The sequence below is a fragment of the Salinisphaera hydrothermalis C41B8 genome (assembly GCF_000732535.1).
Lineage (GTDB): Bacteria > Pseudomonadota > Gammaproteobacteria > Nevskiales > Salinisphaeraceae > Salinisphaera > Salinisphaera hydrothermalis.
In genome coordinates this window covers 1-57,364 of record NZ_APNK01000003.1, presented here as the reverse complement: position 1 = coordinate 57,364, position 57,364 = coordinate 1, and the positions used below count along the sequence as shown (strand labels likewise).

Here is a 57,364-nt window from a genome sequence, read left to right as displayed (position 1 = left end):
GTGCCGTCGACCCCTGCCAGCGATGCGGCCGGTCGAGTGCACGAGCGGCCGCCGCATGAGCGCCTCGGTCGGAGGCGACTAATGGCCGCACGTTCAGGGCGCTCCGAGCATCAGGATCGGCTTGAGAGTTTCTCCTTTTTCGCTGTCTGCGGCGGCTTGATTGATGTCCTCGAAATCGTAGTAACGCACGAGTTTGTCGAACGGGAAGCGGCCCTGGAGATGCAGATCGATCAGTTGCGGGATGAAGGTGTGCGCCACGCTGTCGCCTTCGACGATGCCACGGATCTGCTTGCCACCGATCAACAGATCGTTGACGTCGAAAGAGGTTTCGTCGCCGAGCGGCGGAGCGCCGACCGCGCCGATGACGCCGCGTTTGCCGAGGCTGTCGATCCCCTGACGGAATACGTTGGTATTGCCGGTGGATTCGACCCCATAGTCGACACCGCCGTCGCTGATCTCACGAATCGCCTCGACCGGGTCCTCACGGCTGGCGTTGATGACGTGCGTGGCGCCGAGTTCACGTGCCAGATCGAGCCGAGAATCGATGATATCCACCGCGATGATCGTCGCCGCGCCCACAATGCGTGCCGCCATGATGGCCGATTGGCCGACCGCGCCCGCCCCGAATATGGCGACTCGGCTGCCCGGCGTGACGGCGAGGGTGTTCATCACGGCGCCGGCACCGGTCTGGATGCCACAGCCCAGAGGGCCGAGCAGGGCCAGCGGCGCTTGTTCGGTGACGCGGACCGCATTGTTTTCCCGGCACAGGGCGTAGGTTGCAAACGACGACTGGCTGAAGAAATGATCGTTGACCGGTTTGCCGCCGTCGTCGGTCAGCGCATGGCCACCGTCCGGGCCGGAACCGCCGAAATTGCGGCCGAAGAAATCCACACAGTAGCTCGGCGCGCCATCGTCGCAGTTGGCGCAGGCGCCGCAATGGCCATAGGACAGCACGACATGGTCGCCGGGTCGGAGGTGACGTACGTTCGGGCCGACGGCCTCGACGACCCCCGCGCCCTCATGGCCGAGGACCGCCGGCAGCGGTACCGGATAGAGCTGGTCGCGTACGATCAGGTCGGTATGGCACAAGCCGGTGGCGACAACGCGCACGCGGACCTCATCGGCCTCGGGAGCGCGCAGATGCAGGGTTCGGATCTCGAACGGCGCGCCCTGGCTCGGCGTCACCGCGGCCCGTACTTCCCGGGGTTGGGTGGTTTCGGACATGGTCTGCTCCTCTGGGGTGTCGTTGGCCGCAATCAAAGCGGATAGCCGGGCGCGTCGCCCTTGATCGTCAGCCACTGCCACTGAGTGAATTCCTCCCAGTTCGCGGGGCCGCCGATACTCGAGCCATTGCCGGACGCACCGACGCCGCCGAACGGGTTGATCACTTCATCGTTAACCGTCTGGTCGTTGATATGGAGCAAGCCGGTATCGATCCGCTCGCCCAGCGCCAGGGCGCGCCCGACGTCCTTGGAAATAATGGCCGCGGACAAGCCGTACTCCGTGTCGTTGGCCAGTCCGACGGCCTGATCGTCGTCGTCGAAGGGGACGACCACGGCCACGGGGGCGAAGGTCTCTTCGCGAAAGATCGGGTTATCGGCGTCGACGTGGGTCATGACGGCGGGCTGGAAGAACAGGTCGCGGTGATCGCCGCCGGCCACCAGCTGTCCACCGGCACGGGTCGCCGACTCGAGCAGATCCAGCGCGTGCTGGAGTTGGCGCGAGTCGATCAGCGGACCGAGTGCGGCCGCGTCATCCTCGGCCGGATCGCCGACCGTCAGACTTTGTGCCTTGGCCACCAGGCGCTCGACGAATGCGTCGTGGATTGCCCGGTGGACCAGAATCCGGCCCGTCGACATACAGATTTGGCCCTGATGCAGATAGGCGCCCCAAGTCGCGTTGCTGACCGCGATATCCAGGTCGGCGTCGTCGAGTACGATCAGGGAATTCTTGCCGCCGAGTTCCAGTGAAACTTTCTTGAGATGTTGACTGGCGGCCGCGCCGATCTTGCGCCCGGCCGCCGTCGAGCCGGTGAACTGGATCATGGCGATGTGTTCGTCGCTGACCAGGGCCTGGCCGGTCTCGGCTTCGCCCGGGAGGACGTGCAACAGACCGGCGGGCAGGCCGGCCTGTTCCAGCAGCCGGGCGATGACAAAACCACCGCATACACTCGTGCGCGGGTCGGGCTTGAGCACGACGCCATTGCCGAGTGCCAACGCCGGCGCCACGGCACGCAGGGCCAGAATCAATGGAAAATTGAACGGTGCAATGACGCCGACCACCCCCATCGGACGGCGCCGGGCCAGGCTGAGTCGGCCGGGCACCGACGGCAGGACTTCGCCGTGGCTCTGCGACGGCAGGCTCGTGGCCTCGTGGAGGATCTTGATGCTGTTCTGGGTCTCGAACTCGGCCTTGCCGCGGGTCGAACCGCTTTCGCGAACGAGCCAGTCGACGATGCTGCTTCTGTGGGCCTCGGCTAATTCGGCGGCCCGGCGAAAAACCGCGGCGCGCTGTTCGTAGGGTTGGGCGGCCCACTCGCGTTGGCGCTGGCGCGCGGTCCGGGCCGATGTGGCCACTTGCCTCGCGCTAGCCCGGCCGATCTGGCCCAGGCACTGCCCGGTCGCGGGCGATAGCGTGTCGAGCGTATCCGAGCTGGTTTGCCAGCTGCCGTCGAAAAAACAGCCGTTCCAGTCGATCTCGGCGAATAAGTCGGCATCGGTCATAGTGGCCTCGGGCTCGGTGGGGGTGGGCGGTCGACAGGACGTGTCGCAACTTGTGATGATCTATAACTATATTCGTGCCTCGATCATCGGAACATTAGTCGAACGATTAACCCGGTCTCGGGAGATCCGTCACGGGGCTGGCCTGAGCGCGTACCCGGCGGTGTTACGGCCTCCTGACGTGGAATGACCACGCGGCGTCGGCCGCGCCTAGCCGGGCGCACGCTCAGACCAGCGCAGACCCCGCCGTCCTATCGGAATAGGCTCTAAATCGGGGCCGGTGGGCGATAGCCTCCGGCTTGCGCGAGATAGCTCGACCGTTTTTGTCACGCGGCATGTCGTCAGTCGAGCGGCTGCCCCCAGCCGTGTTGCTTGGCCAGTTTGAAGGCATGATTGGCCGCCGGGACACCGGCATAGATCGCCACGTGCATCAGCGCCTGACGCAGCTGGGCCTCGGACAGGCCGATAAGCTTGGCGGTCTTCAGATGCAGCTCCAGTTCGCCGTCTCGGCCCAGGGCGGCGAGCACGGCGAGCGTAATCATGCTGCGCTCTGCTTGGGTGAGGTCGGTATTGCCCCAGAGTTCGCCCCAGGCCAGGCGGGTAATCATGTCCTGGAAGGGCGCATCCAGCGTGGTCGCATTGTTCGAGGCGCGCTCGACGTGCTCGGCGCCGAGCACCGACTTGCGGATCGCCAGGCCCTGCGCGTAGTCCACCGGCGGGGTCGTGCCCCGTTCGCCCAGTCGATCGCACAGCCAGTCCGCGAACGGGCCCGGCGTCTCGACCGCGGGCACATGGCCGATGCCATCGAGTATGCTCTGTTCGCCGTTGGGCAGCTCGCCGGCCAGGGCCTCGAGGACGGCCGGCGGCGTCGCCCCGTCCTCGGCGCCGGTCAACAGATGCACGCGGCGGTCGACGCCGGTCAGCCGGCCCGTGAAGTCGGCCTCGGCGAGAAGCTCGCACAGCCGGGCATAGGATTCGTCGTCGCAGCGGCCGAGCTGAGTCTGCCAACCGGACACTGCGGCCGGGTTGCCCGTCTTGAATGCCGGGCCGAACCAGCGATCGACCAGTTCCGGGGCCATGGCGATCAGTCCTTCGTTGCGTACCCGGGCAGCGCGCTGATGCCAGAGATCGGGTTGACCGATGACCGCGCCGGTGTTGGTCAGCGCGACACGCTCGATACGGTCCGGTGAGGCCACGAGCAGTGCCTGACCTACGACCCCGCCGATCGACGTGCCGACGAAATGCGCCCGGGCGACGCCCCGCGCATCGAGCAGGGCAACGGCCTCGGTCGCCAGATCGTCGGCCGACAGCGGCCCCGCGGCCGCAGCACTGGCGCCGTGGCCGGGCAGATCCCAGGTGATCAGACGAAAATCACCGACCAGTGTCCCGATCACCTCGTCCCAGACCGCCTGGGTCATGCCCAGGGGGTGGGCCAGCAGTACGGCGGGGGCGGATTTCGGGCCGATGTCGCGATAGGCAACGGCACGGTTTTCGATATCGACGAACGGCATGATGCCTCCGGATAGTTTTTGGCGAACCCTTTATTTATCCGCAGATCAACGCAGATTCACGCAGCCAGGGGAAAGCCAGGTTGAGCTCAAGACCGGTCGGCTCCGGCTCCGGCTCCGGTTGCGCACGGGATGTGTTCTGGCCCAGGTCAAACGCGCTCGAGCACCGTGGCGATGCCCTGACCGACGCCGATACACATGGTGGCCAGGCCGTAACGGGCATCGCGTCGGCGCATCTCGTGCAGCGCGAACTGGATGATGCGCACGCCCGACATGCCAAGCGGATGGCCGAGCGCGATCGCGCCGCCGTTGGGGTTCACGCGTTCGTCGTCGTCGGCGAGGCCCCAGCCACGGGTCACGGCCAGTGCCTGGCTGGCGAACGCCTCGTTGAGTTCGATGACGTCCATGGCGTCGATCGACAGGCCCAGCCGGTCCAGCAGTTTATTGCTGGCATGCAGCGGCCCCATGCCCATGATGCGCGGCTCGACCCCGGCGGTCGCCATGCCGCGAATACGGGCCATGGGTTTGAGGTCAAAGTCCTTGATGGCTTGTTCGCCGGCCACCAGCAGCGCCCCGGCGCCGTCGTTGACACCGGAGGCATTGCCGGCGGTGACCGTGCCATTGTCGCGAAACGGTGTCGGCAGCCTGCCGAGTTTCTCCAGAGAGGTCTCCGGGCGTGGATGTTCATCGGTATCGAAGACCAGCGGCTCTTGCTTGCGGCGCGGGATTTCGATCGGCGTGATCTGTTCCGCCAGCCGGCCGGCGACCCGGGCGGCCTCGGCTTTCTGCTGCGAGCGATAGGCAAAGGCATCCTGGTCTTCGCGCGAGACGCCGAACTGCTCCGCGACGTTCTCACCGGTGACCGGCATGGAGTCGACGCCGTACTGAGCCTTGAGCAACGGGTTGATGAAGCGCCAGCCGATGGTCGTGTCTTCCATGGTCTGATTGCGTGCGAAGGCACTCGGCGCCTTGGAGACCACATAAGGCGCCCGCGACATGGATTCCACGCCACCGGCCAGCATCAGACTTGTCTCGCCCGCCCGGATCGCGCGCGCGGCGGTACCGACGGCATCCATGCTGGAGCCGCACAGTCGGTTGATGGTCGAGCCGGGTACACTCTCCGGCAGGCCGGCCAGCAGGCTCGACATGCGGGCGACGTTGCGGTTGTCCTCGCCGGCCTGATTGGCGCAGCCGGCGATCACATCGTCGATCGCGGCCGGGTCGAGGTTCGGCGCCTCGGCCAGAACCGCCTTGAAGACATGCGCGAGCAGGTCGTCGGGGCGTACCGAGGCAAGGCTGCCGCCGAAGCGGCCGACGGCCGTGCGGCGTGGGTGGCAGAGAAACACTTCGTTGGCCATTGGGGTGCTCCCGGGTCTGGTTTCAGAGCTATTCGTTGTTTTATCCGCAGATTGCGCAGATGGGCACGCTTACCAGCGCGCGGGATTTCGATGTTCGGTCAGTCTGTGAGTCATCGATGATCTGGGCGGCGAGCTCGCGACACTCATCAACACGTATGCCACCGTCATGAACATCACTGGATATTGGGCGTCGCGTTCAATGCCTTGAGCTGTCAAAAAAATCCAGCTCGCCGGTAGGCGAGCTCATCGGCGTCATCTGCGGATCGTCTTGCGGCTACGATTCGGCGTGATGTTTCTCGGTGCGTGTTTTCAGTTCGCGTAGAACCGTCAGTTCTTGGTCGTCCGGCTCGGCGGTTTCGCTGACGTCGTCGGCGAAGGCGATGTCCCAACCGGTGGCTTCGATCACGTCGGCGCGGGTCACGCCCGGGTGCAGCGAGGTGACCGTCAGTTCCTTGGTGGTCGGGTCAGGCTGCATCACGCACAGGTCGGTGATCACCCGGGTCGGACCTTTGCCGATGTTGGGTACGCCGTCGCGGGCGGTGCCGTCGCGGCCAAAGCCGACCGTGGTGACGAAATCCACCGCTTCCACGAAAGTTCGCTTGGACTGCTTGAGAGTGATGAAGATCTCGCCGGTAGCCGTGGCCATTTCCGGGGCCCCGCCGCCGCCCGGCAGGCGAACCTTCGGATCGGTGTAATCGCCGATCAGCGTGGTGTTGAGGTTGGCGTATTTATCGATCTGCGCCGCGCCCAGAAAACCGACGTCGATCTTGCCGCCCTGAACCCAGTAGCGGAACATCTCGGGCACCGACACCGTGGTCAGCGCGGTCTCGCACAGCTCGCCGTCGCCGATCGACAGTGGCAGCACGTCCGGCTTGGTCTCCAGCGTGCCGGATTCATAGATCAGCACCACGTCGGGGGCATGGGTCAGGCGCGCCAGGTTGGCGGCCTCGCTCGGTAACCCGATGCCCACGAAACAGCTCTGACCGTTGGTGAGCGCCCGCGAGGCGGTGACCGTCATCATTTCGGAAGCACTGTAGCGTTCGCTCATGCCGAGGCTCCGTTGTCGGCGGTGGTGTTGAACACGTGTTCGTCGAGCCACGCATTGAAGGCGTCGCGATCGCGAGAGATCGGGTCCCAGTCCTTGTAGAACTTGTTGGACCGTGGGTAGTAGCCGTGGGTATAGGACGGCTTGGCGCCGCCCGGGGCCTTGGCGACGGCGGTGATCACCCAGGCCGGGATCACGCAGGCGTTGGGGCCGCAATCCAGCTCGTCGACGATCTCCTCGACCGTCACGATCGAATGTTTTGCCGCCAGCACGGCTTCCTTCTGGACGCCGATAATGCCTTCGACCAGCACGTTGCCGTGCTTGTCGGCTTTCTGCGCGTGCACGATCGAGACATCCGGCCGGATCGACGGCACTGCGGCCAGTTTTTCGCCAGTGAACGGGCAGTCGATGAACTTGATCTGGTCGTTGACCTTGGGCAGATCCGAGCCGATGTAGCCGCGCAGGATCGCCAGCGGTAGCCCGGCCGCGCCCGCCTCGAAGGCGTTGGCCATGGCGGCATGGCTGTGTTCGAGAATCTCGATCTGATGCGGCCAGCCTTTTTCCACGGCATCGCGCAGTCGATGCAACGAACCCACACCGGGATTGCCGCCCCAGGAAAAGATCAGCTTTTTCGCGCAACCGGCGCCGATCATCTGATCGTAGATCAGGTCCGGGGTCATGCGGATCAGCGTGAGATCACGTTTTTTCTGACGGATGATTTCGTGGCCGGCGGCAAAAGGAATCAGATGGGTAAAGCCTTCCAGCGCCACGGTGGCGCCGTCGGCCACATATCGGTCCACGGCCTCCGCCAGGGACAGGAATTCGGCCATGCGGGTACTCCTGCGATATTCGTTATGCGAACTAAGGTTTGCTATACGAATAAACTATGCCGGCTTGTTGTATCCGTCAATAACCTTTAGGTCGGCCAAGGGGTTGGACGAGCGGCGCATGTCAACGCTGGCACAGCCGGTTTGCCACGCGGTCGACCTGGGCAGCGCTCGTGCCGACATAGGCGGCCGGGTCGACGGTCGAGCGTACACGTTCGGGGTCGAATGCCTCAGCAACGACGGGCAGGGTGAGCAGCGCATCCGCATAGCTGCAGCGCTCGCGCCGGGCCGTTTCGGCCGCCTGCGCGGCTAATGCTTTCGCCCGGTCGGTCGACATGGCTTCTTGCAGCAGCGCGATCGTCGGCGCGGCCAGGTTGGCGCCGTGGGCCAGGGCGAGATTGGCACGCATCGCTTCCCGATCGATCTGCAGTTCGCCGAGCAGCGGAGCCAGGGTTTCGAGGGCACCCTCGAGCAACAGCACGGCATCGACCAGCGGTGCCCACTCGGCGTGCCACTCGCCGAAGGCACGTTCGTGGGCCTGGGCGCCCGCGCCATGGAGCGTGCCCACCGCGGCATGGATCTGGCGGGCGGCGGCACGAATCCGGGCGCTGCCGACGGGGTTGGCTTTGTGCGGCATCGATGACGAACCGCCGGCGCCGGTGGCGGCCGGTTCGCGGGCTTCACCGACTTCCGTCTGGGCCATGAAGGCGATATCGGTGGCGATCTTCTCGGCGGCTACGGCGACCGCGCCGATTGCATCAATGAGGGCCAGTATCGGCTGGCGGTCGGTATGCCAGGGCAGCAGCGGTCGGTTCAGACCGAGCCGTTCGGCGAGCGCATCCATCAGTTCGAGCCCGTCGTCGAGCCCGTGGTGGGTCCCGACCGGCCCGCCGAACTGGACGAACAGGCCCTGGTCATGCGCATCACGCAGCCGCCGCTCGGCCGCGGCCAGGCCGGTGAGCCACTGACCGACTTTAGCGCCGAAGGTGATCGGCAACGCCTGCTGGGTCAGCGTGCGTCCGATCATCGGGGTCTCGCGGTGCTGTCGCATCAGGGCCGTCCCGCCCTCGATCGCCGTGTCGACAAGAGTGAGGCAGCGCGCCAGCCGGGGCTTGATGAGCAGCATCAGCGCCGAGTCGATGACGTCCTGACTGGTGGCGCCCTTGTGGAAGGAGGCTTGCAGCGACTCGGGCAGCAGGGCCTTGGCCTGCTTGACGAACGGGATGGCGACATTGCCGCCGTCGGCGGCGTTTGCAGCCAGCGCCTCGGTGTCAAAATGCGTCGGCCGGATATGCCGGGCGAGCTCGTCCGATGTGCCGGCTGGCAGGTGCCCGAAGGTTTCTTCGACGTGAGCCAGCGCCAGTTCGAAAGTGCACATGGCTTCGATGAAGGCGGCCGCGTCGCAAGCCGCAACGCCGGTCGGGCTCATGAAGGGATGGCGCAGGAATCGATCGTACATGAGGCGTCCAAGGCTGCCGGGCACTGCCCGTCACCACGCGAATGGCGTGTCGAGGGCCACGATGCCGCTTGGGCCACCCCTGTCGATCCGCTTCGCGTGATGATCGTGTTTACCGCAGGCTCGGTATGGCCGCTGTCAATAAGCCGGCCCAAACCGCGCCCGTATCGTGCAGCACGATAGTCGCGCTCATCCTCTCTCGGCAAACCTGACGTCGATCAGGTTTGCCATGCGATGCGCGTCAGCCGATGGTGCGTTCGATCTGCTGGCTGGTCTCCAGAAGAAGGGGCAGGAATTCCTGTTCGAGTTGCGCCTTCGGCACGCGGGCGGCGTTGGTGCTTACGTTCAGTGCGCCGAGCAGATGACCGTGCTGATTGCGCACCGGCACGGCCAGCGACCGTAGGCCGGATTCCAGTTCCTGATCGAGAATGCAGTAGCCCTGCTCGCGGACCTCGTCGATACGCGCGCGCAGGATGTCCGGGTCGGTGATGGTATTCGCGGTATAAGCGACGAGTTCACCCCGGGCCAGAATCTGCTCGAGTCGATCGGGGGTATAGGCCAACAGGACGCGCCCCATCGAGGTTGCTGCTGCCGGTAGGCGTGAGCCGATGTTCAGCGCCACGGTCATCAGCCGGTGCGGCGCGGCGGAACGGGCGACATAGATGACGTCGGTGCCGTCGAGTACGCCCATCGACGAGGATTCGCCGGTGATCTCGGTGATGTGCTCGAGATGTTGGCGCACGACCCGCTGATAGCCGTTGGCCGAGAGAAAGGCATAGCCGAGATCGAGGGCGCGCGGCGTCAGCTCGAAATAACGATCCTGCTTGCGGACATAGCCGAGGCCGTGGAGCGTGAGCAGGAAACGCCGGGCCTTGGCGCGGTTGATGCCGTTGCGGGTGGCGACTTCGCTCAGGGTCATGCGTGGATGATCCCGGTCGAAGGCCCGGATGATCTCCAGGCCGGTCGCCAGGGCGCTGACAAAGTCGCGATGATCGGGGGCCAGCGGTGGGCTGTCGATGTCCTGGGCGTCCTGCGTCACTCGGCTGGATCCTCACGGGATTTGATGATCGAGCGAATCTATCAGTCGAGCGCGTTTGTACGCAATGCGAACACGGTGACGATTTTGGATCGCCGCGGTTCAATGCGGCACGACTACCGTCGATACCGCTCGCGGTGACCATCATGGCCGATGGGGCTTCGTCGTTTTTCCCGAACCTCGTGCTGGCGTCGCCCGGCGCGTTCGGCAAGACTGCGCTGACCCTGTTCGCCCCGCTATCATGACGTCTTCATGCCGAAACCGGACGCGCTGTGAACATCCTATTGTTGAACGGTCCCAATCTGAACCTGCTGGGCGATCGCGAACCCGATATCTACGGCGCGACCACGCTAACCGACATCGAGCGGACGCTGGCACACCGGGCCGCTGAACAGGGGGCCGAACTCGCTGCCTTCCAGACCAATCACGAAGGTGAGGCGATCGAGCGTATTCATGCGGCTCGCGGCGAGGCTGATGCCATCATCATCAATCCGGCGGCCTGGACGCATACGTCCATCGCCTTGCTCGATGCGCTCAAGGCCTTCGAAGGGCCGGTGGTCGAAGTGCATTTGTCGAACGTGCATCAGCGCGAATCGTTCCGGCATCACTCTTATGTCTCGAAACGGGCCGACGGGGTAATCGCCGGGCTGGGTGCCTACGGCTATGCCGCGGCGCTGGATTTCGTCGTCCAGCGTCTGAGTGGGGCGGCGTTTCCCTGATATCTGCCGATTGCTGCGGCCTCGGCGCGTCTGCAAATCGCCAACGGCCGCACCCAAAGACCGAATCAAGCGGAGCGATGACGTGATTGTTCGCCTTGCGTTCTTTTGGCCGTAGTGCGAACTTCATGCCAGTGACGCTCTTGGATCCAGTCTCGGATCGGGGCGCCGCGATGACCGGTATTCGAACAACGATTGAGGAGTCGAAGCACATGAAGGAACTGGCATTGCTGATTGGCGGACAATCGCAGGCGGCTGCCCAGGGCGCGATCTTCGAACGGTGTAACCCGGCTGGCGGCGACGTGGTCACGCGAGCAGCGGCGGCTACAGTCGCTGACGCCGAAGCCGCGGCTGAGGCGGCGGCAGCCGCGTTCGCGCACTGGTCGGCGACCGGCCCGGGTGAACGACGCATGAAACTGCTGGCTGCCGCGGATGCGCTGGAGGCACGGACTGAGGCTTTCACCGAGGCCATGGTGGAGGAAACCGGGGCAACGGCTGTATGGGCCGGTTTCAACGTACACGTGGCGGCCGGCATGCTGCGTGAAGCGGCCGGGCTGACGACCCAGATTCAGGGCGCCACGATCCCCAGCGACGTGCCCGGCAATCTGGCCATGTCCATGCGCGTGCCCTGCGGCCCGATCCTCGGGATCGCGCCCTGGAATGCGCCGGTGATTCTGGGCACGCGGGCGATCGCGACGGCGCTGGCTTGTGGCAATACGGTCGTGCTCAAGGCTTCCGAACAGTGCCCGGCCGTGCATCACCTGATCGGCGAGGCGCTGATCGAGGCGGGGCTGGGGGACGGCGTCGTCAACGTGGTGACCAACGCGCCCGAGGATGCGCCGGACGTAGTGCGCGCGCTGATCGAACATCCGGCGATCGCCCGGGTGAACTTCACCGGCTCGAGCCCGGTCGGCCGGATCATCGGCCAGACCGCGGCCGGCGTGTTCAAGCCGGCGCTGCTGGAACTCGGCGGCAAGGCGCCGTTTCTCGTGGCCGATGACGCCGATCTGGATGCGGCGGTTGCGGCGGCGGCCTTCGGCGCTTTCTTCCATCAGGGCCAGATCTGCATGTCGACCGAACGATTGGTCGTGGCCGACGCGGTGGCGGATGACTTCGCCGAGCGCCTTGCGGCCAAGGTCGCCACGCTCAAGGCCGGCGATCCACGCCATGAGAATACGCCGCTGGGCACGTTGATCGGCGAGCCGTCGCGGCGCCATCTCAACGAGCTGATCGCCGATGCGAAGGCCAAGGGGGCCAAGGTGCTGGTCGGGGGCGAGGCTGATTCGGTCATTATGCAGCCGACCGTGCTGGATCAGGTCACCCCGGAGATGCGGATCTACGGTGAGGAATCGTTCGGCCCGGTGGTCGCGTTGGTGCGCGTGGCCGGCGGCGATGACGAGTTGGTTCGCGTGGCTAACGATACGGAATACGGCCTGTCGGCCGCCGTGTTCTCTGGCAACGGCGCGCGCGGCATGGCGATCGCTCAGCGCATTCGTTCGGGGATTTGTCATGTCAACGGCCCGACCGTGCACGATGAGCCACAGATGCCCTTTGGTGGCGTGAAAGCCAGCGGCTATGGGCGCTTTGGTGGCCAAGCCGGCATCGCTGAATTCACCGAGCTGCGCTGGGTGACGATGCAAGGCGGCGATCGGCACTATCCGATCTGAAGCTGGCGCCGCGCTACGAAGCCGGTGGTGCAGCGGCCGGAAACCGCGGCGGTCGCGCAATCCAGTCCGCCGATGAACGCGAAGTGCGCTAATCGCGGACCGGTATTTCGACCCGGATAATGCGGGGCGCCGTTTGCTTGTCGGGCTTTGTTCCTTCGAAAAAGACTGCCCGCAGATTCACGCAGATGCGGTTCGGCTGTCGCGGCGTAGCGGGTCCGAGGCGCCAAGCGGCGACCGAGTCACACAAGGCTTGCCTCCGAATGATTCGCTGGGGAACGAAGCGCATACCGCAATTCGCGCCCCGACCGAACTCATGCCCCTAACGATGAACCCCCATCTGCGTGATCTGCGAAATCTGCGGATAAATGCCTCAATGAACGAAGAGACAGATCACGCAGCGCCCCGACACCAGGAGGTCGTGATTCCAGTCCGCTAATGAACGCGAACGACGCCAATGGCGGATTGGTATTTCGACCTGGAGGAGGCCGGGCGCCGTTTGCTTGTCGGGCTTCGTTCCCTGGAGGAAGACTGTGTGCAGATCAACGCAGATTCACGCAGATGCGGTTCGGCTTTCGCGGCGTAGCAGGCCCGGGGCGCTAACGGGCGGCGGAGTCGAACAGAGCTTGCAACTCAATTGATTTGTTCGTGAACGAAGGGCATACGCCGCGACCGAACTCATGCCGCTAACGACTAACCGCCATCTGCGTGATCTGCGACATCTGCGGATTAATGCCTTAAGGAAAGAATGACAGGCCAGACGGCGTCTCCAAACCCGCAGATGTCGCAAACCTGGTCCGCCCATGAACGAATGCCCCTGCACCATTTCGAGCAGAAGCCGGACATCAGCCGGCGATCCGTTCCCGCCTATATGACTAAAGGTTTAATACCAACAGGGCATTGTCCGGCTCATATAGTTATACGTAATCTCGAGTTCGAATAACGACTAATAGAACGCATAGCGAACAAATCCGGGGTGCGGCATCTAGGTTCCCAGGTCTCCGGCGGACATGCCGCCTTCGCCAGAACGCCGGCACGAGCGGAAGCGTTTCGTTGATCGCGGATTTTATCGAACGATGAACAAGGGAGGAGCAATGACAAAGCAGAAAACGGCCCCGGGTATGGCCGGCGGGCACCATCCAGCGGGCGATCGCGCAAACACCGCAAACCTTTTTCTAAAGGGAGCGCCCGTAGCGCTGGCTGTGATCGCCCTGTCGGCGTTCGCGTCTACGGCATCGGCGACTGAAGACGGTACAACGCATTATCCTGTAGGCGTGAATACCGTTGCGGACGGCTACACGCCGATGCCGGGAACCTTGGAGCTTTATAACTATTCCGTTGGCCATTGGAGCAACACCCTCGCCAACAACTCGGGCAACGAAACCATTCCCGGCTTTTCCAACTCGGGGGCGGTTGACGCATTGCGCGTGATGTATACGTTCGCCAAGCCGATCGGGCCGTTTCATTACACCATGGGCGGCGTCCTGCAGTTCTCTTACAATCATCTGGATGTTGGCCGAGAGTCCGATTCGGCGACCAATCTCGGCGATCTCGATTTCCAGAACTATCTATCTTACGTCTCGCCGGGCCATAAATTATTCATGTACTTCGGCCTGGATACGTACATGCCGACCGGACGGTACAACAAGAACCATCTGGTTAATCCCGGTAAGAATTACTGGTCGTTCGATCCGAGCATCAATGTGACTTATCACGTGAACGACAAGTTGGCGCTCAACAGCGTCGTTTACGCCGAATTCAATACCAAGAACAGCGCAACCCATTACCAGTCCGGTAATTCGGTGGATACGGATTTCGCCGCGAACTATCGCCCGTTCGTGCATGAATCCGAGGATTCGTTCGCACAGCACCTGGGTTTCGGCATCGGCGGGTACTTTCTGAAGCAGTACACCGACGACGAGATCGACGGGCAAACCGTGGGCCCCGATGGCCATCGCGCACAGGCATTCGGCATCGGTCCGCAAGTGATCTACTACACCAAATTCGGTGGGTTCGCCTTGAAATACCAGCATGATCTGGCCGTCAGAAATCGGGCCGCGTCGGACACGGTCTGGTTCCAGTTTGCTGTTCCTCTGCTGGGGAGCTTCCGTCACGTCGGAACCGAATAGCGGGGTCGGCGGATGCAGTCAGCGGGCCGGGAGGGCATGGCCGGAAAGCCCATCCCGGCCCGAACATGCATCCGATTGATCGACGCCGCCGGTATAATGAAATCAGCGCTTTCCGCCATCGAGGCGATTTGTGGCGACATCCGGCGGCACCACGCCATTCACGCAACTGCTTAAACCCGTACACGACCGCGTACGCGGCTGGATCATCGATACGGTCGCGACGCACGACAAGTTCGGCATCGACTACGATGCGCCGGTCGGGGATCGGGGGCTGTTCGGCCCGGATTCGGTGACCTGGAAGATCCATGCCGACTTCCCGGGCATGATGGCCGGCGGCATCGCGGCGCTCATGCTGCAGACGCTGCACCCAAGAGCGCTGGCCGGCGTGTGGGATCATTCGCGTTTTCGCGAGGACCCGCTGGGGCGGCTGCGCAATACCACCACGTTCGTAGCCGCGACCAGTTATGCGCCGACGGCCGATGCGGAGCGGCTGATCGGTATCGTCGATCGCATGCATGCCCGCGTGGTCGGCGAAACGCCGGAAGGCGAACCTTATGACGCCCGCGATCCGGAGCTGCTGACCTGGGTGCACTGCACCGAGATGGCGATGTTCCTGGAAGGCTACAAGCGCTATCGCCGGGCCGATCTGCCGGCCGGGGCGGAGGATGCCTATTTCGACGAAACGCGCTGTATTGCCGAGAAACTCGGGGCCCGTAATGTGCCGGCGTCGCGCGCCGAGATGACGGAGTATTTTGCGGCGGTACAGCCACAGCTGCGTTTCGACGAACGATCGCGTGCCACGCTCGCCGTGCTGGAAGCGATGGAGCTGCCCGTGCCGGTTGCCGGCGTCTCGCGGCGTACGTTCCTCGGCGCCGGCGCCGCGCTGTTGCCGGAATGGGCGCGGGCTCATATCGGGCGCTCGCGGCGGGAAAGACTCGTCGATCGGGCAGCCGCGGCCGCGCTGGGCCGGGTCGCTCCGATGATCCGGGCGTCGATGAGCGAAGGTGTTGCCATGCGCTCGGCCCGTCGCTGCGGCGCCGGTCGTGAGGCTCTCGTCTTCGATTGAGGATGCGGCGGCGTTCAATCGCCGGGCAGGTTCGGCATGGGCCGGATGAATGGCGCCGGGTCGATCGCACCGCCAGCGACGTAGACACCGAAGTGTAGATGCGTCGGCCCGCCGGCGGCGTTGCCCGAGTTGCCGACATAACCGATGATCTGGCCGGCGTCGACGCGCGTCCCGCTCTTCACCGCGAAATGATCGAGATGGGCGTAATAGAACCGCGGCCCGATGAAGCCCGACGACAGAAAAATATAGTGGCCGCCGAGCCCGCCGTTTCCGGTGGATACGCGGCCATCCACGACCGCCCGTACCGCTGTATCGCGATCGGCAAAGATATCCACGCCCTTGTGCCGGCGCTTGCCGCCATCGCGCGGGGCACCGAAGCCGCCCCCGATGTCGTATTCGTGCCCGCCGACGACGGGAAACGGCAACGAGCCGCCGCGCACGATCGCCAGTCGGGCCTGAATCGAAACGCCCAGCTCTGGTTGGAACACCAGACGGTAATGCCCGTTGTCGCGTGCCGTGTATTGATGGGGGCGGCCGTCGGCATGCAACGTCGCGACCGTGTGCCAGTCGGCTGAAGCACGCCCGTCGTCGCTGTGCTGTAGACTGGCGAACAGGCGTCCGCTATCGGGGGCGGCGCGGGACAAGCGCCAGCGCAACGCCATGCCACGCGCCAGTGGGGTCTCGAATACGCGCGCCCGGACCGTTTCAGGGCGGAAAACGAGTCGGGCTTGTTGTCGGTTGTCCAGCGCGGTGGGCCGGGCTGCTGCCACGGCTTCGCGCCATGCGAGGCCAATGGGCGTGTCGTAGAGGCCCGCCAGGCGCAGCCGCCAGACATAGACATCGCGTGGCGACATGCCGGCAATGAGCAACACGGCATGAGTTGCCCGCGCCGCTGTTGCGCCGGCGTCATGACGCCAGCTCGGGCGCGCATAGAGCAGGCCAATCAGACTGGCCAGCAGTAGCGCGAGCAGCAAGGTCCGGCGTCGCCCCGGCTGACGGGATTCTTGATTTTTCAGCTCGGTCATTTCGGTTGTTTCGGCAAGCCGGATAAAGCGTCTATCGGGTGTATCCAACATCTTGAGTACCAATACGGATGTTGGATGCAATCAGGGGCGTTTACGGTTTCTAGCCTCATTTACATCGCACGGAGCCGGGCATGAGCCACAACGATACCGATCTGGGATTGATGGATGCCGGGCAGCTGGCCGAGCTGTTCGAATCCGGCGAGGCTTCGCCGCTGGAAGCCACGCGGGCCGCACTCGACCGCATCGACCGATTCAACGAGGCGGTCAACGCCTATGTCTACGTCGATCGCGAAGGTGCGGAAGAAGCCGCCAAGAAGTCGGCGCGTCGTTGGGGCCAGGGTAAGCCGCTTTCGCCCATCGATGGTGTGCCCGTTTCGATGAAAGATCTGACCGAAGTGGCCGGCATGCCGGCGCGCGAAGGCTCGGCGACCACCGGGACCGATCTGTGCGAGACGGACGCGCCGCCGGCCGCCAAGCTTCGCGAAGCCGGCGCGGTGCTGCTTGGCAAGACCAATACGCCGGAATTCGGCTGGAAGGCCGTGACCGATAACCGCGTGTTCGGCGCGACCTGCAACCCGTGGGATACGCGTCTCACGCCCGGCGGGTCGTCCGGCGGCGCCGCCGCGGCGGCCGCGCTCAATATGGGTGTGTTGCATCAAGGCGGCGATTCCGGCGGCTCGATCCGTATCCCGGCGGCATTTACCGGCGTATTCGGGCTCAAACCGACGTTCGGTTGGACCCCGCAATGGCCGCCGGCCAAAATGCCGACGCTGTCGCATATCGGCCCGTTGACGCGTCATCCGCGCGATGCGGCCCGCATGCTCAACGTGATCGGCCGCTATGATTTCCGCGATCCCTATGCCCAGCGCGGCCAGCCTGAGGATTGGGGCGTGGATCTCGATTGCGATCTGCGCGGCTTGCGTATCGCCTACTCGCCCGATCTCGGCTATGCCAAGGTCGATCCCGACATCGCCGCGCGGGTGCGCGAAGCAGCGCATAAACTCGAGGATCTCGGCGCCGAGGTGGTGGAGATTCACCCCGGTTTCGAGTCGCCGATCGAGATCTTCCAGCGGCTGTGGTTCACCGCCTCGGAAGAAGTTTGGAACCAGTGCGACGAGGAAGGCCGCAACCTGCTCGATCCGGGCTTGGTACGCAATGCCAAGACGGCGGAGCGCTGGAGCGCGCTGGATCTGTTCCAGGCTCTCGATGCGCGCGCCAAGCTCACTCAGAAGCTCGAACACTTCAATCAGGACTATCATCTGTTGATGACGCCCTCGGTGCCGATCGAGCCGTTCGAGATCAATCAGGAAGTCCCGCCCGGCAGCGACATGACCGACTGGGAGGAATGGGCGCCATTCTCGTATCCGTTCAATCTCAGCCAGCAGCCGGCCGCATCGATTCCCTGCGGTTTCACTGATTCCGGCCTGCCGGTCGGCTTCCAGCTTGCCGGCGGCAAGTTCGACGATGTCCGCGTGCTGCGCGCGGCCAATGCGTATATGGACGCCCATCCGGCGCGCCTGCCGACGGTGCCGGATCCGGCCCAGTAAGGCTGATTGCAACCCGCCGAATGCTGGTGGGGGCTTAGGGCGTCTCTCGTGACGACAGGCCCTAACATCGCCGTCGATGTAATCGAACGGCTGCCGGCTTAGGCTGGCGGCCGTTCGCTGCGTCTGGATAATAAGCGGCTCCGACTCTGCCATGTCTCATCGAGAGCCGAAATGTCCGAACTGACTATCCGGGCCGCCGAGCCTGCCGACGCCGAACAGATCCTGGGGTTTATCACTGAACTCGCGATCTACGAAAAAGCCGAGCACGAGGTTGTCGCGACGGTGGAGGATATTCGCGAACGCCTGTTCGGCGCGGACGCCAGTGTTTATGCGCTGATGGCCGAAGTGGCCGGCGAACCGGTCGGCTTCGCCGTGTATTTCCTGAACTTCTCCACCTGGCTGGGCCGCCACGGCATCTTTCTCGAGGATCTGTACATCACGCCGTCCGCGCGCGGACAGGGCCATGCCACCACGCTGTTGCGCTATCTGGCACAGATGGCGGTCGAGCAGGGCTACGGCCGTTTCGAATGGAACGTGCTGGACTGGAATGCACCGGCCATCGGCTTCTACGAATCGCTCGGCGCGACGCCGCAGAGCGAGTGGATCGGCTATCGGCTCGAGGGTGAGGCGTTGGCCGCGTTTGCCGCAACGCCGAATCGATAGACGCCCCGCGCGGCCGGTGAATCCGGCTATTTGACGCCGGCTCGGTTAGCCGCAGATCGAGGCGACGATCGTCTCGGTGTCGTATACGCGACAGAACTCGTGGTCGAGACTGGCCAGATTGACCCCGTGCACCGTCTCGGCATCGATCCGCGTGCCGTCGACCGCCTGTCGTTCGAAGGCGGCGGTCGCGTCACCGGCCAGAATGACGTCGAACCCGAGATTGCCGGCCATGCGGGTAGAGGTCGACACACAATGGTCGGTCGTCAGGCCCGCGATGACGAGCGAGCGGATGCCGGCGCGGTCAAGCGCGGTTTCCAGGGGCGTGCCGATGAATGCGCTGTTGACGCGCTTGCTCAGCCACATCTCGCCCGCGGCGGGCTCGAACCCTGGCTTGAACGCATGACCCGGCGAATCGGGCCGTAGTGCAGAGCCCGGCTCGGTCGAGCTGTGCTGAATATGCACGATCGGGCGGTTGGTCTCGCGCCAGCGCGCCAGCAGGAGCAACGCATTGCGTTCCGCGTCCGGATTGTTGCGTGATCCGGCGGCGGGGTCGTCAAAGGCTGCCTGGAAATCGATCAGCAACAGCGCGCGGTGCTCAGTTGCCATGACCTTGCAGGCTTTGTTCCTTCTGGGCGAGCTGGTTCCGAAACGCTGGGTCCAGCGACGCCGGATCGATGCGATAGCCGCCCGACAACACCGGGATGAACTCGTTGTTGTCGCCGGCCCGGATCGGACTCACGTATTCCCAGACGATCTTGCCGGCGTGGTTCACCTCGATCATCCGGCCGCCGTCCGACTCGGTGATCAGCGTATCGCCGTTGGCCAGGCGCTGGTCGGTGGATCGGATCGGGCTGGACAAGGGTTGGCCGGGGCTGCCGTCGTAGGACCACACGATCTTGTCATTGTGCGGATTGAACTCGATCACGCGCGACGGGTTGTGCGGCTTCATGTTGCCGAGGTTATCGAACATCAGGATATGGCCGTTGGGCAGCACGTGCGGATCGTGTGGCGCGAGCCAGTTGCCGTGCATGGCCCAGACGATGCGCTGGGCCTTCGGGTCCACCAGTGCCAGCAGGTTGATCTGGCGGAACATGACCAATACGTCACCCGGCTTGCCGAAGCCCAGCGCCTTGATGTCCTTGGGCCCGAGCCAGTCGACCGTATTCACGTGCAGCGGGTCGAACTGAGCGAACCACGGTTCGCCGCGGCGTAGCGATACGCCGTAGGGCGAGCGCGCCAGCATGCGCGTGAGCGAGAGCTTGGACAGCTGCTTGCCGTCCGGGGACAGCGTGACCAGGAAATCCTCGAGATAGGGCGTTGGCACGAAGCCGTAGCCGGCCAGCGGCTGCTTCGTGAAGTCGTGGGTCAGCGTGACGATGCGGCCGTCGTTGGTGAAATCGAAATCGTGGTGCACATGCGCGAGATAACGCCAGACGATATGCGAATCGGCGTCCAGCTCGACCATGCCGTAACCCCAGGGCGTGTCGTTGCCCGAAATATAGATCGCCACCAGATGCCCGTTAGGCAGCAGCTTGGCGCGCCGCATATAGATGAGATCATCTTTCTGCGGGTCCTGAACCGCCGCGTTCTGGGTCCATACCTTGGAAAACGGCATCTTCCATTCGTGGATCACATGCCCGTCGGCATCGATCAGACGGGCGACGTTGGCATCACCCGACGTGAACAGCGTGTAGCCGGGCTGCATCTGCGCGGCGTCGTGCACGGTCACGCCGCGCGCGTTGGTGCGAGCCCGGCGCCATAAGTCGGTGGCGAGCGGGTTTACCGATGTCCGGGACTGCGCCAGCTCCGCGGTCGCGGCCTGGTAGGCATCGTGGAAGATGGGGTACGGCCAGACCTGGGTCAGGCTGACGGCGATGCCGGCCGCAAACGCCAGGAACAGCACCGCCAGGACATACAACGCGTTCGCGAGATAGCTCAGTTTCATGATCCGCCGGGCCCGGGCGCCACGGGCCACACCCGGACGCGGAAGCGAGCGGCCGAGTGTAGCAAGAGCGATTGGCTCGACGCTGACCGTTCGTCGCGGTCGTGCGGTACGGCCACGACGCGATCAATCGGGTCGCGGTGGCTCCTCGGCGTGTGGCTCCGGGGCGGCGCCCGGCGTGAGTGTGGTGCCGATCGAGGCGGCCATGACGGCGCCGATGGCCAGCCATTGCCAGGTGCCGAGTTCCTGGCCGAGAAACACCAGTCCCGAGAGCGCGCCGAAGGCCGGCTCCAGGCTCATCAGCGTGCCGAAGGTCGCGGTCGGCAGGCGCGGCAGGGCGATCATCTCCAGCGTATAGGGCAGCGCCGTCGACAGCACCGCCACGCCGGCGCCGAACAGCAGCACGCGGGGCTCGAGCAGGGTGGCGCCCGCCTCCCAGATACCGATCGGTGCGATCACGACAGCGGCGATCGTCACGCCGAGCACCGCGCTGTGCATGCCGTGTACGGCGCCGGCCTTCTGACCGAACAGGATATACAGCGCCCAGCAAGCGCCGGCGCCGAGCGCACAGGCTGCCCCCGGCCAGGTCACCGCGCCGGTGGTATCCGAGCCGGGCCATAGCAGGACGGCCAGGCCGGCCATCGCCAGTGCCACCCAGATCAGATCCAGCACGCGACGCGACGACAATACGGCCACGGCCAGCGGTCCGGTGAATTCGAAGGCCACGGCAATGCCGAGCGGAATCCGCGCGAGGGCTTGATAGAACAGGAAATTCATCGCGCCGAGCGCGACGCCGTAAATCGCGATCGCCTTCCAGGCGTCCGCCGAAATCGTCTTGCGCCACGGGCGCAGCACGACCAATAGAATCGCGGCGGCGATGATCAGGCGCACCGAGGTCGTGCCCGCGGCGCCGGCGACCGGAAACAGCGTATGCGCCAGGGAGGCACCGCTCTGGATCGCGCTCATCGCGACCAGCAGCAGAGCAACGGGCCAGCTTCGGGCGATAATGGCACGATGATCGAGTTTCATGACCGTAGCGCTCTGACGTGGTGTGGCCGGCCACCGCGCGGATAGGGCGATCCGACCGGGCTGGCGGCGCATGATCGCCGATAATGTCGAAATGAGCAATATATTGCACAGATCCGATGCGCGCCCCGATGTGCTGGTGCATGTGGCCGCCAACGTACGGCGCCTGCGCGCGGGTGCCGGCCTCAGCCAGGCCGCACTCGCCGAGGCCGCCGACGTGAGCCGGCGTATGCTGGTGAACATCGAAAAAGGCGACGTGAACGTCAGCCTGAATACGCTCGACCGGCTGGCCGCAGCGCTTGGGGTGGCGTTCTATGCGTTGGTCGCGCCGCCGGAAACCGAGGACGCCGCGCGCATCGACGAAGTGGCCTGGGCCGGCTCGAGCGCCGACAGCCAGGCTCGGCTGCTGGCGAGCAAGGCCGCGCGCGAGCAGGTCGAGCTGTGGTCCTGGTCGATCGCGCCAGGGGAGGTCTATGAGTCGGATGCCGATCCGGTCGGTTGGGCGAACATGATCGTCGTGCTGGCAGGTGAACTCACGGTCACGCTCGGAGAGGAACGCTTTACCATCGCCGCCGGCGATTTCTCGGTCTTTCCAAGCGACCGACCGCATCGCTATGCCAACGAGGGCGACGTGCTGCTGCGCTTCGTGCGCAACGTCGTCTATTGATTCACCGGCGCGTGCCCGTCGTCGCGCGCGCTGCACCATCGCCAGGATTGCCCATGCGCTTGTCGTCCGATGCTCCGTTCTTTCTGCTGTGGTTCGGCGCGGCCGTATCGTTGTCGGAGATGCTGGCCGGCACGCTGCTCGCGCCGCTCGGTTGGGTGCATGGCCTGATCGCCATCGTGCTCGGGCATGTCATCGGCACCACGCTGCTTGTATTCGCCGGGTTGATCGGCAGCCGCGAGAAACAAAGCGCCATGGGCACGGCCGGCGCCGCGTTCGGCTCGGCCGGACGTCGCTTGTTCGCCGCGCTCAACGTCGTGCAGCTGATCGGCTGGACCGCCATCATGCTCGCCACCGGCGCCCGTCAGTTTGCCGGCCTGGCCACCCATCTGGCGGACGTTGGGCCGGTCTGGCTGTGGATCGGCGTGTTCGGCGTGCTGGTGGCGGCGTGGTCATTGTTTGCGCGCGCCGGCATTGGCCGGCTCAACACGATCGCAGTGACGTTGTTGCTGGCGTTGTTGCTGGTCGTCTTCGTGCGGCTGTTCTTCGTCGACGCGCCGCTGGCGGCGCCCGCCGGCTCCGGGGCGATGCGCTTTGGCGCCGCGCTGGAGCTGGTGGTGGTCATGCCGTTGTCCTGGTTGCCGCTGGTGGCGGACTACAACCGCCATGCCCGCCGTGGTGGCGCGGCCGCGGTGTTCACCTGGCTCGGCTACGGCATCGGCAGCGCCTGGATGTACGCGATCGGACTGCTGATGGCGCTGCACTTTGGCGGCTTGGACCTGGCCGCGCTGGTCGGAGGCGTGCCGGCGGTACTGGCCGCGCTCGCGGTGATCCTGTTGTCGACCGTGACCACCACGTTCATGGATACCTACTCGGCCGGCGTGAGTGCGCATCATGTCGCGGGCGGCGGCGCGCCCCGGTGGCTCGCGCTGTTGATGACGGCGATCGGCACGATCGTCGCGCTCGCGGTGCCGATCGCCGCCTACGAGAGTTTTCTCTACACCATCGGCGCGCTGTTCTCGCCGCTGTATGCCGTGGTGCTGGCGCGTTATTTCCTGCTGGGTGAGCGGCGTGACGAGCCGGGCGTATTCGCTTGGCCGGCGCTCGGCGTCTGGGCGATCGGGGTGGCGAGCTACTACGGGTTTCTAGCGCTGGACACGCCCATCGGCGCCACCTTGCCCTCGTTCGCGGTGACCGCGGCCCTCTACGTGGCGACACGCCGCGTGAGCGCGCTGGTGCCCGCGTCGTAAGACCCGCATCGCCGGAGGTCGAGTGATGAAACAGACCGAACGCATCGACGCGCTGCTGGCCGAGTACGGCCGGACTTTTGCCGCCGAACTGGGCGTGGATCTGTCGCGCAACACGCCGTCGCCGTTGTTCCGGCTGCTGTGTCTGGCGCTGCTGACCAGTGCGCCGGTCCAAGCCGAGATCGCCATGCGTGCGGCGCGGGCGATGGCCGATGCCGGCTGGACCACGCCGAAGAAGCTGGCGGCGAGTACCTGGCCGGAGCGCGTGAAGGTCTTGAACGGCGCCGGCTATGCCCGGGTGGATGAAAAGACCGCCACCCAGATCATGGATTTCAACCATCATCTGCTGGACGCTTACGACGGCGACCTGCGCCAGCTGCGTGCCGAGGCGAACGGCGATCCCGACGCCGCGATTCGTGCGCTCAAGCGCTTCAAGGGCATCGGCGATACCGGCGCGGCAATATTCCTGCGCGAGGTGCAGGCGGTCTGGGGCGAGTTCTATCCGTTTGCCGACAAGGCGAGTCTGTCCACGGCCGAGAAGCTCGGTCTGCCGACCGATGCGGCGAAGCTCGCCCGACTGAGCGGGCGGGCCGACTTCCCGCGGCTGGTCGCGGCGCTGGTCCGGGTTAAACTCGCCCACGATATCGATCGCTTCCGGGACTGATCTCATGTTCGATTATTCCTGGGCCCATTGGCTCACCTTCTTCGGCGCGGCGTTCGCGCTCGAAATCGTGCCCGGGCCCGATCTGTTGTTCATCGCCACGAAGACGGCCCGGCATGGTCGCGGGCATGGTTTTGCCGCCATGTTCGGGGTGTGGACCGGCGCGCTCGTACACGTGGCGGCCACCGTGCTCGGGCTGGCCGCGATTCTCGCGCGCTCGGCGATGGCGTTTTCGGTCATCAAATGGATGGGCGCGGCGTATCTGGTCTGGCTCGGTATTCAGGCGCTCATCTCGGCCCAGCGGGGCAATGACACGTCGGAAGCCCCGAGCGTGCCGGTCGCGCCGAGCCGCTGGGCGGCCTACCGGCAGGGGATTCTCGTCGACCTGCTCAATCCCAAGGTCGCGCTGTTCTTTCTGGCCTTTATCCCGCAATTCGTCGTGCCGGGCGCTGGTCCGGTCACGGCCCAGCTCGCCCTGCACGGGCTGTTGCTGTTCGTGGTCGCCGGCCTGATCGAACCGGCCCTGATTCTGGTCGGCGATCGGCTCATGCGTTTGTTGCGTGGCCGTCGCCGGCTGGCGGCCTGGGCCGAGCGTGGCGTCGGTGCGATCTTCATCGGCCTAGGCGCGCGGCTCGCGCTCGCGCAACGCTGATCGATGCGTGCGCATGAACATCGCGGACGCTGTGCTTGTGGCGCGGTGCGCTTCCGGGTCCATGCCGATCTGACCGATGTCGTTGCCTGCCACTGCCAGACCTGCCGGCGCTGGTCCGGTTATTTCTGGGGCGCGACTCACGTCTCGCGGGAAGCGCTTTCGATCGAGGCGGGCGAAACGCTGACATGGTGGGCGTCTTCGGATCTCGCCGAGCGTGGCTTTTGTTCTCAGTGCGGCTCGAGTCTGTTCTATCGTCGCCACGACGTGGATCGCATCTCGATCGCGCCCGGTGCGCTTGAATCGCCGACGGGGCTGGCGACCGCGGCGCATATCTGCGTCGCTGAGGCCGGCGACTACTATGATCTCGATCCATCGCTCCCACAGAAGCTCGGTCCGGAGATGGACTCGTGACGCATACCGGCGGTTGTGCCTGCGGCGGTGTGCGGTTTGTCGTTCACGGCGCGCTGGCGCCGGTGATCGCCTGCCACTGTGAGAGCTGTCGCCGCTGGTCCGGTTATTACTGGGCTGCAATGGAAATCCCGCGCGAACGATTCGAATGGACGGCCTTGGCCACGCTCGCCGGCTGGTCGTCGTCGCCGGGTGTCATGCGGCGTTTCTGCCGGGTTTGTGGGGCGAGTCTCTGTTTCGACGAAGCCGGCGCCGATCATATCGAGATCGCGCCGGGCGCTTTCGACGCGCTCACCGGGCAGGCCACCATCGGTCATATCTACTGTGCGGAGGCCGGCGATTATTATCAGCTCGACGCGGCGACGCCGTGCTATCCCTACGACGAGCCGCCGGGCGGTGTGCCCGGCGGCTGACCCCACCCTCAGCTCACCTTGCGCCCGCGCGAGGGCGAAAAGCGCAGCAGCGCCCAGGGGTCCGGCATGGGCCCGGCCTCGACTTCGATGAGCACCGGGGCGTCGAGCGCAAAGGCTTCTTCGAGGCAGGCTCGCAATGCATCCGGCGTATTCGCGTGCATACCGCGGACGCCGAAGTTTTCGGCCACGCCGACGAAGTCCGGCGAATTCAGGGCGCTGGCGATGCGGCGGCCGCCGAATTTCTGGTCCTGGATACGGGCCACGTTGCCATAGGCGCGGTCGTTGACCACGATCGCTACTAGCGGAATCCGGTGCTGGGCCGCGGTGGCCAGTTCGGCGATGTTGTAGAGAAACCCGCCGTCGCCGTTGATCGAGAGCACCTTGCGGTCCGGGCAGGCGACCTGGGCGCCGAGTGCACTGGGAAAGCCCCAACCGAGCGTGCCCTGATAGCCCGGCGATAGAAAACTGCGCGGTTCATAGACCGGGAATACGGCCCGGCTGGCATAGCCAAGCTGGGTGAGTTCGTCGACAAAGATGCCGTTCCGCGGCAGCACGTCGCGAATGGCATCAAGCCAGCCGATCTGCGGTTCGAGCGCCGACAGCGCCTGGGCCGCGGCACGTCGGGCCGGTTCGATCCAGTCGCCGAGCGCCCTCGGCGCCATGCCAGGCGGCAGTTGATCGAGCAGATCGGCCACGACCTCGGCCGCATTGCCCACCAGCCTGACAGTCGGCGGGCTCAAGCGATCGAGCGCTTCGGGATCGGCCTCGATGCGAATGATCTTGAGGCGTTCGTCGAGACCCCAGTCCATCAGCTGGAGCTGCAGCCGGGTGCCGATTGCGAGCACCACGTCGGCTTCGCCCCAGAGCCTATGCCCGGCCACCGGATCGACGCACAGCGGATCGTCGCTGGCGAGCACGCCGCGGCCCATGCGGTTGGCCGTGACCGGCGCCCCCAGTGCGGCGGCCAGTCGCCGGAACGGTTCCGCCGCGCCCTGGGCGCCGCCGCCAACCACGATCAACGGGCGTTCGGCACGGGCCAGCAGTTTGGCCGCCTGTTCCAGTCCGGCCAGATCGGCCAGATCGGCCGCTGCGCGGCCCGGTTCGCTGTCCGGGATGGTAGCCCGGCCGGTACGGCCCCAGACATCGAGCGCGCATTCCAGCCCCACCGGCCGGCAGGGCGCGGTGTTTGCGATATCGAATGCGCGCGCCGTGAGCGTGCCGGCCTGGCCCGGGTGGGCGATGCGCTCGGCGGATTTCGTAACATGACGCAGTACGCCGAGCTGATCGTGGATTTCATGCAGCATGCCCACGCCGCGCCCGATCATGCGTTGCGGAATCTGGCCCGCCAGCGCGATGACCGGGGCCGAGCACGCCCAGGCGGTGGCCAGTGCGCCGGTGGTATTCAGCAGGCCCGGCCCGGGGACGACCGCGCAGACGCCCGGCCGGCCGGTGGCCATGCCATAACCGGTCGCCATATAGGCCGTGGCCTGTTCGTGGCGCGGGTTGATCGTACGCACCCGATCGGCGGCGTGATACAGCGCATCGAACAATGGATCGTTCTGGATGCCGGGCAGGGCGAAGATCGTATCGACGCCGCGCCGATGCAGCGTCTCGACCAGAATGTCGGCGGTGGTGCCCTCGACCGCCCTGCCGGGGGCAGGAACGGTCGGGGCTGCCGGGTTGGGTGCGTGCATCTAGGCGAATCCTCGCTGGGACGGTGCGGTGGCGGCGGTGTCTTCCGGCTGGCTGTCGGTGGTTTCGATCGATAGCCATTGCTGACGGCCTGCCGCCAGACGCTTGCGGGCCAGCAGCGTGCCGATGAAGCCGACGATCGCCGCCAGCGCTAGGGCGACACCCGGCATCGCGCGATTGCCGGTAACCTGGATCAGCCAGGTGACGAAGGCGGGGGTGAAGCCGCCGAAGATGGCATAGGTCAGGCTGTAGGCCAGCGACCAGCCGCTGGCGCGGACCTTGGCCGGCATGATTTCCACCAGCGAGATCATCAGCGTGCCCTGCCAGCAGCCGTACAGGCAGCCGAGGAAGACCACCGCGACCCACAGCCGGAAGAACGACGGATCGGCCACCAGCCAAGCCATGGTCGGATAGGCACAGACGCCGAGCGCCGCCGAGGCCGACAACAGCACCGGTAGCCGACCGACCCGGTCCGAGATCGCGGCCACGCCGGGCATGACGAAAAGATTGGCCGTGGCCATGCAGATGGTGACGATGAAGCTTTCCATCGACGTCAGGCCGAGGATCTTGTGGCCGTAGGTGACGATGTAGGACGTGATCAGATAAAAGGTCACCGAGGTCAGCAGAATCATCATGATGGCGTTGCCGATCAGCTGCCAGTTCTTGGCCAGCGTGGCGCTGACTTCGCGTAGGCTCGGGTGATGACGGCGCTGTTTGAACTCCTCGCTCTCGGTCATCGAGCGCCGCATGATCAGCAGCACCGGCACCAGCAGCGAACCGATCAGAAACGGCACGCGCCAGCCCCAGCTGTGCATCTGGGCGTCCGACAGGGTCAGCGACAGGCCGACGCCGATCAGCGAGGCCAACAGCACCGAAACTTCCTGGCTGGTCGGCTGCAGCGCGGCGAAAAAGCCCTTGTGATTGTTCGGCGCGATCTCGGCCAGATACACCGAGGCCGTGCCCGATTCGGCGCCGGCCGAAAAGCCCTGTAGCAGACGGCCGATGATCACGATGACAGGGGCCGCGTAGCCAATGCTGGCGAACGACGGCACGAAGGCGATCGACAGCACGCCCACCGACATGATCGAAAGGCTCAGCAGCAGCCCGGCGCGCCGGCCGTGCTTGTCGGCATAGGCACCCAGCACCAGGGCGCCGAGGGGGCGCATCAGAAAGCCGATACCGAAGGTGATCCAGGACATCAGCAGCGCGAACGCCGGATCGGTGGCAGGGAACAGGACATCCGCGATGATCCCGGCATAGAAGCCGTAGATCATGAAATCGAACATCTCGAGAAAATTGCCGGTGAGAACGCGGGCGGCGTTCTTGGCCCTCGATGAGGTCGATACCTTGGTTGTGCTCGACATGGGTGTACTCCTCCGTATCTCGTACGGTTTTTTCGCTTGTTATGGGCATACCGACCCCGGACCGGTGCAGGACCAGCCAATACGAATCGAAGGGCGGCAGGCTCTCGTAAAGCGACCGCTGCAGCGCCGATAGGCGCTGGTCGGCCGCAAATCAGTGTTCGGGCAGGGCGCTCCTGGTTGGCAAAGAGACGGCGATCATGATTCGGCCCAGCCGGCAGCCTGGGCTGTTTGCTCGTGCGCCAGCCGCTGGCGCAGCGTTTTGCGATCGACCTTGCCGACCTTGTTCAGCGGCAGGGCGTTGACTCGATAAACCGCTCGCGGGCGGTACACGGGCGATAGATCGGCCTCGACCCGGTCGGCGAGTGCTTCGGTATCGATGGCCTGATCATCGCGAGTGACCACGAACGCCACGGGGACCTCGCCGAGATCGGCGTCGGGCGCGCCGATCACGCAGCATTCGGCAACGGCCGGATGGGCCGCGATCCGGTTCTCGATCAGCGCCGGCGAGAGATTTTCCCCGCCGCGGATGATCACGTCCTTGAGCCGGCCGGTGATGGACACATAGCCGTCGTCGTCGATCCGGCCGAGGTCACCGGTGCGTAGCCAGCCGCCGACGATCGGCGAGTCCACGTCGGCGCCGATATAACCGGCCATGAGGGCCGCGCCTGTGATACGGATCTCGCCTTCGGTGCCGGGCGCGGCCTCGGTGTTCGTCTCCGGCAGGAACAGCTTCAACGTCTGGCCGGGGATGACGGTGCCGATCGAGCCGATCCGACGGGCGGACGGCGGGTTGAGCGTGGTCGTACAGGTCGATTCCGACAGCCCGTAGGAGACCACCAGCGGCACGCCGAAGACCTGCTCGATCTGCTCGTGCAGGGCCGGGGTGATCGGCGCCGAGCCACAGCGCAGAAATCGCAGGTACTCGAAAGTCTCGCCCGCCGGGATATGGGGCAGGGCCCGGGAATACATGGTGGGCACGCCGGTCACGATGCTCGGCCGGTATTCGCGCAGCTGATCGAGAATGTCGTCGGCACGAAAGCGCGGAATCAACACCACTTCGGCGCCGGCCAGAAACGGGGCGATCAGCTGATTGTTGATGCCGTTGGTGTGATGGAGCGGCATCACGTGCAGCAGCCGATCGTGCGGCGTGAGGCCGGTGTGCGCCACGACGCCATCGGCGTTGACCCGCAGATTGGCCTGGGTCAGCACCACGCCCTTGGGCCGGCCGGTGCTGCCCGAGGTGAACAACAACAGCGCGCGGTCCGTCGTCTGATGTTCGATGGCGGTCGGCGTCGCGGTTTCGTGCCTCAGCGAGGGCAGGTGCAGGGCACGCGTGCCGACCGTGATCAGTCCGGGTTCGGCTTCGTCACGAAAGTCCTCGTCCGCGAAAGCCATCACGGCCATGCGGACCGATTCGGCGCGATCGGCCAGCTCTGAGACCGTAATTCGGGGCTCCATGATGGTCGGCGCAAGCCCGGCCTGCATGGCGCCGAACAGGGCGGCCACGCAGTCGTGTGTCTTGGCGGCAGCAATGCCGACGAAGGCGCCGCGTGCCAGGCCGAGCGCGGCAAAGCCGGCGGCATAGGCATCGATCGCCGCGCCGAGCGCGCCGTAGTCGAGCATGCCGGCCGGGCCACGCAGCGCAGTGCGCCCGGCCGCGGCATGGGTTGCGATCGCCTCGCGCAGGACGCCGGACAAGGGTTGCAGCGACGGGCTCATACGGCCTCCTTGCGCAGCACGATAGCGGCGTCGGTTTCGAAGCGGCGTTCCGGGTCGAGTGCGGCCAGCGCCTCGATTTCGCGTTGGGTGGGCGATTCGGTGGGCCGGGCCTGACCGGCCTCGAAATCGAAGGCGGTACGCTCGCGGACTTCTTCCAGCGACGATTCGGGATGCCAGGAGGCCAGTGCCAGCCGATCGTTCTGCTTCACGAATACGGCGATCGGCGTGACCACGCCGTGCATGCCGCCGGCCGCCGTGACGAAATCCAGGGTCTCCACCATCGTCCGGCGTGAATGTTCGGTGCGCCAGGTGACCGATCTTTTGGCCGTGGGCAGCATAACGGCGCCGCCGCCGCCGCCCGGTAGTCGCACCTTCGGGTGGTGCCAGTCGCCGATCGCCGAAACATTGGTCCGGCCACGCCCGTCGACTTGGGCGGCGCCGAGAAAACACAGATCCATGCCGCCCCGGGTGCACAGATCGTAGAAATCCTCGTTGCCGAAGATCGCGGTCGAGCCTTCGGCGAGCACCGGGTCGGAGCTGGAAATCGGCACCGATGACGGTATGGGATCGACCCCGCCCGCCACATTGATATAGGTGAAGTCGAAATCGTAGGCGCGGCGCGCCAGCAGGCAGGCCAGCATCGGCAGGCTGGAGTTCACGCCGCTGAAGGTGACTTCATGCGGCCGTATGAAGCGCGCCAGATTGGTGACGATATAGGCAAACGGCGACCAGGATTCAGACATGAGCGATCTCCTCGCGGGCTTCCGGGGCGGCGGCTAGGTGATCGGCGAGGGCGGCCTCGTCGCGGCCCAGATAGGCCTCGACAGCCGGGTAATCGACTTCGTAATCCGGCCAGCAGGAGCCCGGCCAGCCGGCGTTCGGCAGCACGGCGGCGGCCTCGACCATGAAATGCGGCACGAGCGTGAGCTCCGGGCGCTCACGAAACGTGTCGGTGGCGACCTGCCGTTCGGCCACCACCAGCACGCGATCCGCGGCCCGGGTCATGATGCGGTCCCAGTGCGAGGTACCGAAGACGCGGGCGTCGCCCTGTTCGGTGACTTCGTTGGCGAGCACGATGGCGAAATCCGGGCGGATCTTCGGGATGACATAGGTCTCGCCTGCGTTGCCGTAGGGATCGGGCAGTTTCTGCCAGCCGTTCAGCTCGGCCAGCGCCGAGCCGTGGATACCGCCGCAGGGCATGAACGGCACACCGAACGCCGAGGCCCTGAGGCCGGCGGTGAGCGTGGCGCAGGCATGTTCCTCGAGTTCGACGTCGCCGTTTTCGATCGCGCGGCGGTACCAGGGGGCAAGCCCGAAATTGCCTTCCATGGCGACGATGCCGGTTCGCGCCCGACGGACCGCACCGGCCCGGCAGAGGATATCGATGTCGTAGCCCGGCGATTGCTTGATGATCTCCAGATCACGGCGCTGCTGGCGGATCAGTTCGCGCACCAGCGCGAACGGGCCGCGATGCAGAAAGCTGCCGCCCAGCGCGAGCGAGGCGCCGTCGGGAATGCGGGCGGCCAGCTTGGCCACGCTTTCGATCTTGGCGGTACGTGCGATACCCATTACGACGCCTTCTTCTGTTGGGCCTGGGCCGCAGCAGCTTCGCGATAAGCGCGCATGCGGTCCTTGAGACCGGGTTCGGCGGCCGAGGCCACCAGCTCGGCCATGTCGGCATCGCGCGTGTCGCGCCGGACTACCCGGAACAGGCGGTCCGCCGCGTCGGCGCTTAGATCGGGGGCCGCGACGGCATTGAGTCGCGTCGCGACATTTTCGGCGGCGACGAGATCGGTGACGAAACCGCGTTCGCGTGCGGTGGCGGCATCGAAGGTCACACCGTCGTGTAGCACTTCACGGGCCCAGTCGGCGCCGACGATGTCCGCGAACCGCCGCGAGCCCAGCACCAGCCCGAAGCCGAGCCCGGGCATGCGAAAGCTCGCCTCCGGGCTCGCCCAGCGCCGGTTGCAGACCGCGAGCAGATCCACACCGGCGCCGAAGTTGCGCCCGTGGGCATAGGCGACGGTGTCGAAACTCGCATGGGCCAGTGCCTGCAGCAGTTGCTCGATGCGCACGAAACGCCGCAGCAGATCACCTTCGCTTTCGTTTTCGAAGCCGGAGAAATCGAAGCCGGCCGAGAAGTTTTTGCCTTCGCCGCGCAGGGTCAGCAAACGGGTGCCGTCGCGCTCGGCGGTGGCGACGGTTTCGATCAGCGCTTCGACCAGCCCGGCCGACAGGGCGTTGCGCTTGTCCGGCCGGGCCAGCACGACCTGCGTGGTCGTGCCGACGCGGGTCACGCGGATCGGGAGCACGGTTTTAGCGGGCATCGGCGGCCTCCCGGCGGGTTTCGAATTCGGCGAACACTTCGTCGTTGTGTTCGCCCAGTTCGGGCGGGCGGCGATAGGGGCGGACGTTTTCGCCGCCGAAGCGCAGGGGCGAGATGAAGGTTTGGGTCTCGTGCCCGCCGGGCAGGGTCAGCGGCTGGACCCAGCCCATGTGATCGACCTGCGGATCGGCCAGCGCTTCGGCATAGCCGTTGATCGGCGCACAGGCCACGCCCGCCTCGCGGAATAGGGCAAGCACGGTGTCGACGCTCTTGTCGGCGAACACACCCTCGAAGATCGCCTTGAGTTCGGCCTGGTTCTCGGCGCGCCGTGTGGTCGAGCCGAACCGGGCTTCATCGATCAGGTCCTCGCGATGGATCGCCTTGCAGGCGCGGGCGAACAGCGCGTTGTTGCCGGCCGCCATGGCGACGTGCCCATCGGCCACGCGAAACGCTTCGTATGGCGCGTTGCGCGGATGGGCCGAGCCGAGCTTGACCGGGTTCTCGCCGGTGCCGAAATACTGGCTGGTCTGGAGCGCACTGATGGCCAGCGATGCACCGAGCATCGAGGCATCGATATGCGTGCCATGCCCGGTGGCGGCCACCTCGCGCAGCGCTGCCGAAATGGCGAAGGCGCCGTACAGGCCGGTGGCAAAGTCGGCCAGCGGCACGCCGCATTTGACCGGCTCGCCACCGGGTTCGCCGGTCACGCTCATCACGCCGCTCATGGCCTGGAGCGTCAGGTCAAAACCGGCCTCGCTGGCACGCGGTCCGTCCTGGCCGAAGGCCGAGATCGAGCAATAAACCAGCTCCGGGTGCTGCTTCGAGACTGCGGCATAGGCCAGTCCGAGTCGTTCCATTACGCCGGGGCGGTTGTTTTCGAGCACCACATCGGCCGAATCGACCAGTACACGGGCGCGGGCCTGGTCGGCCGGATTCTTGAGATCGAGGGTCACCGAGCGCTTGTTGCGATTGACCGAAGCGAAATTCTCGCTGTAGCCGTCGCTGATCGGCGGCCAGGCGCGCATGCTGTCGCCGCCGGCCGGGTTCTCGACCTTGATCACGTCGGCGCCCATGTCGGCCAGCAGCATGCCGCAGAACGGCCCGGCGGCGACGCTGCAGAACTCGATGACGCGTATGCCTTGTAACGGTTGCACGTTGTCTCCTCGAAAGATAAAGCGAAGGCGGCTCAGGCGGCCGCGCTGTCGGGGTAGGCATCGCCGCGATAGCCGAGTGCCCGCGACAGTTCGCGCGCGGTGCGGATCACGACCGGGCCGTGCTGGTGCAGGGTGCCGAGCGACAGCCGTTCCAGCGGGCCTGAGATACCGAGTGCGGCGACCGGCAGGCCGTGGGCATCGAACACCGGCGCCGCCGCGCCGCCGACCGAGTCGCGCCACTCGCCGCAGTTGATCGAAAAACCGCGACGGCGTGTTTCGGCCAGGTCGGCCAGCAGCGCTTCCAGAGTGTCGAGCGTGTGTGGCGTCCACTGAGCCAAATCGTCCGGCAGGGTGGCTAGCATGTCGTCGCTCTGCCAGGCCAGCAGCGCTTTGCCGGAGGCCACGCAGTGCGCCGGTGCACGACCGCCGATCGCGGAATAGGCGCGGACCGGCTGCGGGCTTTCGATCTTGTTGAGATAGATCACATCCAGCCCGTCCAGCACCGACAGATGGATGCTCTCGTGGGTCGCATGGGCGAGCTGCTGCAGATACGGGTCGGCGATCTGGCGTACGTCCAGCCGGCTGACGACCGCGCTGGCGACTTCAAACAGTTTGAGGGTGCATTCGTAGGTGGCCGTCTCGGGATTGCTGCGGGCATAGCCGGCGGCGACCAGGGTTTGCAGCGTGCGATGCGCGTTGCTCTTGGTCAGATCCAGCGCCCGTGAGAGCGTGGTGACGCCCATCGGTTGCGGGCTGGCGGCCAGGGTCTCGAGAACACGCAGGCCCTTGAGCAGTGTCTTGTCCATGTTCTAAATACCAGAACGCGTTTCCAGAATTCGGTATAGGCATCTGGCGCCGTTCGAGCGCTACCTGATATTAGAAAAAAGTCTTATGTGTCAGTGTTCTATAGTTTGGAACACGACGGCGCGCGAACACCTGCAGTGATCGGTCCAAGCCACTGTTTCCAGAATGGAAGACTGCGTTCTGAATAATGGGGCCCGCGTCGATCGTTCTGCATGCCAACAAGTGGGGCTCGTAGCCGTGCCGCAGTCTTCGGCCGGATCGGGTTAAGCCACCGTGTCTGCGCGTTTCGGCTGCCGCCAGTCAGGCGAACGGAGCGATGCTCGCTTGCCCTGAGGCCGGCTCCGAGCTGGCATTCGCTACCGGGCTGTCCGGAGGTCGGCCCGGTCGATTGCTCGGGTGATGATTAGCTGGGCATTGGCTGCAATGGGAAACAGCACGTCGGGTTAGTGTCGGTCGCCGCGGCGGCTACGGCACTGGGGTTGGTGGTGCAGTTGGGTAGCAGTAAAGCGCCGCTCCTGTCGGAGCGGCGCATCGTTCAAGGCCGGTTTCGATACCGCTACGCTACTGGCGAGGCACGATGGCCCAGTTCGGGTAGTCGTTGTAGCGCGGCTGAACCGAGCGATGCGCGAAGATTTCCCACGCCTTGTCGCTCTTGTCCACGCCCCGATCAACGCTGGCTGCGAGCGCGGGCTGCAGGTTCGACGGAAAACCGGCCGGAGAGTTCGAGTAGCCCTCCATCTCCCCGATTTGAGTCGGGGGGTTCATGTAGTTGTGGTACGTCTGCGAGTCGCACTTCAGGCCGGCGAGGTTCGGCAGCGTCGCTTGGTAGGCCTCATCGAGACTGCTGAAGAAATCCGCGCCGCGGGCCGGCTTGATCTGCAGGGCGTAGACGGAAGCCTCCGTCCAGCAGAAGCCGGTATCCGGGCGATCGATCCAGTCGGTCATGCGGCCGACCTGGAACTGGAGCAGCCATTGCGCGAACGGTTCGAACTCCTTGAAGCCGAGATCCGTGGCGTAGGAGGTCGACCAGGCGAAGAAGTCTTCCTGCCATGGGGGGATGCCGACCGACTCGTTGCCGTTGACGGAATAGTTGGTGTAGTTGTCGAGAATATGCAGCGGATGCTGATCCTTGTGCTGCAAGTAGTAGCTGTCGTAGTCGTCGGCAATGTTATGGAGCAGCCCCGTAAAGTAGCCGTGCATCGGATCGGCATCGGGGGTGGCGTATGCCGCTTGCGCGAGTGTCCGCAGGGTCCAGGCCTGTTGTCGTATCTGATCCGCCGCACCGCGCAGGATGCCCTTGGCGTCCTGTCGATAACCGGGGTTGGTCCAGAGCTCGGCATAGGAGCCCGCGAACTCCAGCTCTTCAAGATAGTAGTAGTCGCCGGTGACCAGATACGTCAGGAAACCGATCGAGGGATGGTGGGCCAGGTTGTACTGATAGGGTGAATCGCAGTCGCCGCTACAGGCGGTATACAGATCACGGCGAATATCGGGCGACCAACTGGTATCGCGACGTGCCGCCACGGTGATATAGGGGTGATCGGTAATTGTGACCGGCCGGCCGGTGGTCGCGTCGCGAAAATGAAAGCCGTAGGCGCCGACCGCGCTGTCGTTGGCCTGCATGTAGTCGAAGGCCCGCGGGTCGCCGCTCAGGGCATAGAGGGCACTCCATCGTGGCAGCGGGCCGATGGCGGTTTGCGCCCCGACATCGCCCATGTGCTGGGTCTGGGCACCGTTGGTCATCGGCGGATAGCTGGCCGGCAGGCTGGCCAGCGTCGATTCGTCCGGTTTGATGTCCGCATATTTCGGAATGGCCCGGGTCGCCTGGAGATACTGCATGTCCGGCTGGACATAGAGATCGGGATCGGTACCCCACCACAGGACCTTGTGCCACCGGGCATGGTCGTAATGCGGCAGGTTCTTGATCTGAAAACTATGTTCGCCCACTTTGATCGTGGCGTCGTAGGTCAGATTGCTCGCTGTCTTGCCATAGGTGAAGTCGTTTTCCACGACCGTGTCGACGCGGGCGTTCGTGATCTGCCCGCTGTAGCTGGCATGGGCCCGGATATGGAAATAGGCCGCGAGCTGGTTATCGCGATCTGTCTTGGCGCCCTGCATGCGGCCACCGATAAGCCACTCGCTGGTCCGGGGCCCCGATAGCCACGTCTTGCAGATCTTGTCGGGCACGGCATTGCAGCCGCCCTGATCGATGATCGCCTGGAGCAGCGTGCGAGCGTTCTGGGTGAGGGTGTCAGCGCCGTTCTGAATCGTGATGTGGGCATCGAAGCCGGAGGACAGCAGGCGGCTGATCGTGATCGCGCCCGGCGGCGAGCCCCCGGCCCGATCCCCGTTCGTGAACAGCTTGATTCGCACGTCGCCGTGGGCCGGCACTTTATCGAGCTGGAACGACAGGATCGCGTGTTTCACCGAGCCATCGTCATAGTAGCTTTTGATGTCGGCTTGCACGCCCTGACTGCTCGGGTTGCTCGGCGTCGAATAGAACAGCGACTTGTTGGGCCGATAGTCGTCTTTCTTGAAGACTTGCCCGTAGGTGACGACCTGATAAGACGCATCGTTATCGGACCGGTTGCGAACGGTTACGTCGGTGATGTCGGGGTTGTCGCCGCGAGTGTCGGGGCCCAGAAAAATGGAATAGGGCAACTTCGGCGGCGTGAGCCCCGCCTTGGTGTACACGTAGTTAATGAAGTTCTGTTCCTGGTCGTACAGCGTTTTCTGCTGCGAGCTCAGGTCGTTATAAGTCCACGCCATCGCGCAGGTGCTGGTCGCGACGGCCAGGACGCCCGTGATGCCGATCAGTGCCCGCCGGCAGGTTGATGAAATCCCCATCAGGTATAACCCCGCGTAATACAAAGAAGATGAAATATTCGAGTGCGGCTTTCGTTTATGTTTGAAAAATGAAGAAGCACTGGTTTTCAATGCCTGTTCCATGTTTTCAATCGATGAATGACGCAATTTGATGCATCGTATCTATTATTAAAAAATGGTTTTACGCGCCATCCTCGCATCTAATGGTTCGCTTTATTTTTAATTCGGCAGAATTTGGGTATGACAATCCCCGTCAGCGCCAATGTTATGGATTAAACCCGCGAGTCATTGGGCGAACAGCGCTACTTTTATATGCCTTTTCCGAGTCCCCGAAGCGGAATCTCGATAGCGAACAAAGGCAGGTATCGACCCACATAGGTTGGCCTTCCGCGTTCGAGCGGAGGCCGGCTTGGCGACGTCTCGGCCCGATATTCCGAACCGTGCACGGGTTTATCCAGCGAGTTTGTTTTGTAGATGGGGGAATAATCCCAGCGCCGAACGTAACGCTGCGACAGCGCGAACGTGGGCGCTCTGCATCGGCCAACGTTTACAGGCGCGCACGGAGCCGACTCCTCCGTGCGCTGGCGCTATCAGCGAAAGGCCGGCTCGTCGAACGAACGCAGCTTGCGCGAGTGCAGCGCTTCGACGCCGGATTCACGAATCAGGCGCAGCGTTTCCAGCCCGATGGTGAGGTGTTGCTGCACCTGGCTCTGATAGAAAGCGTTGGCCATGCTGCGCAGCTTGAGCTCGCCGTGCATCGGCTTGTCGGAAACACACAGCAGCGTGCCGTAGGGCACGCGCAGACGGAAGCCGTTCGCGGCGATGGTCGCGCTTTCCATGTCGATGGCAATGGCCCGCGACTGGGAGAAACGCTCGTAAAGCTCGTCGTAGCGGAATTCCCAGTTGCGGTTGTCGGTGCTGGCGACGGTGCCGGTACGCAGCCGGTTCTTGAGGTCGCGCTTGGATAGGCCGGTGACGCCCGAGACGGCTTGTTCGAGCGCGATCTGCATTTCCGCGATCGGCGGGATCGGCACCCAGGGCGGCAGATCCTGATCGAGCACGTGGTCCTCGCGCACGTACGCATGGGCAAGGACATAGTCGCCGAGCTGCTGGGAGCGGCGCAGGCCGCCGCAGTGGCCGATCATCAGCCAGCAGTGCGGGCGCAGGACGGCCAGATGATCGGTGATGGTCTTGGCGTTGGCCGGACCCATGCCGATGTTGATCAGGGTGACGCCGAGGCCATCCTCGCGCGTCAGATGATAGGCCGGCATCGGCGGCAGATGCTTCGGCGTTTCGCCGCCGGCGGTCAGATGATCGTACCGGGCGTTGGGCTCGACCACGTCGCCCGGCGAGACAAAGCCGGTGTACTCGTCGTGGTTCGCGATTTGGTCGCGCGCGTGAGCCGTGAAGTCGTCGACGTAGCGCTGATAATTGGTCAGCAGCACGAATCCCTGGAAATAAGCCGGGTCGGTGCCGGTGTAATGGGCCAGGCGTTGCAGCGCGAGATCGGTGCGCTGGGCGTCGAACAGCGCCAGCGGAAACGGGTGCCCCGGTGGCGTGCGATGCGTGCTGTTGGGAATCGCATCGTTCATGTTGGCCAGATCCGGCAGATCGAAGGCCCGCTCCATCGCGCGCACCGCCGCCGGCGTGAGATCGGCGGTGGCGGCCTCGATCATGAACGGCAGCGGGATCGGCTGATCCGACAGGCCGACCTGGATCGGCGCGCCGTGGTTCTCGATCAGCAGCGACAGCTGTTCCAACAGATAATCGTGGAACAGATCCGGCCGGGTTACCGTGGTGCCGTGGACCCCGCCCTTGCGCAGCGAGCCATAGGTCGGTCGCGCCGAGCTGACCAGCCGGTCCGGCGTGGTCTCGATACCGACATACGGATAGTAGGCCGCGGGCAGTACTTCCGGCTCATGTTCACCGGCCACGAATCGGCGATGGCGCTCTTCCATCTGCTCGCGTGCGGCCGCGTACAGCGACTCGATCCGGGCGAGGGCATCCTCGGCGTTGTCGAAGGATTGCAGATCGCGGGCGTTGCCATGTGCGGTGCCGGGCATGGCGGCTTCCTTAATTGTCTGATTGGTGGGCGTTGTCAGGTTAGCAATGCGCAATGACATCTGGGCGTTATTAACTCACCAGAGCGTCGCGCGACCAAGGAGCTGATAGCCAAGCAGCTTGCTCGCCTCGTTGAATCGCCGCGAGAGCGTGACCGGATTATCAACTGGGGCCGAGCAGAAATGCAGCGTTGGACACTGTTGACGTGCGGTCGCCCAGGCACGATAAGCGTGGAAGCGGTCCGTGACGATCGCAACACGTGGCGCTGTCCGAATTGGCGTCAATACACAGGAGTACTCGAAATTTTGGTACGTGGAGCGCGCGCGGCCTTCAACGTGGATATGCCCCGGTGGGATATTCATCTCGCGTGCCTGACGAGCCAGAAGTTGTGCCGAATCTCCGCCGGAGCCCGCACCTGAAAAGACGATTTGTGCGACGCGACCCGCCCGATACAGCGCGACGGCGTGGCGCGTTCTGCGGTAGTGAGGTGCGCCGCTGAGCACGAGCGCTACGGACTGGGGCTCGGCATGTTGAGCACAAGAGGCCGGAATATTGCCGATACGAAAGATGTCGACTGCGGCCAGAGTGAGCACGGCGATTAGCGTGAGCCCAATGATTGTAGAAACGGCTGTTTTTATCGCGGGCTCTCGCAACAGGGGGAGACGGCTATGCCGGAAATAGATGCGCTGAACGGGACGGATATAGGATAGGCCAGCGTACTGCAGCGCTCTGGAAAAACTCTCGGATACTCATGATTATGGATGCCGCTGCATGGTCAGGATAGCGTCAGATAGGACGTCTTGCCGAGGTATGAACCCTAGCCTTAGATTGGCACGCTTTGCTGGGCTATTATCGGCGAATACGGCCAGTTCGAGGGTGTCCGAGGTCCGGTGTCGGGCCGCGTCGGCGGCCAGCCGGTCGATGAGCGTGTCGATGATGCGTTGGCCGCGGCGGTTCGGGGCCACGATCAGCCGGGCGAAGCGCACTGTGGCTGGCGGCTTGAAATAGTACTCGCCGAACGCAACCAACGCGCCGGTCTCGTCGACCAGCGCGCGTGGGTGGGCGTATTCGCGATACAGCGCGAGCGCCAGCTCGGGCCCGTCCAGTGGCCAGGGCATCTCCGGCCCGGCCCAGCGGCGTGCCGCCGGGCCGTCCGGTATCCATTCGCAGAGCCGAGCGTAATCCGCCGGCCGGGGCGGTCTCAGGCGGAAACGATTCGGCGTTTCGCTCAACGTGTCCAGAAGTTGTTGCGCACCAGGTCGACGACTTCGCCCATGCGGCCGGACAACACAGCTTTGGTCGAATACAGCGCGGTCGAGGCGACCTGACTGAATTCCACGTGGGGCGGCATGACCAGTTCCATACGGTTGACCTTCACATCCAGAATACCCGGGCCGTCGTGGGCCAGCAGTTCGGCGACGGCGCCGTCGAGCTCATGCTTGGCCTCGACCTTGCGGCCCCACAGGCCCACCGCATGGGCGAGCGCGCCGAAGTCCGGGTTCTTCAGCTCGGTGTAGGCATCGAGTAGGCCGTCGACTTTCTGCTCGAGTTCGACGAAGCCGAGCGAGCTGTTGTTGAAGATCACGATCTTGAGCGGGATCTCGAACTGGGCGAGCGTCAACAGGTCGCCCATGAGCATCGACAAACCACCGTCGCCGCACATGGCGATCACTTGCCGGCCTGGAAACGCCTGGCTGATGCCGATCGCTTGTGGATAGGCGTTGGCCATGGTGCCGTGGACCAGACTCGGTAGCGTACGACGCTGGCCGTTAGCCTTGATGTGACGCAGGCACCACACCATCGGGCTGCCGCCGTCGGCGGTGAACACGGCGTCGTCGGCGGCGTGCGCATCCAGCGCCAGGGTGAGTTCCTGCGGATGAATCAGGCTGTCGTCTTCGGATTCGGCCGCGGCGTCGTCGAGCGATTCCCGATAGGTCTTGCGGCACGCGTTGACCCAGTCGCGGTCGTCGTGGCGCGCCACGCGGTCGATCAGCGCCGCGCAGGTATCGCGCACCGAGCCGATTACGCCGATATCCACCGGATGGCGCAGGCCGATCTGCCCGGCCGCGATATCCACCTGGATGATGGTCGCGTCCTCGGGATAGAACTGGGCCCAGGCGAAGCTGCAGCCCAGTAGCAGCAGCGTGTCGCATTCCGACACCGCGCGATAACCGCCGGCCAGGCCGAATACGCCGGTCATGCCCACTTCCAACTCGTTACCGTATTCGATGAAATCCTTGGCGCGAGAGGTCCAGGCGATCGGCGCGCCGAGCTTGTCGGCCAGGGCGATGACTTCATCGTGCGCATCGGCACAGCCGTGACCGGCATAGATCGATACTTTCTTACCGGCGTCGAGGGCTTCGACCACGGCCTCCAGCTCGGTCTCCGACGGACGCACGACCGGATCGAAGCGCATCGTGCGCCAGGGCAGGTTGTTCTCCGGCTTGGCGGTGAAGATATCACCGGGCACGATCAGCACCGCCAGTCCGCCTTCGTTGAGCGCTTTCTGCGCGGCGATTGCGGTCAGGCGTTTGGCGTTCTCGGGGCTGGAGACGTATTCACAGAACACGCTGTACTGGGCGTACAGCGGGCGCTGGTCGACGTCCTGTGGAAAACCGACGCCCATTTCAGCGGTCGCGACCTGCGAAGCGATGAACACCACCGGCGCGCCGTTGCGATGCGACTCCATCAGACCGTTGATGAAATGCGTGCTGCCGGGCCCGCAGGTGCCGGCACAGCAGGCCAGCTCGCCCGTCATGTAGGCCTCGCCGCCGGCCGCGAACCCGCCGACTTCCTCGTGGCGGACATGGACCCAGTCCATATCCGAGCGCCGAATGGCGTCCGTGAGGTGATTGATGGTGTCGCCAACGACGCCGTAACAGCGCTTGGCACCTGCGTCGAGCAGGGTGGCAACCATGATTTCTGCGACGTTCTGACTCATTGAGTGGCCCGGGCAAGGAATGTCTCGATCCTTCGATCATACAAGTTTGCGTCGAGCCAGATGCCGGCTTGTCGCGTGGCGGGGCGCACGCGGATCCAATAGCGTTGATCTGCATCAAATAGCGCAGGTCGGCGATCGGACAGGCTGAGTTTGGAGTGCCCATGGGGACACGATGGAGAGCAAAGCAATGGATATCGTCGACACCTTGCGTGCCGATCATGGTTATTTGAGGAGTCTCGGCCGCCGGATTCTGGATGAGTTGCCGCGCTACGTGCGCGCCCGCCCGCACGCCGCGGCGAGTCTACGCATGCTGGTCGCCGGCTACGTCGATTACGAAACGCGTGTGCACGAGCCGCGCGAAGCCTGTCTGCGTGCTTATCTCGCGGCGCAAGACGGGGGCGCCCCCCGCGCCGGAGAGGGCGAGTCGGCCCACGACTGGATCACGATTCGGGATCGGCTGGCCTCGGCCATGAGCGCTGCCGCGCGTCTCGAGCTACGCCACCGGCTGACCGCCGCGCTGCGCGACGGCGCGGAGCTGATGCAATCGGAAGAAAATGATTTGCTCGCGCAGGCGCGGTGCCGATTGTCTGCGGTGGAGCGGCATGCCCTGGCCCTGCGGGCCATGGCCGGACGCATGCCGGCCTAAAGGCTGGCGCGCGCCCGGCCGGTGATCACGCGCCGGCGAGTTCGGTGATCATGGCGCGCAGGATCTTGTAGAAGTTGTCGACCGCGGCGATGTCCACGCGCTCGGTCGGCGAATGCGCGCCGCGAATCGTCGGCCCGAACGAGATCATGTCCATCTTGGGATAGCGCGCGCCGATCAGGCCGCATTCCAGTCCGGCATGGATGACCTTCACCTCCGGAGGCTGCCCGGTCACGCGTTCGTGCACGTCGACGAAGCGGGCCAGCAGCGCCGATTTCGGGTTGGGCGCCCAGCCGGGGTAGCCGCGTTCGCGCGTGACCGGAAAACCGGCCAGTTCGAACATGGTGGCAATACGCTCGACCAGCGAGTCACGGGCCGAATCCACCAGCGAGCGCACCATGAGCTGGGCGCTGAACACGCCGTCGGCGACCTGGACCACGCCGATGTTGTTGGAGGTCTCGACCACGCCGGGCGCGGCCAGGCTCATGCGTTCCACGCCGTAGGGCAGGGCATAGAGCAGGCGGACCAGCCGTTTGGTATCGCCGACCGAGAGCGCCTTGTCGGCTTCGGCGCGCTCCTGGTCCACCGCGACCTGCCCATCCACGCCGGCCAGTTCTTTCTGGAACACCGCTTCCAGCTCGACCAGCTCGGCCGTGGCTTCGTCGAAGGCCGCGTCCGGCAGGGCCACGGTGGCCCAGGCCGCCCGCGTGATGGCGTTGTCCATGCGCCCGCCGTCGTAGTCGACCAGCCGCAGACCCAGCGGCAGCAGCTGGTGCAGCGCGCGGGCGAGCAGTCGATTGGCGCTGGCCCGGCCGGTGTCGATATCCATGCCGGAATGGCCGCCGGTCAAGCCGTTTACCCCGATCTTGAATACAGTGAGGTTGCCTTCCAGCGGATGCTCGGCCAGCTCGGTTTCCGTGGTGACGTTGGCCCCGCCGGCACAGCCGATGCAGACCTCGCCTTCTTCCTCGGTATCGAGATTGAGCAGCAGGCGGCCGTTGACCCAGTTGGGCGCGAGATGGGCCGCGCCCACCAGCGAGACTTCCTCGGCCACGGTAAGCAGCACTTCCAGCGGGCCGTGTTCCAGATCGGTTTCGTCGAGGATCGCCAGGCCGGCGGCGGCGCCGATGCCGTTATCCGCGCCAAGCGTGGTGCCGCGCGCCTTGAGCCAGCCGTCCTCGACGAAGGTGACGATCGGATCGGTCTCAAAGTCGTGGTCCACGCCCGCGTCCGACTCGGCGACCATGTCCACATGCCCCTGCATGACCACGCCGGGCGCGTTTTCATGACCGGCTGTGGCGGGCTTGACGATGCGCAGGTTGTTGGCTTCGTCGCGCTCGTGGGCGAAGCCGCGCTCGTCGGCCCAGGCTTCGATTTTCGACAGAATCGCGTCCTCGTGCCAGGACGGGCGCGGCGTATCACAAAAGGTACGGAAATGCTGCCAGAGCAGCTTGGGTTCGAGTTGCTCGAGGTGCGCGTTCACGACGTCCGGTTCCCCGTTGATCAATACGACAGCGCCAGAGCATAGGCAATCGGAGCCGAGGAGGCCATGGGCGAGCTTCGACCTATGGAGGATCGACAGCCGAGGCGGAATCGCGGATGGTGCGAGGTAAGCGGTTACCCTAAACAACAAACCCGCCTCGAAAATAGGAGGAGACATGGAATTCGAATTTCTGGTGGATGCCGGAAACACGCTGGGTGAAGGCCCGCTCTGGGACACGCAGGAACAACGCCTGTACTGGATCGACAGCCTCGGCAACACGGTCAATCGTTGTCGTGCTGATGGCAGCGAGATCGAAAGCTGGGACGTGCCGGCCAATATCGGCTCGCTGGCGCTGCGTGAAAAAGGTGGCGGCGTGGTCGCGCTGCAGAACGGATTTCATTTCCTCGACTTCGATACCGGCGAGTGCGAGTTCATCATCGATCCGGAAGCCGATAATCCCGGCACGCGCTTCAACGACGGCAAGGTGGACCGGCGCGGTCGCATGATCGCCGGCTGCATGGATTATGACGAGGAAAGCGGCAGCTCCGGTCTGTATCGGCTCGATCCCGATTTGTCCTGCCACAAGCTCGACGACGGCATCGTGGTCTCGAACGGGCCCTGCTGGAGCCCGGACGACAAGACGTTCTATTTCGCCGATACCTGGAAGGCGATCTACGCCTACGACTACGATATCGACGCCGGCACGGTCGCCAACAAGCGCGTGTTCGTGCCGGTCGAGGATGAATCGCTCGGCGTGCCGGACGGTGCGACGGTGGATGCCGAGGGGTTCGTGTGGAGCGCCCAGGTCTATGGCGCCAAGCTCAATCGCTATGCGCCCGACGGCACGCTGGATCGCTCCATCGATTTTCCGATCCAGAACATCACCAGCGTGATGTTCGGCGGCGAAAATCTCGATACGTTGTTCGTGACCAGCATGGGCCACCAGCCGGTGCGGGGTAAGAAATCTACCGATCCTCGCAATGGCGGCGTTTTCGCCGTGCACGGGTTGGGCGTGAAGGGCCTGCCCGAGCATCGCTTCGCCGGCTGAACAACGCGACTTCGAGAACCACGCGCATGACCGATACCTCCAGCAAGCGTCGCCGTAACAACGCCGCACGCACCAGCGGATCGCCGACCATCGGTGACGTTGCGCGCAGTGCCGGCGTGTCGACGGCGACCGTGTCGCGCATTCTCAACGGGGTGCCGAACAAGGCTTCCGAAGAGACCGCGCGACGCGTGCAGGCCGCGGTCGACGCGCTGGGCTATCGACCGGTCCAGGCCGGACGCTCGCTGAGCCGGATGCGCTCGGCGGTGATTGCGCTGCTTACGCCGGACAACCGCAACGCCTTCTATGCCAGCATCGCGGATGCCGTGCAACGAGGCATCAGCGCCACCGGCAACGCGATGACGCTATGCAACACGCGCGAGGATCCGGTCTCGCAGGATGCGTATATCGAGGAAATGCGTTCGCATCTGGTCTCGGGCATTGTCTTGCTCGGTGCGGTTCGCACGCCCGGGCTCGAGCGGCTGATCGCCGATGGCCCACCGGTGGTGTTCGTCAACCGTAAATGCCCGGTCGACAGCCCGAGCCCGTTTATCGGCATCGATAACTATGCTGCGGGTGCCGATGTTGCGCGGTATTTCCTGGATAAAGGGTATCGCGACTGCGCGGCGTTGCACGGCCCGTCCAGTTCGTCGGCCAGTCGCGAGCGTTTCGAGGGCTTCCGCGATGCGATGGCCGCCGCCGGCGCGGCCTTGCCGATCGAGCGTGTAGTCGAGTGCGATCTCACCATCGAGTCCGGTTACCGAGAATCCCGGCGCCTGTTCGAGCGGGGCGGGGCACCGCGGGCGGTGTTCTGTGGTAACGACCCGATTGCCTATGGCTTGCACCGGCGCTGCCAGGAGCTCGATTTCGCCGTGCCCGACGATATCGCCATCTTCGGTTTCGACGACAACCCGCTCAACGAATGGCTGGCGCCGTGGCTGAGTACGGTGCATGTACCGCTGGAGGAGCTGGGGCGACAGGTCAGCCATGTGATGAGCCGGTTGCTCGACGGCGATACGGCGGTCCCGGTTCGAACCGTATTGCCGCATACGTTGACGATTCGGTCGTCGGCGTAGACGAAACCGGAATAAAAAATTTAGCTGTAAGGGTAAGCGATTACCCCAACAAGAAGACGAGAAACCAACGGAGGAGATGACATGAGAACGTTCAAGACGAGGAGTTTATCGATCGCGTTCGCGCTACTGGCGCTCGCGGTGGGCACGGTCGCGGTGGCGGGCAATGCCCAGGCGGCCGGCAAGAAGTACAACGTGTATCTCAGCATGAGCTACATCGGTAACGACTGGCAGAGCGAAGCCAAGAATATGGTCACCGCCATGTCCAAGTACTACTCGGACAAGGTGAATTTCCATGTCCAGGTGGCCGGAACCAACGCTCAGAAGCAGATCCAGCAGATCAACGGCATGGTGCAGGCCGGGGCGGATGCGATCATCGTCTATCCGATCTCGCCGAACGCGCTTAACGCGGTGGTCCGCAACGCCTGTCGACGCGGCGTGGTGGTCATGGCCTACGACTCGGAAATCACCGAGCCCTGTGCCCATAACGTGACCATCGATCAGCACGAGGCTGGCACCAAGACCGCGCAGTGGCTGGCCGATACGCTCGATCACAAAGGCAATATCGTGATGGTCACCGGCGTGCCGGGCACCTCGGTCGACAAGGCCCGCACCGAGGCTGCCATGAAGGTATTCAAGAAGTACCCGAATCTGCATGTCATCGCCAAGCCGAACGGCATGTGGTCGCAGGCGGTCGCGCGCAAGGTGCTGTCGCAGGTGGTGGCCACCCATGGCTGGGACAATATCGACGGCTTGTGGATGCAGGTCGGCTGCTACACCGCGACTTCGATGCAGCTCGAAGCCGGGATCCCCAACGACAAGCTGCGTCCCTGTGCGGGTGAGGCCTCCAATGGTCATCGGGTGCAGATGCTGGCGTCTGACGCGGTCAAGGGTGCGAGTGATACCTACAAGCCGGTCGGGCTGAAGAGTATTTCGTACGGCTCGCCGATCTACTCTGGCGCGCTGGCCTTCAAGCTTGCGTTGGCCAAGCTGGAAGGCAAGAAACAGAGCCTGCCGCACCACATCAAGCTGCCGCTGCCGCTGGCGACCTCGGACGAGGTCAAGCTGTGCCAGACCGGTTCCTACAAGGAGCTGGCCGATGGCTGCAACGTGTTCGATCCGAGTCGTGTGCCACCGGGCTGGTTCTCGGATATCTACAGCAAGGATACGCCCGAGGTCGGTTTCCAGGCCGCACTCAACGCCAAGCCGGAACCGCGCCCGTAAGGCGCTCTCGCTCCGGCGGCCGCAATCGGCCGCCGGGCTTCCCCGAAGTCTCCAGTTTTTTTTGCGGAGGTTGTCATGACCGACATGGCGATCGAACTCAGCGCTATCGTCAAGCGCTATGGCCCGACCGTGGCGCTCAATGAAGCCTCGCTCGCGGTACCGGCCGGTCAGGTTCATGCCCTGCTGGGCGAAAATGGCGCCGGCAAGTCGACCACGGTGAAGGTGCTCAGCGGTCTGGTCACGCCCGACAGCGGCGATATTCGAGTATTCGGCGATGCAGTCCGCCTGCGTTCGCCACGCGATGCGCATCGTCACGGCATACAGACCGCCTTCCAGGAGCTGACGCTGGTACCGGATCTGACGGTCACCCAGAATCTGCTGCTGCCCTATACCCCGGCCAACGCCCTCGGATTGCTGCGCTCGCGCCAGGCCCGGCGCAAGGCGGTGGCCGAACTCGAGCGGCTCGACCTTGGTGGTATCGACCCGCGTGCCGAGGTCCGCGATCTGGATTTGCCAACGCGGCAAAAGCTCGAGATCGCGAAGGCGGTGATCCGCGAGCCACGTATTCTGCTGCTGGACGAGCCGACGTCGGCCCTGTCCGGCCGCAACGTCGACTGGTTGGAAAGTCTCGTCGCCAAGCTGCGCGCCGACGGCGTGACCATGATCTTCATCACCCATCGCATGCAGGAGGTTCGCAGCTTCTGCCAGGCGCTGTCGGTCTATCGCGATGGACGTTGTGTCGGCAGCGGCGCGGTCGAGGACTACAGCGACGGCGATATCGTCGAGCTGATGCTCGGCCGGGCGATGGTCCAGTCCTATCCGCCGAAGACCGCAGCCCCGCCGGCCGATTCGCCGGCGCTGCTGTCCACCCGCGGGCTGACCGTGGGTGACAAGCTTGCGGATGTCGATCTGGATATCCGTCGTGGCGAAGTGGTGGGCGTAGCCGCGCTCCAGGGCATGGGCCAGAGCGCGCTCTACGGCAGCCTGTTCGGGCTGGACCGGGCCACGCGCGGCACGATGGCGATCGAGGGCCGCGAAGTCGAGTTCGCCTCGCCGCGCGATGCCATCCGCTCCGGCATCGGCATCAGTTATCTGCCCGAGGACCGCAAGACCGAAGGCCTGCTGTTGCCCATGAACGGCGTCGAGAACGCCTCGCTGCCGCTGCTCGATCGTTTCGCGCGCTTCGGCTGGCTCGACAAGCGCCGTGAGACGCGGGCGGTGCGGGCCGTGCTCGATCAGGTCCAGGTCGACCCGCGCGCGCTGTATACCCGCTGCAGTGCGTTCAGCGGCGGCAACCAGCAGAAGATCGTGCTCGCCAAGTGGCTGCTGACCCAGTCGCAGCTGATGCTGATGTTCGACCCGACGCGCGGTATCGATGTCGGCACCAAGCTCGAGATCTTCGAACTCATGCATCGCTTTGCCGAGAACGGCGGCGGGGTCCTGTTTCATTCCACCGACACCGCCGAACTGGTCAACGTCGCCCATCGCGTGATCGTGCTCTATCGCGGCCGCATCGTGCGCGAATTGGTTGGCGACGCGATCACCGAACAGGCCCTGCTCGAAGCCGAGCTCGGCCAGATCGATACCGAGGCCGCGCCGGCGTCTGCCGCGGGCGGTCGCGATGCCGGCCACGCGCTCGCACAGCGCGCTGCGGCGTTCGTTTAACGAGGGCTTCTGCCAATGTCCGCAACCCTGCCCCACATGAATATCGCCCGCCATCGCGGCCTGTTGATCGCGATCGGCGCCTTCGTCACCGTCAGCGTTCTATTGCAGACGCTGTCGCGCGGCGGCCTGACTTATTTCGACCTGAGTTTTCTCTCGGCTGGCGGTGCGCCGCTGGCGATCGCCGCGATCGGCGAGACGCTGGTGATTCTCTCCGGCGGCTTCGATCTGTCGGCTGCGGCGGTGGTCTCGCTGACCAACGTGTTTCTCGCCGCCTACATGCCGGACACGGCGGCCGGCCAGATTCTGTTCCCGATACTCGCCCTGGGTATCGGTGGCCTGGTCGGCGCGGTCAACGGCCTGTTCGTCGGCTTTCTCCGCCTGCCGGCGATCGTGGTGACGCTGGCCACCATGTTCATCGTGCAGGGCGTGACGCTGCTGGTGATGAGCCAGCCGGGCGGGGCGATTCCGGGCGGCTTCGTGAGCCTGTTGAGCGGCGACACGATCACCGGCGTGCTGCCGACCCCGATTGTGGTGGTGCTGGCCATGCTCGGCGTGTGGTGGCTGATCAAGCATTCGCGCCTGGGCTTGTCGATCTACGCGATCGGCAGCGATGCCTCGGCCGCGCAGTCCACCGGCATCAACGAACGCTGGGCTCGGTTCTGGACCTTCGTGCTGGCCGGCGTGCTGTATGCCGCGGCCGGGGTGTTCGTCAGCGCCCAGACGGGATCGGGCGATCCGCATATCGGCGATCCGATGTTGCTGCAATTGTTCACCGCCGTGGTGCTTGGCGGCACGCTGCTGGGTGGCGGCCGGGGCGGGGCGCTGGGCAGCGTGCTCGGTGCCTACGTCATCCAGATGACGGCCAACGTGCTGCTGGTGCTCAATATTTCGCCGTACTACACGACGGTGGCCGAGTCGGTGATCCTGTTACTGGCGGTGCTGGCCACGACCCTGTCCAGCGACTCCCAGGCCATGGGCTACCTACGCTATAGCACGCTCAAGATCGGGCGGCGCTGGCGTGGCACGCGCCCGTTGCGTCGCTCGCGCGCCGATGCCGCGCTGCCGAAGGATTTTGGCGGCCACGTTGCGGCCGAGCGACGGTCCTTCTCGCTGGCCGATCTGTGGACCCGCCATGGCGACCAGCTCCGGTTCGTGATGCCGGCCTATGTCCTGTTCGGTGGCCTGCTCGCGATCACGTTCGTGATGTTCGCCCATCGCGCCGGGGTGTTCGGCTATGTCGATTCGCTGCTGGTGCTGACGTCGTTCCTGGCCATCCTCGGCCTTGGCCAGGGGCTGGTAATTCTCACCGGCGGGCTCGATTTGTCGCTGCCCTGGAACATCGCCGCCAGCGGCATTCTGCTGACCCAGTTCGTGCACGGTTCGAACGAAGCGGCGTTGTGGGTCATCCCGTTGGTGCTCCTGTTCGGCAGCTTCGCCGGGCTGCTCAATGGCATCGGGGTGGCGATTCTCGGCATTTCGCCCATCGTGGTCACGCTCGCCATGAACGGTCTGCTGCAGGGTTTTGCCCTGGTGCTCACCGGCGGTGCGCCGCAGGGCTGGACCGCGCCGTTCCTGCAGACCTTCATGACCGGGGAATTCCTCGGCGTGACCCCGGTCATCTGGTTTCTGATCGCGTTCGTGGCCGCCGGCACGCTGTTGCTGACCCGGACTACCTTCGGCCGTCAGATCTACGCCGTGGGCAACAGCGAAAGCGTGGCCCGGCTGTCGGGCGTTTCGGTCGGCCGGACGCTGATCGCGGCCTATACCGTTAGCGGCCTGTGCGCGGCCCTGGCCGGCGTGCTGCTGACCGGCTTCAACGGCCAGGCCTTCAACGGCATGGGCGATCCCTATCTGTTGTCCTCGATCGCCGTGGTGGTGGTCGGCGGCACGCTGATCACCGGCGGCCGCGGCCATTATCTCGGCATTCTCGGCGGCGCCCTGGCATTGACCGCGCTCGACACGCTGCTGGCCGGAACCATGCTCTCCGACTCGGTGAAAAGCATCGTCTATGGCTGCGTGGTACTGGCGGCGGTGCTGGCCCTGCGCGAGCGCGCCTGATCGATTTCAAAGAACGCCCAACGAATTCCTGAGGAGCCCATGATGAATCCAGACGTATTTCAGCCGCGGCCCGGCCTGCGGGTCCTGATCACCGCCGGCGCGACCGGCATCGGCCGGGCGATCGCCGATGCGCTGATCGCGCGCGATGCCCGGGTATGGATCTGCGACGTGTCCGAGGACGCCATCGCCGAGTTCGTCGAAACCTATCCCCAAGCGCGGGCCACGCTGACCGACGTGCGCTATGAAAAAGAGATGGCGGCGTTCGTCGATGCCGTACATCGCGAATGGGGCGGGGTCGACGTGGTGCTCAACAACGCCGGCATCGCTGGCGATACCGGGCCGATCGACGAGATCTCGCCGGACAGCTGGCGCAATACCATCGACGTGAATCTCAACGGCCAGTTTTACTGTGCCCATCACGCCGCTCCCCTGTTGCGCGAGTCGGAAGGCGTGCTGATCAACATGTCGTCGGTGGCCGGCCGGCTCGGCTATGCCCAGCGCACGCCCTATTCGGCCACCAAGTGGGCGATCGTCGGCCTGACCGAGAGCCTGGCCAAGGAACTCGGCCCGAGCGGCGTGCGGGTCAACGCCATTCTGCCCGGCATTGTGCGCGGGCCGCGGATGGAAGGCGTGATCGCCGACCGCGCCAGGGCGCTCGGCCTGTCGTACGAAGCCATGGAAGCCCAGTATCTGGAGAAAATATCGTTGCGGCGCATGGTCGGCCCGGAAGATATCGCCTACATGGTGGTGTTTCTGTGCAGCGAGGCCGGCCGCAATATCTCCGGCCAGGCGCTCAGCGTCTGCGGCAACGTCGAAACCCTGTAGGCGCCGCGATGACTCATCACGTTGCTGTTGTCGGCGCCGGACTCATCGGGCGCGCCTGGGCGATCGTGTTCGCGCGCGCCGGATTCGACGTGGCGCTGACCGACGTCTCGGCCGACGCACTGGCCGCCGCGAGCGAAGCGATCGCGGCCTCGGCGCGGGATCTGGCGGCCGCCGGGATGGTTCAGGACGCCGATTTCACGACGCATATCCGCTACGAATCCGATCTGGTCAGCGCGCTGGCCGGTGCCGAGTACGCCCAGGAATGCGGCCCGGAAAAGCTGGACGCCAAACAGACGTTGTTCGCCGAACTCGAAGCCGCGAGTACCCCGGACACGATTCTGGCCAGCTCGACGTCCGGCATTCTTGCTTCGGATTTCGCCGGTGGGCTGGCACAGCCCGAGCGTTGTCTCGTCGCTCATCCAGTCAACCCGCCCTACCTGATTCCGCTGGTCGAACTGGTGCCGTCGCCGGCGACCGATCCGGCCGTGGTCGAGCGTGCTCGGGCCCTGCTCGAAGCGGCCGGGCAGGTTCCGATCACCGTGCATCGGGAGATTTCGGGTTTCGTGCTCAACCGCCTGCAGGGCGCCCTGCTCAACGAGGCGATGCGGCTGGTCGGCGGCGGCTATGTGAGCGCCGAAGATCTCGACAACACCGTCAGGCACGGGCTCGGTCTGCGCTGGTCGTTCATGGGCCCGCTGGAGACCATCGATCTGAACGCGCCCGGCGGCATTGCCGACTATGCCGCGCGCTACGGCCCGCTGTATGCCGGCATGGCCGAAAGCCAGTCCGCAGCACCGGACTGGAGCGCGCCCGCCATCGCCGAACTCGAACGCGCCCGTCGCGTACTGCTGCCCGAAGCCAAGCTCGCCGAGCGCCAGGCATGGCGCGATCGGCGGCTGATGGCGCTCGCCGCACACAAGCGCGATATGGACAACACCGATCCCGAGAATTGAGGGAGTAAGACAATGGCCAAGACGAAACCCGTCATTATTACCTGTGCCGTCACCGGCGCCATCCATACGCCGTCGATGTCGCCGTATCTGCCGGTCACGCCGGACGAAATCCGCGATGCCGCACTCGGCGCGGCCGAGGCGGGGGCGGCGATCGTGCATCTGCACGCCCGCGACCCGGAGACCGGCAAGCCTAGCCAGGAGACGGCGCTGTTCGATCAGTTCCTGCCGGATATCAAGGCCAAAAGCGACGTGGTGATCAACCTCACCACCGGCGGCGCGCCGACCATGCCGGTCGAGGAACGCATGGGCCCGGCGCATCACTTCGCGCCCGAGCTGGCCTCGCTGAACATGGGGTCGATGAACTTCGGGCTCTACGAAATGCTGGGTCGTTTCAAAGAGTTCGAGCACGACTGGGAGTATCCGTATCTGGCCGAGAGCGACGACCGGATATTCAAGAACACCTTCCGCGACATCGCTCACATCCTGGACGCCTGCGGCTCGAATGACACCCGCTTCGAGCTCGAGTGCTACGACATCAATCATCTGTATACGGCCGCTCATTTCCTCGAGCGCGGTCTGCTCAAGGCGCCGTTGTTCATCCAGTCGGTGTTCGGGCTGCGCGGTGGTATCGCCGGGCATCCCGAGGATTTCATGCACATGAAGCGCACCGCCGATCGCCTGTTCGGCGGCGACTATCACTGGTCGGTACTGGGTGCCGGGCGCAACCAGATGAATCTAGGCGCAATGTCGGTCGCGATGGGCTCGAACGTACGCGTCGGGCTGGAAGATTCGCTCTGGGACGGTCCGGGCAAGTTGGCGGCGTCCAACGCCGATCAGGTCCAGCGCATTCGCAGCATCGTCGAAGCACTCGGCCTGCGTGTGGCCACGCCCGACGAGGCCCGCGACATGCTGGGCCTGAAGGGCGGCGACCAGGTCAATTTCTAGATCCGAACCAGACAAAAAGACATCGGAGGAGCCATGAACAAGGAATACGCCTCAGCGGCGGCCGCGCTCGACGGGCTGATCGCCGACGGCATGACGTTGGCGGTCGGCGGATTCGGGCTATGCGGCATTCCCGAAGCCCTGATCGCCGCCCTGCGCGATACCGGCAAGCGCGATCTGACGGTCGCCAGCAACAACGCCGGTGTGGATGGCTTCGGTCTCGGGCTGCTGCTCGAATCGCGCCAGATCAAGAAAATGATCTCGTCCTACGTCGGCGAGAACAAGGAATTCGAGCGCCAGTATCTGTCCGGCGAACTGGAGCTGGAGTTCGCGCCGCAGGGCACGCTGGCCGAGCGGTTGCGGGCTGGCGGCGCCGGCATCGCGGCGTTCTATACCCGCACCGCCTATGGCACGAAGATCGCCGAAGGCAAGGAAACCCGCGAGTTCGACGGCCACCACTATGTGATGGAACGCGGTCTGCCCGTCGACGTCGCACTCGTGAAGGCCGAAGTCGCCGACACGGCCGGCAATCTGCGTTTTGCCAAGACCGCCCGCAACTTCAATCCGCTGGCCGCCACGGCTGGACGAGTCTGCGTGGCCGAGGTCGAACGCATCGTGCCCACCGGCGAGATCGCGCCTGACGATATCCACCTGCCGGGCATCTACGTCGACCGCATCGTGGTCAATGCCGCGCCCGAGAAACGCATCGAGAAACGCACCGTGAGGGAGGCCGCCTGATGCCCTGGACCCGCGAAGACATGGCCGCGCGTGCGGCCGAGGAACTCGAGGACGGCTTCTACGTCAACCTCGGCATCGGCCAGCCCACGCTGGTCGCTAACTATATCCCCGAGGGGCTCGACGTCTGGCTGCAATCGGAAAACGGTCTACTCGGCATCGGCCCGTTCCCGACCGAGGACACGATCGATCCCGATCTGATCAATGCCGGCAAGCAGACCGTGACAGCACTGCCCGGCAGCAGTTTCTTCGATAACGCCGACTCCTTTGCCATGATCCGCGGCGGGCATATCGATCTGGCCATTCTCGGCGCCATGCAGGTCTCGGCGACCGGCGATCTGGCCAACTGGATGATCCCGGGCAAGATGGTCAAGGGCATGGGCGGGGCCATGGATCTGGTCGCCGGCGTCAAACGCGTTGTGGTGCTCATGGCGCATACCGCGAAGGGCGAGCCCAAGATTCTGCCCGAGTGCACGCTGCCACTGACGGGCGTGGGCGTGGTCGATCGCATCATCACCGACCTCGGCGTTATGGATATCACCGATGACGGCATCGCCGTGGTCGAAATGGCACCGGGCGTCACTTTCGGCGAAATCCAGGCCGCGACCGGCTGTCCATTGCTCGACCATTGTGAGGCCGCCCATGCCTGATGTCGCGATCGTGGCCGCCAGACGCACGCCGATCGGCCGTTTCCAGGGCGCATTGGCGCCACTGTCGGCGGTCGATCTCGGGGCGGCGGCGATTCGTGCAGCCTGTGCCGATCTCGATCCGGCGCGCATCGACGACGTGTTCATGGGCCACGTGCTGCGCGCCGGCTGCGGCCAGAACACCGCGCGTCAGGCTGCGATGGCGGCTGGTTTGCCCGAGAGCGTACCGGCCACGGCGATCGACAAGGTCTGTGGTTCGGGGCTGGCGAGCGTGCACGCCGCTGTGCAGGCGATTCGGTCCGGCGATGCGACGACGATCGTTGCGGGCGGCATGGAGAGCATGAGTCAGGCCGCTTATGTGCTGCCCAAGGCCCGCGCCGGTCTGCGCTTGGGGCACACCGAGCTGGTTGACAGCATGGTCTCGGACGGCCTGTGGGACGCATTCAACGATTATCACATGGGTGTGACGGCCGAAAATCTGGCCCGTCGCTATGCCATCGATCGCACAGCCCAGGATGCCTTCGCTGCCGAGTCGCATCGTCGGGCGGCGGCCGCTGTCGGGGCCGGCGCATTCGATGCCGAACTCGCCGCGATCGACGTGCCCCAGCGCCGGGGCGACTCGGTCGTCGTCGAACGCGACGAGCAACCGCGGGCCGACACCACGACCGAGTCGCTGGCCCGCCTCAAGCCGGCTTTCGATCGCGATGGCACGGTGACCGCCGGCAATGCCTCCGCGCTCAACGACGGCGCCGCGGCCCTCGTGCTCATGGATGCCGAGGTCGCCCGAATCGAGGGCTATCCGATTCTCGCGCGCGTGGCAGAGCTGGCCAGTGTCGGCGTCGATCCGGCCTATATGGGCATCGGCCCCGTGCATGCGGTGCGTCGTTGTCTGGATCGGGCCGGTTGGTCGCTCGCCGATGTCGATCTGATCGAGGCCAACGAAGCCTTCGCTGCCCAGGCGCTCGCGGTCGGCGGCGAGCTGGGCTGGGATACGGGTCGAGTGAACGTCAACGGCGGTGCGATCGCCCTCGGCCACCCGATCGGGGCGTCCGGTGCGCGCGTGCTGGTGACACTGGTCCACGCCATGGCGGCACAGGATGCGCGGCGCGGCATCGCCACGTTGTGCATTGGCGGCGGCCAGGGTATTGCGATTGCCATTGAGCGCTGACCCGGGATTAGGGCTTGTTGCCGTTTCGTGCGGGCCCGCGTTGGCGTCCGCAAATCGTGTCCGGCAAGGCGCGAGCTGCCGCGTCGTGGCGTGCCACGACCCAGACTCGCAACGCCGCCGGGCGCCCCTAGTTAATTTTCAGGGAGCGCTTGGCGCGGACTCGCACGAAACGGCAACAGGCCCTAGCTGTTTGGTCCCGCTGTATGATGGTTCAACGTTAACGCCAGAGTTCAAAGCGATCTT

50 protein-coding genes are annotated in these 57,364 nt (G+C 64.9%); 24 read left to right on the top strand and 26 right to left on the bottom strand.

Annotated features, from left to right (window positions below; genetic code table 11):
- Positions 1-93 precede the first annotated feature (93 nt).
- From C41B8_RS03365 to C41B8_RS03330, 8 genes are all read right to left on the bottom strand, one after another.
- On the bottom strand, positions 94-1,224 hold the full coding sequence (locus tag C41B8_RS03365) for an NAD(P)-dependent alcohol dehydrogenase (protein ID WP_037334471.1): 1,131 nt from the start codon (positions 1,222-1,224) through the stop codon (positions 94-96).
- A gap of 32 nt (positions 1,225-1,256) precedes the next feature.
- The gene (locus C41B8_RS03360) at positions 1,257-2,723 is read right to left on the bottom strand and encodes a benzaldehyde dehydrogenase (protein WP_037334087.1); all 1,467 of its coding nucleotides are present in this window, start codon (positions 2,721-2,723) and stop codon (positions 1,257-1,259) included.
- A 338-nt stretch (positions 2,724-3,061) separates the two neighbouring features.
- Positions 3,062-4,231: a bifunctional 3-oxoadipate enol-lactonase/4-carboxymuconolactone decarboxylase PcaDC gene (pcaDC, locus tag C41B8_RS03355; RefSeq protein ID WP_037334084.1), complete on the bottom strand. Its 1,170-nt coding sequence runs from the start codon at positions 4,229-4,231 to the stop codon at positions 3,062-3,064.
- Positions 4,232-4,377: 146 nt separating this feature from the next.
- Entirely contained in the window at positions 4,378-5,586 is a 1,209-nt protein-coding gene (pcaF, locus tag C41B8_RS03350; protein ID WP_037334082.1) for a 3-oxoadipyl-CoA thiolase, read from the bottom strand.
- A 274-nt stretch (positions 5,587-5,860) separates the two neighbouring features.
- Positions 5,861-6,634, bottom strand: a complete 774-nt coding sequence (locus C41B8_RS03345; RefSeq protein WP_037334081.1) for a CoA-transferase subunit beta — start codon at positions 6,632-6,634, stop codon at positions 5,861-5,863.
- Positions 6,631-7,461 (bottom strand): CoA transferase subunit A, encoded by an 831-nt coding sequence (locus tag C41B8_RS03340; RefSeq protein WP_037334079.1) that lies wholly within the window; start codon positions 7,459-7,461, stop codon positions 6,631-6,633. Before C41B8_RS03340 ends, C41B8_RS03345 begins: the two co-directional genes overlap by 4 nt.
- A 121-nt stretch (positions 7,462-7,582) precedes the next feature.
- Positions 7,583-8,917 carry a class-II fumarase/aspartase family protein gene (locus tag C41B8_RS03335; RefSeq protein ID WP_037334075.1) on the bottom strand — a complete coding sequence of 445 codons (1,335 nt, stop codon included), beginning with the start codon at positions 8,915-8,917 and terminating at the stop codon, positions 7,583-7,585.
- A gap of 238 nt (positions 8,918-9,155) precedes the next feature.
- Positions 9,156-9,953 (bottom strand): IclR family transcriptional regulator domain-containing protein, encoded by a 798-nt coding sequence (locus C41B8_RS03330; RefSeq protein ID WP_198025034.1) that lies wholly within the window; start codon positions 9,951-9,953, stop codon positions 9,156-9,158.
- 269 nt (positions 9,954-10,222) lie between these two features.
- Here C41B8_RS03330 and aroQ point away from each other — a divergent pair, with 269 nt between their 5' ends.
- The 4 genes from aroQ to C41B8_RS03310 all read left to right on the top strand — a co-directional run bounded on the left by aroQ (position 10,223) and on the right by C41B8_RS03310 (position 15,525).
- Entirely contained in the window at positions 10,223-10,669 is a 447-nt protein-coding gene (gene aroQ / locus C41B8_RS03325; protein WP_037334070.1) for a type II 3-dehydroquinate dehydratase, read from the top strand.
- A gap of 209 nt (positions 10,670-10,878) precedes the next feature.
- Positions 10,879-12,333, top strand: coding sequence for an aldehyde dehydrogenase (locus C41B8_RS03320; protein ID WP_037334066.1), 1,455 nt, complete (start codon positions 10,879-10,881; stop codon positions 12,331-12,333).
- A 1,118-nt stretch (positions 12,334-13,451) separates the two neighbouring features.
- Positions 13,452-14,459: a SphA family protein gene (locus tag C41B8_RS03315; protein WP_198025033.1), complete on the top strand. Its 1,008-nt coding sequence runs from the start codon at positions 13,452-13,454 to the stop codon at positions 14,457-14,459.
- A gap of 130 nt (positions 14,460-14,589) precedes the next feature.
- Complete coding sequence (locus tag C41B8_RS03310; RefSeq protein ID WP_037334059.1) at positions 14,590-15,525, top strand: oxygenase MpaB family protein; 936 nt, start codon at positions 14,590-14,592, stop codon at positions 15,523-15,525.
- Positions 15,526-15,539: 14 nt separating this feature from the next.
- On the opposite strand, the gene C41B8_RS03305 is transcribed toward C41B8_RS03310, so the two are convergent.
- On the bottom strand, positions 15,540-16,550 hold the full coding sequence (locus tag C41B8_RS03305; protein WP_051882941.1) for a M23 family metallopeptidase: 1,011 nt from the start codon (positions 16,548-16,550) through the stop codon (positions 15,540-15,542).
- A gap of 131 nt (positions 16,551-16,681) precedes the next feature.
- Between C41B8_RS03305 and C41B8_RS03300 the strand changes: the two genes are divergently transcribed.
- Together C41B8_RS03300 and C41B8_RS03295 are read left to right on the top strand one after the other, a co-directional pair.
- On the top strand, positions 16,682-18,097 hold the full coding sequence (locus C41B8_RS03300; RefSeq protein ID WP_037334056.1) for an amidase: 1,416 nt from the start codon (positions 16,682-16,684) through the stop codon (positions 18,095-18,097).
- Positions 18,098-18,268: 171 nt separating this feature from the next.
- Positions 18,269-18,760 carry a GNAT family N-acetyltransferase gene (locus C41B8_RS03295; RefSeq protein WP_037334054.1) on the top strand — a complete coding sequence of 164 codons (492 nt, stop codon included), beginning with the start codon at positions 18,269-18,271 and terminating at the stop codon, positions 18,758-18,760.
- Positions 18,761-18,805: 45 nt separating this feature from the next.
- On the opposite strand, the gene C41B8_RS03290 is transcribed toward C41B8_RS03295, so the two are convergent.
- From C41B8_RS03290 to C41B8_RS03280, 3 genes are all read right to left on the bottom strand, one after another.
- The gene (locus tag C41B8_RS03290) at positions 18,806-19,366 is read right to left on the bottom strand and encodes a cysteine hydrolase family protein (RefSeq protein ID WP_037334051.1); all 561 of its coding nucleotides are present in this window, start codon (positions 19,364-19,366) and stop codon (positions 18,806-18,808) included.
- Complete coding sequence (locus C41B8_RS03285; protein ID WP_156962395.1) at positions 19,356-20,705, bottom strand: arylsulfotransferase family protein; 1,350 nt, start codon at positions 20,703-20,705, stop codon at positions 19,356-19,358. The genes C41B8_RS03290 and C41B8_RS03285 overlap by 11 nt, the downstream gene beginning before the upstream one ends.
- Before the next feature lie 123 nt (positions 20,706-20,828).
- A complete protein-coding gene (locus C41B8_RS03280; RefSeq protein WP_037334460.1) occupies positions 20,829-21,731 on the bottom strand; it encodes an EamA family transporter in 903 nt (300 codons plus the stop codon).
- Positions 21,732-21,822: 91 nt separating this feature from the next.
- Here C41B8_RS03280 and C41B8_RS03275 point away from each other — a divergent pair, with 91 nt between their 5' ends.
- From C41B8_RS03275 to C41B8_RS03250, 6 genes are read left to right on the top strand one after another with little or no spacing between them, the layout of a single operon-like run.
- Entirely contained in the window at positions 21,823-22,395 is a 573-nt protein-coding gene (locus C41B8_RS03275) for a helix-turn-helix domain-containing protein (RefSeq protein WP_037334457.1), read from the top strand.
- A 53-nt stretch (positions 22,396-22,448) separates the two neighbouring features.
- A complete protein-coding gene (gene cytX / locus C41B8_RS03270) occupies positions 22,449-23,642 on the top strand; it encodes a putative hydroxymethylpyrimidine transporter CytX (protein WP_037334049.1) in 1,194 nt (397 codons plus the stop codon).
- A 25-nt stretch (positions 23,643-23,667) separates the two neighbouring features.
- Positions 23,668-24,303 (top strand): hypothetical protein, encoded by a 636-nt coding sequence (locus C41B8_RS03265; protein WP_037334047.1) that lies wholly within the window; start codon positions 23,668-23,670, stop codon positions 24,301-24,303.
- Between the two features lie 4 nt (positions 24,304-24,307).
- Positions 24,308-24,952 (top strand): LysE family translocator, encoded by a 645-nt coding sequence (locus C41B8_RS03260; RefSeq protein ID WP_037334044.1) that lies wholly within the window; start codon positions 24,308-24,310, stop codon positions 24,950-24,952.
- A gap of 3 nt (positions 24,953-24,955) precedes the next feature.
- Entirely contained in the window at positions 24,956-25,363 is a 408-nt protein-coding gene (locus C41B8_RS03255; RefSeq protein WP_037334041.1) for a GFA family protein, read from the top strand.
- Positions 25,360-25,773, top strand: a complete 414-nt coding sequence (locus C41B8_RS03250; RefSeq protein ID WP_051882937.1) for a GFA family protein — start codon at positions 25,360-25,362, stop codon at positions 25,771-25,773. Before C41B8_RS03255 ends, C41B8_RS03250 begins: the two co-directional genes overlap by 4 nt.
- A gap of 8 nt (positions 25,774-25,781) precedes the next feature.
- Here C41B8_RS03250 and C41B8_RS03245 read toward each other — a convergent pair whose 3' ends face one another.
- The 13 genes from C41B8_RS03245 to C41B8_RS03190 all read right to left on the bottom strand — a co-directional run bounded on the left by C41B8_RS03245 (position 25,782) and on the right by C41B8_RS03190 (position 42,660).
- Positions 25,782-27,467 (bottom strand): thiamine pyrophosphate-dependent enzyme, encoded by a 1,686-nt coding sequence (locus C41B8_RS03245; RefSeq protein WP_084188430.1) that lies wholly within the window; start codon positions 27,465-27,467, stop codon positions 25,782-25,784.
- Positions 27,468-28,829: a tricarballylate/proton symporter TcuC gene (tcuC, locus tag C41B8_RS03240; RefSeq protein ID WP_084188429.1), complete on the bottom strand. Its 1,362-nt coding sequence runs from the start codon at positions 28,827-28,829 to the stop codon at positions 27,468-27,470.
- A gap of 195 nt (positions 28,830-29,024) precedes the next feature.
- Positions 29,025-30,548 carry a class I adenylate-forming enzyme family protein gene (locus tag C41B8_RS03235; RefSeq protein WP_051882935.1) on the bottom strand — a complete coding sequence of 508 codons (1,524 nt, stop codon included), beginning with the start codon at positions 30,546-30,548 and terminating at the stop codon, positions 29,025-29,027.
- Positions 30,545-31,291 (bottom strand): CoA-transferase subunit beta, encoded by a 747-nt coding sequence (locus C41B8_RS03230; RefSeq protein ID WP_037334038.1) that lies wholly within the window; start codon positions 31,289-31,291, stop codon positions 30,545-30,547. Before C41B8_RS03230 ends, C41B8_RS03235 begins: the two co-directional genes overlap by 4 nt.
- Complete coding sequence (locus C41B8_RS03225; protein WP_037334036.1) at positions 31,284-32,117, bottom strand: CoA transferase subunit A; 834 nt, start codon at positions 32,115-32,117, stop codon at positions 31,284-31,286. The genes C41B8_RS03230 and C41B8_RS03225 overlap by 8 nt, the downstream gene beginning before the upstream one ends.
- Complete coding sequence (locus tag C41B8_RS03220) at positions 32,117-32,875, bottom strand: enoyl-CoA hydratase/isomerase family protein (protein ID WP_051882933.1); 759 nt, start codon at positions 32,873-32,875, stop codon at positions 32,117-32,119. Before C41B8_RS03220 ends, C41B8_RS03225 begins: the two co-directional genes overlap by 1 nt.
- Complete coding sequence (locus C41B8_RS03215) at positions 32,865-34,028, bottom strand: CaiB/BaiF CoA transferase family protein (protein WP_037334032.1); 1,164 nt, start codon at positions 34,026-34,028, stop codon at positions 32,865-32,867. The genes C41B8_RS03220 and C41B8_RS03215 overlap by 11 nt, the downstream gene beginning before the upstream one ends.
- Positions 34,029-34,060: 32 nt before the next feature.
- Entirely contained in the window at positions 34,061-34,834 is a 774-nt protein-coding gene (locus tag C41B8_RS03210; protein ID WP_037334029.1) for an IclR family transcriptional regulator, read from the bottom strand.
- A 559-nt stretch (positions 34,835-35,393) separates the two neighbouring features.
- Positions 35,394-37,679, bottom strand: coding sequence for a hypothetical protein (locus C41B8_RS03205; RefSeq protein WP_037334023.1), 2,286 nt, complete (start codon positions 37,677-37,679; stop codon positions 35,394-35,396).
- Positions 37,680-38,248: 569 nt separating this feature from the next.
- Positions 38,249-39,721, bottom strand: coding sequence for an AMP nucleosidase (locus C41B8_RS03200; RefSeq protein ID WP_037334018.1), 1,473 nt, complete (start codon positions 39,719-39,721; stop codon positions 38,249-38,251).
- Positions 39,722-39,796: 75 nt separating this feature from the next.
- Positions 39,797-40,312, bottom strand: coding sequence for a YdcF family protein (locus C41B8_RS19960; RefSeq protein ID WP_198025031.1), 516 nt, complete (start codon positions 40,310-40,312; stop codon positions 39,797-39,799).
- Between the two features lie 162 nt (positions 40,313-40,474).
- Positions 40,475-40,951: a GNAT family N-acetyltransferase gene (locus tag C41B8_RS19325; protein WP_051882931.1), complete on the bottom strand. Its 477-nt coding sequence runs from the start codon at positions 40,949-40,951 to the stop codon at positions 40,475-40,477.
- Positions 40,948-42,660, bottom strand: a complete 1,713-nt coding sequence (locus C41B8_RS03190; RefSeq protein WP_037334016.1) for a thiamine pyrophosphate-dependent enzyme — start codon at positions 42,658-42,660, stop codon at positions 40,948-40,950. Before C41B8_RS03190 ends, C41B8_RS19325 begins: the two co-directional genes overlap by 4 nt.
- A 187-nt stretch (positions 42,661-42,847) precedes the next feature.
- Here C41B8_RS03190 and C41B8_RS03185 point away from each other — a divergent pair, with 187 nt between their 5' ends.
- Positions 42,848-43,306 carry a hypothetical protein gene (locus C41B8_RS03185; RefSeq protein WP_156962394.1) on the top strand — a complete coding sequence of 153 codons (459 nt, stop codon included), beginning with the start codon at positions 42,848-42,850 and terminating at the stop codon, positions 43,304-43,306.
- Positions 43,307-43,331: 25 nt separating this feature from the next.
- Here the strand turns inward: C41B8_RS03185 and C41B8_RS03180 are convergent, their stop codons facing one another.
- Positions 43,332-44,786: an aminoacyl-histidine dipeptidase gene (locus C41B8_RS03180; protein ID WP_037334439.1), complete on the bottom strand. Its 1,455-nt coding sequence runs from the start codon at positions 44,784-44,786 to the stop codon at positions 43,332-43,334.
- Between the two features lie 175 nt (positions 44,787-44,961).
- Here C41B8_RS03180 and C41B8_RS03175 point away from each other — a divergent pair, with 175 nt between their 5' ends.
- The 11 genes from C41B8_RS03175 (at position 44,962) to C41B8_RS03125 (ending at position 57,121) form a co-directional block, all read left to right on the top strand.
- A complete protein-coding gene (locus C41B8_RS03175) occupies positions 44,962-45,834 on the top strand; it encodes an SMP-30/gluconolactonase/LRE family protein (RefSeq protein ID WP_037334010.1) in 873 nt (290 codons plus the stop codon).
- 26 nt (positions 45,835-45,860) lie between these two features.
- Positions 45,861-46,907 carry a LacI family DNA-binding transcriptional regulator gene (locus tag C41B8_RS03170; RefSeq protein ID WP_051882929.1) on the top strand — a complete coding sequence of 349 codons (1,047 nt, stop codon included), beginning with the start codon at positions 45,861-45,863 and terminating at the stop codon, positions 46,905-46,907.
- Positions 46,908-46,988: 81 nt separating this feature from the next.
- Positions 46,989-48,128: a sugar ABC transporter substrate-binding protein gene (locus C41B8_RS03165; protein ID WP_051882926.1), complete on the top strand. Its 1,140-nt coding sequence runs from the start codon at positions 46,989-46,991 to the stop codon at positions 48,126-48,128.
- 75 nt (positions 48,129-48,203) lie between these two features.
- A complete protein-coding gene (locus C41B8_RS03160; protein ID WP_084188427.1) occupies positions 48,204-49,793 on the top strand; it encodes a sugar ABC transporter ATP-binding protein in 1,590 nt (529 codons plus the stop codon).
- 15 nt (positions 49,794-49,808) lie between these two features.
- Entirely contained in the window at positions 49,809-51,851 is a 2,043-nt protein-coding gene (locus C41B8_RS03155) for an ABC transporter permease (RefSeq protein ID WP_037334007.1), read from the top strand.
- Positions 51,852-51,890: 39 nt separating this feature from the next.
- A complete protein-coding gene (locus C41B8_RS03150; RefSeq protein ID WP_037334005.1) occupies positions 51,891-52,676 on the top strand; it encodes an SDR family oxidoreductase in 786 nt (261 codons plus the stop codon).
- 8 nt (positions 52,677-52,684) lie between these two features.
- Complete coding sequence (locus C41B8_RS03145; RefSeq protein WP_037334002.1) at positions 52,685-53,629, top strand: 3-hydroxyacyl-CoA dehydrogenase; 945 nt, start codon at positions 52,685-52,687, stop codon at positions 53,627-53,629.
- A 12-nt stretch (positions 53,630-53,641) separates the two neighbouring features.
- Positions 53,642-54,574: a 3,5-dioxohexanoate:acetyl-CoA acetone transferase gene (kce, locus tag C41B8_RS03140; protein ID WP_037334001.1), complete on the top strand. Its 933-nt coding sequence runs from the start codon at positions 53,642-53,644 to the stop codon at positions 54,572-54,574.
- A 33-nt stretch (positions 54,575-54,607) separates the two neighbouring features.
- On the top strand, positions 54,608-55,309 hold the full coding sequence (locus C41B8_RS03135; protein ID WP_037333998.1) for a CoA transferase subunit A: 702 nt from the start codon (positions 54,608-54,610) through the stop codon (positions 55,307-55,309).
- A complete protein-coding gene (locus C41B8_RS03130) occupies positions 55,309-55,956 on the top strand; it encodes a CoA transferase subunit B (RefSeq protein ID WP_037333988.1) in 648 nt (215 codons plus the stop codon). Before C41B8_RS03135 ends, C41B8_RS03130 begins: the two co-directional genes overlap by 1 nt.
- The gene (locus C41B8_RS03125; protein WP_037333986.1) at positions 55,949-57,121 is read left to right on the top strand and encodes an acetyl-CoA C-acetyltransferase; all 1,173 of its coding nucleotides are present in this window, start codon (positions 55,949-55,951) and stop codon (positions 57,119-57,121) included. The genes C41B8_RS03130 and C41B8_RS03125 overlap by 8 nt, the downstream gene beginning before the upstream one ends.
- Positions 57,122-57,364 lie beyond the last annotated feature (243 nt).

What these genes read in the sequence shown, in the direction of transcription:
- C41B8_RS03365 (WP_037334471.1), bottom strand. Translation starts at nt 1,224, where the DNA reads ATGTCCGAAACCACCCAACCCCGGGAAGTACGGGCCGCGGTGACGCCG.
- C41B8_RS03360 (WP_037334087.1), bottom strand. Translation starts at nt 2,723, where the DNA reads ATGACCGATGCCGACTTATTCGCCGAGATCGACTGGAACGGCTGTTTT.
- pcaDC (WP_037334084.1), bottom strand. Translation starts at nt 4,231, where the DNA reads ATGCCGTTCGTCGATATCGAAAACCGTGCCGTTGCCTATCGCGACATC.
- pcaF (WP_037334082.1), bottom strand. Translation starts at nt 5,586, where the DNA reads ATGGCCAACGAAGTGTTTCTCTGCCACCCACGCCGCACGGCCGTCGGC.
- C41B8_RS03345 (WP_037334081.1), bottom strand. Translation starts at nt 6,634, where the DNA reads ATGAGCGAACGCTACAGTGCTTCCGAAATGATGACGGTCACCGCCTCG.
- C41B8_RS03340 (WP_037334079.1), bottom strand. Translation starts at nt 7,461, where the DNA reads ATGGCCGAATTCCTGTCCCTGGCGGAGGCCGTGGACCGATATGTGGCC.
- C41B8_RS03335 (WP_037334075.1), bottom strand. Translation starts at nt 8,917, where the DNA reads ATGTACGATCGATTCCTGCGCCATCCCTTCATGAGCCCGACCGGCGTT.
- C41B8_RS03320 (WP_037334066.1), top strand. Translation starts at nt 10,879, where the DNA reads ATGAAGGAACTGGCATTGCTGATTGGCGGACAATCGCAGGCGGCTGCC.
- C41B8_RS03315 (WP_198025033.1), top strand. Translation starts at nt 13,452, where the DNA reads ATGGCCGGCGGGCACCATCCAGCGGGCGATCGCGCAAACACCGCAAAC.
- C41B8_RS03305 (WP_051882941.1), bottom strand. Translation starts at nt 16,550, where the DNA reads ATGACCGAGCTGAAAAATCAAGAATCCCGTCAGCCGGGGCGACGCCGG.
- C41B8_RS03300 (WP_037334056.1), top strand. Translation starts at nt 16,682, where the DNA reads ATGAGCCACAACGATACCGATCTGGGATTGATGGATGCCGGGCAGCTG.
- C41B8_RS03295 (WP_037334054.1), top strand. Translation starts at nt 18,269, where the DNA reads ATGTCCGAACTGACTATCCGGGCCGCCGAGCCTGCCGACGCCGAACAG.
- C41B8_RS03290 (WP_037334051.1), bottom strand. Translation starts at nt 19,366, where the DNA reads ATGGCAACTGAGCACCGCGCGCTGTTGCTGATCGATTTCCAGGCAGCC.
- C41B8_RS03285 (WP_156962395.1), bottom strand. Translation starts at nt 20,705, where the DNA reads ATGAAACTGAGCTATCTCGCGAACGCGTTGTATGTCCTGGCGGTGCTG.
- C41B8_RS03280 (WP_037334460.1), bottom strand. Translation starts at nt 21,731, where the DNA reads ATGAAACTCGATCATCGTGCCATTATCGCCCGAAGCTGGCCCGTTGCT.
- C41B8_RS03275 (WP_037334457.1), top strand. Translation starts at nt 21,823, where the DNA reads ATGAGCAATATATTGCACAGATCCGATGCGCGCCCCGATGTGCTGGTG.
- cytX (WP_037334049.1), top strand. Translation starts at nt 22,449, where the DNA reads ATGCGCTTGTCGTCCGATGCTCCGTTCTTTCTGCTGTGGTTCGGCGCG.
- C41B8_RS03265 (WP_037334047.1), top strand. Translation starts at nt 23,668, where the DNA reads ATGAAACAGACCGAACGCATCGACGCGCTGCTGGCCGAGTACGGCCGG.
- C41B8_RS03260 (WP_037334044.1), top strand. Translation starts at nt 24,308, where the DNA reads ATGTTCGATTATTCCTGGGCCCATTGGCTCACCTTCTTCGGCGCGGCG.
- C41B8_RS03255 (WP_037334041.1), top strand. Translation starts at nt 24,956, where the DNA reads ATGCGTGCGCATGAACATCGCGGACGCTGTGCTTGTGGCGCGGTGCGC.
- C41B8_RS03245 (WP_084188430.1), bottom strand. Translation starts at nt 27,467, where the DNA reads ATGCACGCACCCAACCCGGCAGCCCCGACCGTTCCTGCCCCCGGCAGG.
- tcuC (WP_084188429.1), bottom strand. Translation starts at nt 28,829, where the DNA reads ATGTCGAGCACAACCAAGGTATCGACCTCATCGAGGGCCAAGAACGCC.
- C41B8_RS03235 (WP_051882935.1), bottom strand. Translation starts at nt 30,548, where the DNA reads ATGAGCCCGTCGCTGCAACCCTTGTCCGGCGTCCTGCGCGAGGCGATC.
- C41B8_RS03230 (WP_037334038.1), bottom strand. Translation starts at nt 31,291, where the DNA reads ATGTCTGAATCCTGGTCGCCGTTTGCCTATATCGTCACCAATCTGGCG.
- C41B8_RS03225 (WP_037334036.1), bottom strand. Translation starts at nt 32,117, where the DNA reads ATGGGTATCGCACGTACCGCCAAGATCGAAAGCGTGGCCAAGCTGGCC.
- C41B8_RS03220 (WP_051882933.1), bottom strand. Translation starts at nt 32,875, where the DNA reads ATGCCCGCTAAAACCGTGCTCCCGATCCGCGTGACCCGCGTCGGCACG.
- C41B8_RS03210 (WP_037334029.1), bottom strand. Translation starts at nt 34,834, where the DNA reads ATGGACAAGACACTGCTCAAGGGCCTGCGTGTTCTCGAGACCCTGGCC.
- C41B8_RS03205 (WP_037334023.1), bottom strand. Translation starts at nt 37,679, where the DNA reads ATGGGGATTTCATCAACCTGCCGGCGGGCACTGATCGGCATCACGGGC.
- C41B8_RS03200 (WP_037334018.1), bottom strand. Translation starts at nt 39,721, where the DNA reads ATGCCCGGCACCGCACATGGCAACGCCCGCGATCTGCAATCCTTCGAC.
- C41B8_RS03190 (WP_037334016.1), bottom strand. Translation starts at nt 42,660, where the DNA reads ATGAGTCAGAACGTCGCAGAAATCATGGTTGCCACCCTGCTCGACGCA.
- C41B8_RS03185 (WP_156962394.1), top strand. Translation starts at nt 42,848, where the DNA reads ATGGATATCGTCGACACCTTGCGTGCCGATCATGGTTATTTGAGGAGT.
- C41B8_RS03175 (WP_037334010.1), top strand. Translation starts at nt 44,962, where the DNA reads ATGGAATTCGAATTTCTGGTGGATGCCGGAAACACGCTGGGTGAAGGC.
- C41B8_RS03170 (WP_051882929.1), top strand. Translation starts at nt 45,861, where the DNA reads ATGACCGATACCTCCAGCAAGCGTCGCCGTAACAACGCCGCACGCACC.
- C41B8_RS03165 (WP_051882926.1), top strand. Translation starts at nt 46,989, where the DNA reads ATGAGAACGTTCAAGACGAGGAGTTTATCGATCGCGTTCGCGCTACTG.
- C41B8_RS03160 (WP_084188427.1), top strand. Translation starts at nt 48,204, where the DNA reads ATGACCGACATGGCGATCGAACTCAGCGCTATCGTCAAGCGCTATGGC.
- C41B8_RS03155 (WP_037334007.1), top strand. Translation starts at nt 49,809, where the DNA reads ATGTCCGCAACCCTGCCCCACATGAATATCGCCCGCCATCGCGGCCTG.
- C41B8_RS03150 (WP_037334005.1), top strand. Translation starts at nt 51,891, where the DNA reads ATGATGAATCCAGACGTATTTCAGCCGCGGCCCGGCCTGCGGGTCCTG.
- C41B8_RS03145 (WP_037334002.1), top strand. Translation starts at nt 52,685, where the DNA reads ATGACTCATCACGTTGCTGTTGTCGGCGCCGGACTCATCGGGCGCGCC.
- kce (WP_037334001.1), top strand. Translation starts at nt 53,642, where the DNA reads ATGGCCAAGACGAAACCCGTCATTATTACCTGTGCCGTCACCGGCGCC.
- C41B8_RS03135 (WP_037333998.1), top strand. Translation starts at nt 54,608, where the DNA reads ATGAACAAGGAATACGCCTCAGCGGCGGCCGCGCTCGACGGGCTGATC.
- C41B8_RS03130 (WP_037333988.1), top strand. Translation starts at nt 55,309, where the DNA reads ATGCCCTGGACCCGCGAAGACATGGCCGCGCGTGCGGCCGAGGAACTC.
- C41B8_RS03125 (WP_037333986.1), top strand. Translation starts at nt 55,949, where the DNA reads ATGCCTGATGTCGCGATCGTGGCCGCCAGACGCACGCCGATCGGCCGT.